Raw genomic sequence first — 57671 nt, 5'->3', positions numbered from 1 at the left:
CTTACAGTTAATACATTTATTTTATTTAATTAATCTTATTTCTTTTAATAACATCACACTTATTAAAATATAACTATTATTAATATTAATTAAATGGCTGCAGGTGTATTTCGCATTTTAACCGTGAACGTTACAACAGCAGAGGCAACTAATGCAATTATCATAAACATAAATGCGCTGTCGTAACTACCACCACTCGCTTTAATTAAGAAGCCCATAACAGGTGCGGAAACAACACCCGCCATTTGACCACCGAAGTTAACAATCCCTGAAGCACGCCCCATGATTTTATTTGGGATAGTATCCATTAAAATACCCCAGAACATTGCCATGGCAAAGAACATAAATAATGCTGAAATACACTGATATACAACCGCCATATCAGCACTTTCAACAGTATATGTCATATATAAGAAGCCAGCTGCAATCACTGCGGTAACCATATATAACCATTTACGCTGTGATTTACATTTATCAGAAACATAACCACCTAATAATGTACCACCAGCACCAAATAAGAATGGAATAGCCGCCATTACCCCTGTTTTAGCCAAAGAGAATTCACGAACAGTAATTAAATAACTTGGTAACCATGTTGAGAATCCCCAAAAGGTAATATCAAACAGAAACCAAATTGCTGCCATTTGCCACAACACTGGCATCTTTAAAACATCTTTAAAGGGTACAGCTTCAACAGGTTTATCCGTTAATGTGCCATCTGCTGCTAGCTCATCGAGATCTTGCTGGGTAATACTTGGGTGATCTTTTGGATTATCACGAGTGAAAAAATAAATACCAGCTGCAATTAATAGGCCAGGAATACCTAAAACAATAAACACCATATGCCAGCCAAAAGCACCGATAATACTCGCCGCAACAATTACAGCTAATGCTGGCCCCAAGGTATTTACTGTTGATTGAATTGCCGTTGCACGACCACGCTCTTTAGATGGGAAATAAGTTGAGATCATTTTCCAAGAAGCCGATGGAAAACAGCCTTCACCAATACCAAATAAGAATCGCACCGCTAACATTAACGGCAATGTAAACACCATCCCCGTTAAACTGGTGAAAACTGACCACCATGCAATGCCGATTGCCATAATTTTACGTGCGCCAAAGCGGTCAGCTAAGAAACCACCCGGTATTTGGAATGCCGCATAACCGACAAAGAACGCACTGATTATTAAGCCTTGTTGTGTGGTATCAAGATTCAGATCACGTCCAATAAAGGGTAATGAAACACTCATTACCATTCTATCTAAGAACGAAAGTAACCATGCTAACCAAATTAAGGATAAAACGGTGTAACGAGCTTTCCATGTTTTCTTCTGTTGAAGGTTTGGAATAATATTTGAACTCATTTTCCTGTTCCTCAGGTAAGGGGAAACCATCACGGTTGAAGAACAACCGTGGTAAACAGAGATAAGGTTTAACGTTTAAGAGCGCTATTGTGCGGTTATGCTCTTAAAACATGGCCACTACAGGCGTAACTTTCGACCCCATTAATTAATGCGATACGACCATTGACCATCACTAAATCGATCCCTTCTGGGTATTGGTTTGGTTCAACAAACGTGCCTTTATCAATAATGGTTTCAGGGTCGAACATCACAATATCTGCAGCATACCCTTCTTTAATTAAGCCTCTGTCGGTTAATCGAAGGACTTCAGCTGGTTTACCTGTCATTTTGCGGATAGCTTGTTCCCAAGTGAGGCATTTTTCTTCTCTGACGTATTTCCCTAAAACACGAGGGAATGCACCAAATACACGAGGATGAGGCTTACCTGCTCCCATTAACCCATCAGTACAGACGTTTTGTTCAGGACGACATAAGAATTTGATAACGTGTTCTTCTGTACCGTAAAAATCCACCATTCCTACTGCATTTTCTTCTTCATATAGCAGATCGAAGGTTGCGTTATATGGATCTTTACCTCTCAATTTGCCTAGTTCTACAAGGCTAAGTCCAACGGCATCTTGGTTTTTTTCTGTTTTAGAGCTAGTCACATAAATATTTTCTAACCCTGCGAAATCAATAAAGTTATCCCAACCTGGAATGCCTTTTTCGATATCTTCAATCATCTTTTTACGCAGTTCTGGAGAAGCTAAACGTTCTAATAATTTCTCTGTGCCTCCTGCGTGAACCCAAGGTGGTAAAATCACCCCAAGCATGGTACTGCCTGCCACATACGGATATTGGTCAAAAGAGATACGAATACCCTCTTTTTGTGCTTGCTCTAACATGCCAAGCATTTCGTCGATTAATCCCCAGTTTTTCTTACCGCAAACCTTCATATGGGAAATATGCAACCAAACACCCGATGCTTTGGCGATATCAATAAGCTCTTGAGTCGACTGAATAATATCGTCAGCTTCACTACGCTGGTGAACAACAAAAATACCATTATGCTTTGCTGTAACCTTACAAAGTTCGATCATTTCAGCAGTATCACCAAAGGCGCAAGGCATATAAATCAGCCCTGTTGATAAACCAAACGCCCCTGCTTTTAATTCACGCTCTAAGATTTCACACATCTTGGCGACATCTTCACGAGTAGAAGGATTACCTTCTAATCCCATGGCTTCCATTCGAATGTTGCCATGAGGAACAAGGTAAGCAAGATTCGTTGCAGAGCCTCTCGCTTCCAACATACCTAAGTAACCTTCAGTATTTTTAAAATGCCAATCAATACTGTCAGAATCACCATCTAAACCCGCAATATTCTTACGCCATGCTGAAATATATTGTTCTGGTAATGGTGCTAACGCGACACCATCTTGCCCTAACAATTCAGTAGTGATCCCTTGGCGGATTTTGGCAGATAAAGCGGGATTAAGCAGAGCAGAAAGATCAGAGTGAGTGTGAGTATCAATAAAACCGGGACAGACTATCTTCCCTGTTGCATCAATAATCTGATCATTTGTTTTTGCATCAAACTGACCGATTTTTATTATTTTCCCTTCATTAACCACAACATCAGCTTGAAATGCACTTGCCCCTGTTCCATCAATAACAGTGGCGTTTTTAAATATTGTTTTCATTCTGTTATTTCTCCAAAGAGCATCTGACTGTTTCGCCAGATACTCTTCTAGTAAGGATTTATTTCGTAAGAATTAAAGGTGATAAAGGCTGTTCATAATGCTGTAATAACCACTCGCAGCACCTTTTAACTGTTCAACTTCAATATATTCATCAATGGTGTGCGCTAAATTTTCGCGAGATGGGCCAAAACCAATGGTTTTAATACCTGCTTCACCCGCATAATGGCTACCATTAGTACAGAAAGAGTATTGTGTGACGGTAGGTTTAAAACCAGACTCATGCAGCCCTTTTAAAACGCTTTGTACATAAGGATCACTCTCTTCTAATACCCAACCAGGGAAGAAACGTTCACCTTCAATGATGGCGCCGGTATAACATTTTTCCGTACCGTAGGCATAAGAGACTTTAGCTTTAAAATCAGCATCTTGAGAAGCAAGTTCATCAATGGCTTGTTGTAATGGTGCAAGCACTTCTTCTTTAGTTTCACCCACTAATAAACGGCGATCGTAAGTGGCACGACAATATTCAGGTACAACTGAAGCGCCCGGATAAGGTGATGATTTAATATCCGTAAGTTCTAAGATCCCTTTTCCTAATACAGGATGAACGGAAGGCGTTAACGTTCTGATCTTCTCGATCAGTTTTGCCATTTTATAAACAGAGTTGATCCCTGCATCTGGATTGGCGGAGTGAGCAGGTTTGCCAAAGGTTTCAACAACAATTTCAGCACGACCACGTTGCCCAATTTTGAGGTTTAATTCGGAGGCTTCACCAATTACCACATAGTCTGGTTTATAACGTTCAGAAACGAGTCTTGCGGCAACGCCTTCAAAACACTCTTCATGCACAATGCAAGAAACATAAATACGACCAGCAAAATTGCGCTGATTATCTTGGCCATAAAAACCTATCGCTGAAATCATGGCAGCGACGGCACCTTTCATATCACTGGTGCCACGACCATAAATCTTGCCGTCTTTGATTTCTGCACCATAAGGCTTTTCTTTCCAATCACGCTCACTAACCGGTACAGTGTCGATATGACCATCAAAAACAAGGGTTTTCCCTGGGTGTTGACCTATAATTCCGCCAATGATATTGCCGTATTTATCAATATGAATGTCGTCAAAATCATAGTTTTTCATCATCTCTTCTATGACTTTAACAACGTTACCTTCTTCACCTGAATAGCTTTTTTGTTGGATTAATAATTGGCAATTCTTAATAACTTCATCAAATCGGTTTGCTGATAACATACTGTTCACTCCAAAAGACTTATTTGTTTTTTTAAAATTGTTTGAAGCTAGGCAACTCGCCATCCCACACGATATCGCGATAACGCTCAGGATCGGTGTCACCTTCAGTGCTTATCACAAGCACTCTTGCATTTTCATCTAATCCCAGCGCTTCTTTTGCACTCTGATAAACAGGTGATTGCATCAAAATAGAGAGCAAGCCTGTTGTCACGGCACCAGATTCACCAGAAATGATGTGCGGATCACCGGGTAAAGGGTTTCCTAAAATCCGCATTCCCCTCGTCGCAACAGCATCAGGGCAAGAGAAAAATGCCGCTGAATAATCGCGTAATAAATTCCAACCAATACTATTCGCTTCACCACAAGCAAGCCCTGCCATGACTGTTTGTAAATCCCCACCAACAGGAATAGCATCCGCTTTCCCTGATACCGCAGATTGATATAAACAGTCGGCAATACGTGCTTCAGCCACAATCACTTTCGGTGCTTGTTTGCCATAAGCAGCTGTTACCATACCTTGCACCATACCCGCAAAAGAGCCCACACCAGCTTGCACAAAAATATGCGTTGGGGGGACTTCATGTAATTGAGCAAGAGATTCCAGCATTAAAGTGCCATAGCCTTGCATGATCCAAAGTGGGATCTCTTCATAGCCATCCCATGCAGTGTCTTGAATCACTATCCAGCCATATTTTTCAGCCATTTCAGCCGTCATTCTCACTGCATCGTCATAGTTCATATCAACGATTTCAGCGACTGCACCTTCACGCAAAATGGCATCTAAACGTTCTTGTGATGATCCTTTTGGCATATAGACCACCGCTTTTTGCTTTAACTGTCTTGCCATCCAAGCAACACCACGTCCATGATTCCCGTCAGTGGTTGTCGCAAAAGTCACGCCATTTAACTTTTTCCTGATCTCATCACTGATCATTACCTCATAAGGTAATTCACTTATGTCCATTTCAAGGAAATCAGCAATATGGCGTGCCATCGCATAAGCACCACCCAACGCTTTAAATGCTTTTAAACCAAAACGAAAAGACTCATCTTTAAGATATAACTCACCAATCCCTAAGGTTTTGGCTAACTGGGGTAAATGAAATAACGGTGTAGGTGCGTATCCTGGAATAGTTCTATGAAAATCTAACGCTTTGACTAACTCTTCATAACGAAAAGGGGCAAGCTCAGCGGTTGGTTTTCGCGTAAATGAACTTTGGTTAATCAGGTACTGCAATTGCTCCTGCATGGAATTACCTCTTAATCACACTTTAAAATTCGCGATAACCCAATATCGCGATTAATCGGAATACATAGGGTTATCTCCTATATCGCAATATGTATGCCAACTCATTCAAAAAGCATTTAACAAAGACATAACCATTTGATTTAAAATACATTTATTGTTTTAACAATTAAGAAGTGAAATTAATGATGCAGAAAAGCTGTGATCTAGGCGGTTTTATTTAGGTGATAAATTATCAATAATAAGAAACTGTGTGAGCTTTATACAAAAAACACATAACTAACTAATAAATAATAATTAAATTTAATACTCTAAATGCGAAGTGATAATTTATTATCAATATTGATAATTTTAAGGTGAGAATGTGATGCACTCATTACTAAGTACTCTACAAGATGAAATCAGCAAGTACACCGATGCCATTGCAGGTATCACTGGTACCGATGTTGAAATTATTGATAACAACTTGATTCGCATTGCAGGTACAGGACGTTATCGCTATATGCTCAATCAAGATGTCTCTAGTAATGGGCATATTTATCGCCATGTACTGCAAGTACAAAAAACCATTTTGATTGAAGATCCCAAAGAAAATAGCCTATGCCAACTGTGTCAAAACCGATTAACTTGCACTGAAGAACTTGATCTCAATGCTCCTATTTTCCTGAATAATCAAGTTATTGGCGTAATAGGGATTATTTGTTCTAATCGAGAACAAAAAATGTTTTTGATGAAACAAAAACAAGCCTTTATCACCTTTATCGAACAGTTTTCGGAGATGATTTCAAGTCGTATTTTTGAATGTCTTGAAAGGCTTAGAGAGCAAGAGCGATTTGGGACTTTTAGAAACTTGATTGATGTGATGGATAGAGGTGTGATTGCAATCGATAGCCAAAATAAAATTTGGCATGCCAATCTTTCTGCTCTACGTTTTTTTGATTGTGAATTAATTGGGCAATCTCTTGATATCGATATGACTGGCGATATTCTTTATGGTGATGAAGAAGCATGGCTAATATTAAATCAACAACGCTATCATGTTCTGTGTAAAAAAATCACCTTTTCATCTGTTGATAATGACCAACTCACAATGGTTATCTTCCATGATGCCCGCGATTATATGACACAGGTGAATACCTTATCGGTTGATGAAAATCCTCACTCCCCTTTAATTGGCAACTCACAAAATATGCTCCAATTAAAAAGCATGTTAAGTAAAGTTGCTGTTAGCCACGCCAGTGTACTTATCACCGGAGAAAGCGGTTCAGGTAAAGAAGTGGTTGCTTACACTATTCACCAACAAAGCCTACGCACGAAGCAACCTTTTATTACTATTAACTGTGCAGCAATCCCAGAACAACTACTAGAAAGTGAGCTTTTTGGTTATGTACGCGGTGCATTTAGTGGTGCTGATCCTAAAGGACGTATTGGTAAATTTGAATTGGCACATGGTGGAAACCTCTTCCTAGATGAAATTGGAGATATGCCTTTACATCTACAAGCCAAGCTTTTACGTGTTCTTCAAGAAAAAAGCATCACTCGTGTTGGCTCTAATAATATGATCAATATTGATGTAAGGATCATTGCTGCCACCAACAAAGATCTACGTGAAATGGTAAATAAAGGACAATTTCGTGAAGATCTATTTTATCGCCTCAATGTTGTTCCGATCCATACACCTGCATTACGTGATCACCGAGAAGATATTGCAGAACTTGCACAATTCTTTGCTGATGATCTGGCTTCAACCTATCAACGGCCTGCTGCAAAGATCCCCAACGTTGTTATTAACTACTTATATTCCTATGATTGGCCGGGCAATATCAGAGAGCTACGTAATGTGATTGAATATATGTATGTTATGCAAGGCGATACAGTGGATTTAAACCTCAGCCACCTTCCACCTTATTTGTTAGAAACACCTCATTCTGATCCTTTAGAAAAAGAAAAAACCAGTGGTATCTATACAGCAGCTAAAACAGATAATAAAAATCAACCGTTAAACGCACAAGAATTTCTCAAAACTCAAAACCAGACATCAGAGTATCAAACCATTATGAACATATTAGAAAAAACAGGGACAACATTAGAAGGAAAGAAGAAAGCGGCAGAAATTTTAGGGATAAGCATTGCTACTCTATATAGGAAAATAAAAATACGATAAAAGATATTTAAGATGATTTTTTGAATATTAATAATTTAATCAATAGATTTAATTTAATATAAGGTACTTAATAAGAATTATTTTCATTAATTACTCTATATATATTATTAGAAACCATTCTTTTAATGACTAGCTTTTATAAAGTATTGTCATCATAATATTTTAAACTTAATAGAATTTGTAACTAAATATATTTTCCATAAAGTAAATTTAAACTATCACGTTTTATCCATAACTCCCCACAAAAGCATAACCAATTGAAAATAAATAATAAAAAAAATTAAATCTATTATCTTATTAATGATTTTTTCATATTACATAAGCAAATTTTGTAACACTGTGCATGAGACACCAAAAAATAAACTACATATAATCCGTTTACACAAAAACTGAAGTGAATTTTCATATTAAATTTTAATATTAATGATAAAAAGCAAAATAATGAAAATGCTTTGCAAATTTTATGATTAATACTAAAAACCTATTTTATTAAGATTATATTTACTATTAAGTTAATCTGTTCAACGTGCTTATATTGCAGTATACCTTTAATTGATTAAGAAATAGTAATAACAGACTAATTGTAAAAAAATAGCGATTAATATGATTTATTAAATACTTTTTATATCAATCACTAGGGGTTAAAAATGCCTATTTTAACAAAAAAACTGCTTCCAATGGCTTTTCTTATTTCAGCAATAACGGCAAGTGCAACAGTTTTCGCTGATGAGCAAACAGGACAAATTTCTTTTTCAGGTTTAATTTATTCATCTACTTGCACCATTGATATTAATGGCTCTGGTTCTGACGGTAACGTTAATATGGGACGTTATGCAACAAGTGAATTTGATCGCACCGGTAGTGAAGTTGGCGGAGCTAATGGTAATGGTAAATTAGATATCTCTTTAATTAATTGCCCACCACAAGGTACTGTAAAATTAAAGCTAGAAGGTAAAACAGATAGTAGCTCAGATCAAATCTTAGCCTTAGATGATCCTAATGGTTCGAATACAGCAAAAAATGTTGGTATCCATATTTATGATAGAGATGATTTGAGCACACCTTTCGATCTCAATATAACGAGAGAATATAAAATTAAAGATACGGGTGATCTTAAATCTAAAACACTTTATTTTGTTGCTAAATACGTTAGTACAAGTAATAACGTAGAAGCTGGCCGTGCTGATGCAACATTGAATTATACATTGACTTATCAATAATAAAAAATCGCAGGTTAATAATCCTGTTAACCTGCTTTTATTAAAAAGGTATTTATCGATGAAATTTAAAAAAACACTTTTAGGACTGGGGTTAATATTCAGCTCAATAACATCAAGCTTTGCTGGATTTGGTTTAGAAACAACTCGCGTTGTTTATAATGAAACAAATAAAAATGAAGGTTTCGTTGCATTTAACAGTGATAAAAACACTAATTATTTATTACAATCCTGGGTTGAAGATCTCAATGGCAAACTCACTCAAGATTTTGTGATCACTCCACCATTAATTAAATTAATGTCGCAACAAAAAAACACACTACAAGTCACTAAAAATACAACACTGCCTAATGATATTGAATCCATGTATTGGATCAATGTTAAGTTTGTCGCACCAAGCAATGAAAATTTAGAAAATGTTCTGCGTTATTCAATGACAAATAGAATTAAGTTAATTTACAGACCACAATCTCTAAAAAATGACAATATTGAAAAAGAAATCAAAGAGTTAAAATGGTCACCAAAGAATAACGATCTTGTAGTATCAAATAGCTCACCTTATTTTATTAATATTAGCAAACTCTTTATTGATGGAAGAGAGATTGAACAATTACCTAGTTTTCTTCCGCCAAAATCAGAAACCACTATTAGCGTTAACAAAACATTATCGGGTAAAGAAAAAATAAAATTATTTTATATCGACGATTTTGGAAAAAGCCTTCCAATGGAATTCGCATTATAATAAGAGATATTATTCAATATGAAAAAGATAAAGGATAATTATTTTAATAAATCGCCACTCTATTTATTTATTGCTGGCGCTTTATTCACTTCTTTTAATACATCAGCAAATGACTATTATCCTGCTAATCTATTAAATATTGAAGGAAGCGCTCAACAAGTGACAAATGAAGATCTAAATGTCTTTAGAGAGAATAATATCGCCCCAGGTCACTATAAAGTTACTCTTTTTATCAATGATAATCGCGTATTAACACGCGACTTTGATTTTATTTTGATGGAAGATAAAGAGGGTAACCCAATATTAGCGCCACGTCTTTCAGCAGAAGAGTGGTATAAAGCTGGTGTTGATCTTCCTTATGATGTGATTAATAAAAACAAAAATAATGATTTTATTAATCTCAACGAGATCAATAATGCGAACGGCTATTTAGATTTAAATAAAAAACAATATGTTCTAACATTACCACAATTATATGTTAATGAAGATAGATTAAAAGAAAATGAAATAAAAAACTGGGATTCAGGTATTCCTGCATTATTAGTTAATTACGCATTATCTTCATTTAATAGTCGTAGTCAGGGTAATACGACGGATAGCTATTATGGCAACATTCAAACCCAAGTTAATTTAGGTCCTTGGCGTTTTAATAACTATTCAACCTGGACAAAGAATGAAAATGGCGAGAAAAAATGGAATACATTGAGTAATGTTCTTTCCAGAGCGATCACCAGTATTAATAGTGAATTAATGATGGGTGATCTCTATACCTCTTCACAACTCTTTGATTCAGTAAAATTTAGAGGAATTAAATTAGTCACCGATAGACTAATGACACCGACACAAAATAGAACCTATGCACCTAGCGTTTCGGGTATTGCTAATACAGAATCTATCGTCACTATCACCCAAAATGGCCAAGTTATTTATAAACGCAGTGTACCCGCTGGGCCTTTTAATATTACTGATTATTATCCGATGAACAGCGGCGGAGATTTACATGTCAGCGTTACTGAAGCGGATGGCTCTGAAAAGAATTTTATTGTGCCTTTCTCCTCTATTGCCAATCTAGAAAGAAAAGGTGAATTAAAATATAGCTTCTCAACGGGTAAATACGACGGTAATAATAGCGGGGATGGCGCTTATGTTGTTCAGACCGAAGCTTTCTATGGTTTAACTGACTATGTCACCCTTTATGGCGGCGTACTTATTGGTGAAAAATATCAATCTGTTGGTGTGGGTACTGGGATAAATTTAGGTAGCTACGGCGCGATCACCACTGATTTATTGTATGCGAAATCTTCCACTAACAATGGCAATGATTCATTACATGGCAATGCTTTTAGAGTTAATTATTCTAAAAATATATCAGTCACAAATACGACTCTTTCGTTAGTCGGTTATCGTCACTTCGATGCCAATTTTCTCAATTTTACTCAAGCGATGGAATACAAAGACAGCAAATACCATCCAAGCAATGGGTTAAAAAATGAATATACGCTCTCGATTAATCAACCTTTATTTTCTAATAACGCTTCGATTAATTTAAATTCAGTTATTTATAAGTACGTTAGTGGTAAAACCATTCATTCTTATAATATGGGTTTTAATAGCGCTATTAATAAAGTTAACTATAGCGTTTATTACACTTATTACGATAGTAGTCGTTATAACGAGAGTAATAAAAAAAATAGCCATGATTTGAGTATGAATGTCAGTATTCCTTTTTCATGGAATGAAAACTACATTTGGGCTAATTACGGTATATCAACGAACAATGATAACCAAGTATTACAGACCGCACGTTTAAGTGGAACCTATGGTGATAAAAACCAAGCAAACTGGGATGTTTATCAAGGCTATGGTAATAAAGGTGTTAATTATAGCGGTGGTTTAAATGGCTCTTACAAAACACAAAGCGCTGTTTTTAATGCGGGTTATTCGTATACTCAAGATAAGCAAAATATTAACTACGGTATTAGTGGTGCATTAGTTGCAACACAATATGGCGCAGTATTTGCCCCTTCATTGCAACAGACGAATGCATTAATACTGACTAAAAATACCTCTGGTGTAGAAGTCATTAATGGTCAGTCTATTAAAACGAATAATAGTGGATTAGCAGTTATTTCTGGAATGTCACCTTACCAAAAAAATAGCATTAGTGTTAATACCAATTCTATTCCGAGTGATACTGAAATTTCGAATAATATTATTAGTAATATTGTTCCAACAAAAGGTGCTTTAGTACTGGCTGATTTCGATGCTAAAAAAGGCTTTAAATTCCTACTGACATTACAAACACCAGATAAAAGTACCATCCCTATGGGTGCTAAAGCTGAAATTGATAACGATGATACGCAATTAGTCGCAAGCTTCCATCAACTCTATTTTGTTGCCAATAAACCACAAGGCAATATTCAAGTTTCGTGGACAATTAATGGTGAGCAAAAAACCTGCCATGCAATTTATGACATTAATAATAAAGCGCCAGTTAATGGTTTATATATTTTAGATACTGAGTGTAAATAAGGAAATAAAATGACTAACTTAAAAAATAAAATGAATAAATTATTATTTCTAATTTTTATTCTTAGTTTATCTACCCTCTCTTTTTACAGTCATGCCGCGCCTGATTGTGTCAATAATGGCGGTATTAAACATGGCACGATGGATGCGAGAGGTGGCACCATTGAACTAAAAGGAATGATTAAAAAGAATCAAGAGATCGCACGTTTTACATTTAAGCGTGATGGCTCTGATGTCGCCGTTGCTGATTGCCCAGATGGCGCTGAGTTCTATGCTTATGCAACATATAGCGAAGCCAGTGGCGTAATGCCAACCTATTATATGGATATCGATGGCAGACCTGCTTATTATGTTGTACGTAACGGTCATATTACAGGCTTAGATGATTATGCTTATGTTTTAATTGAAAATGAGTCAGGTTTGTCATTTAGAAGTCAGCCAGGACAAGAAGTTCCTGTTAACAGCCCTAAACTTAATACAAGGGATGCTACCGTTATTGTTTACTCCACCAAAGATAACCCTAAATCCCAGCGTTTTACGACTCAATATATTGGCTCTATATTAATTAATCGCTTTAATTCAGGTGGCGGTACAACGGCTGTTGGTTTTAGTTATCGCCTATCCGTGAATATTATTAGCGCGCCAACATCTTGTAGTGCAGAAAATACGAACCTTGAAATGAATTTGCCTAAAATGCCTATTACTGCATTTTCTAGCATTGGGTTTCCTCGTGATAATCAATATGCTGAAGATAATCTGAGAATAAATTGCACAGGTAATGCTTCCGCTAAAATTAAACTAATGGCGCATAACACCACAAGTTACGACGGGCAAAAAACCATTATCAAACCTGATAATGAAGGCGACAGTAATAATGCCAAAGGTGTAGGGTTTGTTGTTTCATCCCCTTCAAGTGGTGATACTGTGTTAATTAATAACCAGTTTGTTCCACTGGCTGATTTAACCAGTGGCAGCAATAGCGTATCACTAAAAGCAGAATATTATCGTTATGGTGATGATATTAAACCCGGCAAACTTAATGCCACTGCAAATTTTGTATTGGAGTTTAATTAGTTATTACTGCGCATTGTATGCTATTAATCAAAAAAGGGAATTTTCCTGTTATTTCGAATCAAGTGGACAAACAAAACCAGTTAATGAAGATGATAACACCATAAAATTACAATTCACTGTACCTGAGAGGCAATTTATTGCAAAAGAGTATCTAGTGGGAAGCATTAAAGTTCCCTTTTAAAAAAGCCTATTTTAGATGGAATTAAAAATGCGTTTAGACCATTTCGATTATCCCAATCAAGGTGGAACGAGTTTATGTGGCTCTGCTGTATTTTTTTATTATCTACTCAAAAATAGACCTTATGTATATGAATAAACAGCAAAAGTACTGTGGCAATATGGAAAAAAATTGGCGAGCTAGAAATAGCACTTAACAAAGGCTGTCGTAATCCTAATGGCTATTTCTATAATACTTTTGACTCAGTTATTTCAGGACTTGATTGGGTAATCCAGACTCAATCAACGAGCTACACGCCATTGTTCTAAATCCATGTCCGCAAACTTCGTTTTAGTTTCATAGCCCATCACACGTAACGCATTGTTTACCGTGTTTTCACTCATAGGCTTTCTAGGATTATGGTCACCGATAAAGATCAATTTATGATTACCACTGAATTGATAGATCTGTTTTAAGATCTCAATGGCTTGTCTGCTTAAAGGCACTCAGTGAGGAGTATGCATTTTTGAATCGTGATGTAAGTATTTATCTCCTCACATTCAGCAGAAGGATGCTTTGAAAAACTGAAAGGTAGGTAACGCCCTATAAATCATAAACTTTAGGCATAAAAAAAGACGCTTTTAGAGTCTGATTTTTGGTGCCGAAGGCCGGACTCGAACCGGCACACCCGAAGGCGGTTGATTTTGAATCAACTGCGTCTACCAATTTCGCCACTCCGGCACTGAAGTGTGTCTGGAAAACCTGCCCATTATACTTGCGTGAAGAACCCTCGCAACAATTATTGTTAGTTTTCAGTTTGATTGGCGAAAAAAAGTGCATTTGGGGTTTGTTGCTATCATAAAACACGACTTATAAGTTGCATCTAGATATCTATCGTTAATGATTTAATCATGTTGTATCGATAAATCAATTATCTTGTTATTCTTGTATCTAAGTTTATTCGTCATCTTATTTCTACTTTTTTCTTATCTTATCTTTTTCTCTTTTAAGATTATATCGTCATTATATAAATTCATTAAAACTAACTTATTTAAACGATATATTTTAATTTATATACCGATAAATAAAAAAAGGATCAAAACTTGGGTTAGTGTTTTGATCCGACAGTACTGCTAAACGAGGGCTTAATTTTATTTTAATGACTATAAATTATTTTTGTAGCGTCACTGCCCTTTTCTTCCCTGGTGTGAGGAAGAAGGTAGTTATGTTTTATTAATATAATGTACTTCTTTATCTATACTGCATATTATTGATATAAAGGATTTACTACTTTAATAAGATACTTCTTACTACTACATAGGAAATTACTATTTAACACAAAGGTACTTATTTACTACTATAACAAAGGTACTACTATCTAATATAAAGGCATTTATTACATCTAAAACGAAAGCACTACTATTTAATATAATGGTGTTGAAATATTACGACTAATATATAACTTATTTATTATTGAAGAGGCTATTTTATAATATGCCTTCTTATTACTTCACTCTATTATTGCTGTGTTATCTTTGCTCTGTAACTCTTATATTCTCAGTCTCTCGACTTGATGAAGCTATAATAAGTTTAATTTCACAATCTCACAATCAATAAATTATTACAAAATATGTCACACTCTTATATTATCTTTACATAATACCGTAATTTCATCAAAATAAGATAAATTAAAGATGAATACGTTATCTAAAAGTGATTTATTGAATAAAAAAACCATTCATTAACATTTTCTTGATATACATATCCTAACTTAATAATAAAGAAAAGCTAATAATAGGGTTAAAAACTAGGGTAACTGAGGAAGATTGTAACTTAACGGTAATACTTACCTCACTTTTAGAGGAGAAACATGAGAAAAATGTCTTTTTATGATGCAGTTTTTCTCCACTATCCTTTTCTTAGAGACAATTTGACACATTTAATGCCAACTTTTTGATAACTGACTCTTGCACTGATAGACATTCTTATTTCTGATAATATAATCAAAATTTGGTTTAAATCTGATTAGAAGGCGGTGTTATGGGCATTGTTGGCTGGATTATAACGGGCATATTTGTTGGTATTATCTTAGGTGCCGTATTAAAAATGATAAAGAAAAAATAACGCGATAAGAAAGGCACCAAATTAAAACATAAACCATTTTATGTTGATCGCATTCCTTTCACCTCACTGACTTCTGTTGAAAGTAAAAATGAAAAAACATTTTCTAAAATATCTTATGATCCCAATCGCTTTACTGACATTGAATGCGTGTAGCCAACGTTCGTCATTACCACCAGCGACACAACCTTCTATGTTAAATCAACAGAACAGTGTGCCTGAGTTAACGCAATGGCCTACGGCATTAAGCCCTAATGTAAGCAATGCAAGCGCGCTGTTTGATAAATATGCCTCACAGATTTATCAAAAGACTAATCCTCAAGGCATGGTTATTGTCATGATCAATAACTCTCAAACCTTGAATCGTTCTTTTGGGACGACAACACCTGAAAGCCGCAATGCACCATCAATGAACTCGCTTATTCGTATCGCTTCAATTACTAAGTTGATGACAAGTGAAGTGCTATTAAAGTTACAAGATGATGGAAAATTATTAGTCACCGATCCACTACAAAAATACAGTTACTATGGTGTAGACATTCCATTAGTCAGCGCTCAATCCCCTATCCGTCTTTATCATTTAGCGAGTCACACCAGTGGTTTTCCACGAGAACAACCGGGTGGGAAATGGGGAAGACCTGTTTTTATATGGCCAACGCATGGCGACCGCTGGAACTGGTTGAAAAAGGCGACATTGACATCTACCGCTGGGGAACAAGCAGCTTATTCAAACCTCGCTTACGATCTATTAGCGGATGCCTTGGTGAAAGCATCAGGTAAAAGTTATCCTCAACTTTTACAACAATATGTCACTCAGCCCGCAGGCATGACGAATACCACATTGACGCCGACTCCAGCACAATGCCAACGACTATTAGTAGGATATAAACCAAGCCCATGCTCTGACACCATTGCAGCAGCTGGAAGTGGCGGTGTGTACTCGACGCCTGCCGATATGCAACGTTGGATGCAAGGCTTTTTGACTTCTCATAATGCCATGCGAAAGGCAACAGCAAGTAAAGAGCAGTCTGTTTACTTTCCTCGTAATCGACTCTCTTCAATAGAAGGAATGGATGTTGCGGGTCGTGCTGATGGCGTGGGTCTAGGCTGGGTTTATATGGCTCCTGCTAATGGTATTCCAGCGATTTACCAAAAAACAGGGGGTGGCGGTGGATTTAATACTTATATGGCAACCATTCCCGAATTAAATATTGGTGTATTTGTGGTGATCACTCGTAAACCTAACGGCACTAAATTTAGCGAAGTGACTCAGGGTACTAATGCTCTTGTTCGTGCGCTAGCAAAAGATTTTTATCAGTGATCGCATACTCAATAGCAATAAAAAAGCGCCTAATAAGGCGCTTTTTATTTTTCAGTCTGATGTTATCTAGCGATTACGCTTCATCAATAACCATAAACTCAACGTTAAGAAGAGTATTCCCGGTACTAATGCGGCAATCACTGCGGGTATGCCATAAACCAAACTTAATCGTCCTGAAACTTCATTGACGATATAGAATAAGAAACCAAAAGAGATACCCGTTAAAACTCTTAATCCCATTGGTACAGTACGTAATGGGCCAAAAATAAATGACAATGCCATTAACATCATTACAGCAACAGAGATTGGAGCAAAGATTTTTTTCCAGAAATTCAGCTCATAGTTTGCTGACTCTTGCCCACTCTGTTTTAGATATTTAACGTACTGATAAAGCCCGCTGATCGATAATGCATCTGGATCTAACGCCACAACGCTTAATTTTTCTGGCGTTAATCGTGTTGGCCATTCAAGTGATACCTGTTTTTTACCTGTGATTTTTTGTGGATCAGTTAAATCTGACTGTTCAACTTGTTTCAACATCCACGTTTTTTTATTCACATCGTAGGTTGCACTTGATGCATAACGTACCGTTTCTAGTTTTCTATCATTATTAAAATCATAGAGTGTGATGCCTTGCATCTCATTTTGGCTCTTTATTCGGTTGATATGAATAAATTGATTGCCATCTTTAGCCCACATACCGCGGTTAGTCGAAACTAAAGAGTTACCCATGATTTTTTCGGCACGGTAGTTACGTGCGTACTGTTCACCTTGTGGTGCGCCCCATTCGCCAATCAGTACAGTTAATAGTACCAAGGGAATAGCGGTTTTCATTACCGAGCCTGCAATTTGCAAACGGGTAAATCCCGATGCTTGCATCACCACCAACTCACTACGCGTTGCTAATGCGCCTAATCCTAATAACGCACCAAGTAATGCCGCCATAGGAAAGAAAATCTGCACATCTTTAAGGATATTTAAAATGGCGTAAATACCCGCATCCAGTGTGGTGAAATCCCCTTGCCCTACTTTACGGAGTTGATCGACAAATTTGATAATGCCAGATAGTGAAACTAGCAAAAACAGTGTCATCAAAATCGACTGTAAAATAGTACGCCCGATATATCTATCTAGTACACCAAACATCAGGCAACTCCTTTCTTAAAGCGAGCGCGGAATTTACGCATAGGCAAGGTATCCCAAATATTCAATAAGATAGCCAAGGCAAGATAAGCGCCATTAACACTCCACATTGCAATTAGAGGGTCCAGTTTTCCTTTTTCACCGTTAGAGTGCAATGAACTTTGTAGTAAGAAGAACACCAGATAAAGCAACATGGCAGGTAGCATACTTAATACGCGACCTTGACGTGGGTTTACCTCACTTAAAGGCACGACCATCACCGCCATAATGATAACAGAGAAAATCAAAGTTAAACGCCAATGGAATTCAGCGATAGACTCTGTTTCATTTGAATGCCAAAGTTCAGTCATCGTTTTTTGTTCTACACGATTACTACTAATGGTAGATTCACGGTGCCCGATAACAGCTTGGTAATCATTAAAATCGGTAATACGAAAATCACGTAGCACAGCCGTACCTTCATAGCGAGTACCCTCACTTAATACAACTATCTGATTCCCGTTAGGTAATTCTTTGGTATAGCCTTTATCTGCCACCACGACAGAAGGACGCTGATCTTGTGTTGGACGCAACTGTGCAAGGAATACATCTTGGAATTGATTCCCTTTTACACTGCCAAGATAGAGCACCATATTGCGGTCACTGGACATTTTAAATTGCCCTTCCATCAATGCAGCTAAACTTGGGTTTGCTTTAGCATCCTCAAGAACTTGCTCTTGATGCACCGAAGACCAAGGAATAAGCCAAATGACATTTCCTGCGGCTAATGCGCTGGTGAGTAATGAAAGCAACAGTGCAGCTTGCACTAATGCTTTTTTACCTATTCCGCACGCATTCATGACGGTTATCTCACTTTCAACATAAAGTTTGCTGTAAGTCATCAGAAGCCCAAGAAAAAGGCTTAATGGAAGAATAAGCTGTGCCATCTCAGGAATTCCCAGCCACAGCAGAGAAATCACGAGGTTTGTAGGAATGTTACCTTCAACAGCAGCCCCTAAAATTTCAACCAGTTTCTGGCTAAAAAAGATAAGCATCAAAATAAATAAGATGGCTATCTGACTTTTAAGGGTTTCCCGAGCTAAATATCGAATTATAATCACGCTAGTTATGCCTGTGAAAACTTGTCTTTTTGCAGGAAAATCGCTAACTTCGTTGTATATCTATCATTTGTGCATCTCAGTTAGACATTCTTGCAGCCCAAATGATATCAAAACATGCTATAAACAGGTTCCCAATAAGAACAAGCTTATAAGTTAGCTAAATTAGTTGTGTTCAATTAATGCATTTAGCTTAACATAAAAAGTAAACTTTCTATGGGGTAGATTAATGCGGATCACTATTCTAAACGATACTTTCCGTTTTTGTCTTTAATATTCAGGAGAACGCATGGAGTTTAATGTAAAAAGCGGCAGCCCAGAGAAACAACGCAGCGCTTGTATTATCGTGGGGGTGTTTGAGCCTCGTCGTTTATCTCCGATCGCGGAGCAACTTGATAAAATCAGTGATGGCTATATCAGCGCCTTGTTACGCAGAGGTGAACTGGAAGGCAAAGTCGGACAATCATTGCTGTTACATCATGTACCAAATGTTCTCTCTGAGCGCGTTTTACTAATTGGTTGCGGTAAAGAGCGTGAATTGGATGAACGCCAGTATAAACAGATCATTCAAAAAACCATTAACACACTCAATGAAACTGGATCTATGGAAGCCGTATGCTTTCTGACTGAGTTACATGTTAAAGGTCGTAATAATTACTGGAAAGTGCGTCAAGCGGTTGAGACTGCAAAAGACTGCCTCTATACCTTTGATCAACTGAAAAGCAATAAGACAGAATTACGTCGCCCATTACGTAAGATGGTCTTTAATGTACCTACTCGTCGTGAACTACCAAGTGGTGAACGTGCAATTGCACACGGTTTAGCCATCGCTTCAGGTATTAAAGCATGTAAAGATTTAGCTAACATGCCACCAAATATCTGTAATGCCGCTTATTTGGCGTCTCAAGCTCGTCAACTAGCAGACTCATCTTCAAATGTTTCTACGCGTGTTATTGGCGAAGAACAAATGAAAGAGCTAAATATGAATGCTTACCTCGCAGTAGGACAAGGCTCTCAAAATGAATCTTTAATGTCGATTATCGAATATAAAGGCAATAAAGATCCTGAAGCTCGCCCAATTGTGTTAGTAGGTAAAGGGCTGACATTTGACTCGGGTGGTATTTCCATCAAGCCTGCTGATGGCATGGATGAAATGAAATACGACATGTGTGGTGCGGCAACGGTTTACGGTGTGATGCGTGTTGTTGCTGAACTCCAGTTACCAATCAATGTCATTGGTGTACTTGCGGGTTGCGAAAATATGCCGGGTGGAAAAGCGTATCGCCCAGGTGATATTTTAACAACCATGTCAGGACAAACCGTAGAAGTATTAAACACCGATGCTGAAGGTCGTTTAGTGCTGTGTGATACGTTAACTTATGTTGAGCGCTTTGAGCCTGAATTAGTTGTCGATATCGCTACATTAACAGGTGCTTGTATGGTGGCTTTAGGACATCACTACAGCGGATTAATGTCTAATCATAATCCATTAGCACATGAATTAATGAATGCATCAGAACAAGCAGGTGACCGCGCTTGGCGTTTACCATTAGGCGATGAGTTCTATGAACAAATCGAATCTAATTTTGCTGATTTAGCTAATACTGGTGGCCGTTTAGGTGGCGCAATTACTGCGGGTTGTTTCTTAGCGCGCTTTGCGACTAAATATAACTGGGCTCACTTGGATATTGCAGGCACAGCATGGCGTTCTGGTAAAGCAAAAGGCGCGACAGGCCGCCCTGTTTCTTTATTGTCTCAGTTCTTACTTAATCGCGCGGGTTTGAATAGCGACGAGTAATACCGCATAATTATCAGGGTTAAGGTATTACCCTATTATTATGGTAAATAGAGCAGACTCCAAGAAGGGTATTGCAACGCAATACCCTTCTGTTATCGGGATATCATGAAAAACGCCACGTTTTATTTAATGGAACACCCATCAATACACGATGATTTACAGGCTCATGAGTGGCTTGCCTGTCAACTTACCGCTGAACATTGGCGATTAGGCAAACGTATTTTGTTGGTTTGTGAGTCTCAAGCTCAAGCTGAATTGCTTGATGAGGCATTATGGGCAAGAGAACCTCATCAGTTTGTTCCTCATAATCTTGCAGGTGAAGGTCCTCGTTATGGCTCTCCTGTTGAATTATGTTGGCCTGGAAAACGTGGTAATGCACCTCGTGATCTCTTGATTAATTTGCAATCGCAATTCGTAGACTTTGCCACAGCTTTCCATGAAGTGATAGACTTTGTACCTATTGATGAACAATTGAAACAGTTGGCGCGTGAACGATATAAAATTTATCGTAGCGTCGGCTTTACTTTGACAATGGCTACGCCGCCAACCTATTGAATACGTAAAGAATATGGAAAATAAATCCGCACCGAAAGAGCCATCGCTCGACACAACATATAATCCAGCAGAGATTGAACAACCTCTGTATCAGCATTGGGAAAAAAATGGCTATTTCAAAGCCAATGGCGATACAACGAAAGAAAGCTTCTGTATCGTGATCCCACCGCCAAACGTCACAGGTAGTCTACATATGGGTCACGCTTTCCAGCAGACTATTATGGATACCATGATCCGTTATCAGCGTATGCAAGGTAAAAATACCTTATGGCAGTCAGGTACTGACCATGCGGGTATCGCAACGCAAATGGTTGTTGAGCGAAAAATTGCCGCTGAAGAAGGTAAAAATCGTCATGACTATGGTCGTGATGCATTTATCGACAAAATTTGGGAATGGAAAGCAGAATCAGGTGGTAACATTTCTAACCAAATGCGTCGTTTAGGTAACTCTGTTGATTGGGAACGTGAACGTTTCACAATGGATGAAGGGTTATCTAAAGCGGTTAAAGAAGCTTTTGTTCGCTTACATAAAGAAGATCTAATCTACCGTGGTAAACGCCTTGTAAACTGGGATCCTAAATTACACACAGCGATTTCTGATCTTGAAGTCGAAAACCGTGAAGTTAAAGGATCTATGTGGCATCTGCGTTATCCTTTAGCGGATGGGGCGAAAACAGCCGAAGGTAAAGACTACCTCATTGTTGCAACAACACGTCCTGAAACCATGTTAGGTGATACAGGTGTTGCTGTTAACCCAGAAGATCCTCGCTATAAAGATTTAATTGGTAAAGAAATTATTCTACCAATCGTTAACCGTCGTATCCCTATTTTAGCGGATGAACACGCTGATATGGAAAAAGGTACAGGTTGCGTAAAAATCACCCCTGCTCACGACTTTAATGACTATGAAGTTGGACGTCGTCATCAATTACCAATGATTAATATCATGGATTTTGACGGCAATATCCGTGTAAGCGCAGAAGTCTTAGACACCAATGGTGTTGAATCTGATGTTTATAGCACTGAAATTCCAGCAGCCTACCAAGGTATGGAACGCTTTGCTGCACGTAAAGCAATGGTCGCTGAATTTGAACGTCTAGGTTTATTAGAAGAGATCAAGCCTCACGATTTAACCGTACCTTACGGCGACCGTGGTGGTGTCGTTATCGAGCCTTTATTAACAGACCAATGGTATGTTCGCGCAGCACCTTTAGCGAAACCAGCAGTTGAAGCTGTTAAAAATGGCGATATCCAATTTGTACCAAAGCAGTACGAAAATATGTACTTCTCATGGATGAATGATATCCAAGATTGGTGTATTTCTCGTCAACTGTGGTGGGGTCACCGTATCCCAGCTTGGTATGATAATGAAGGCAACGTTTATGTTGGTCGTGACGAAGAAGAAGTTCGTCGTGAAAACAATATCGCAGCTGATGTTGCATTACGCCAAGATGATGACGTACTGGATACGTGGTTCTCATCTGCACTATGGACATTCTCAACATTAGGCTGGCCTGAAAATACTGAAGCACTGAAGACATTCCATCCAACAAATGTTTTAGTCAGTGGATTCGATATTATATTCTTCTGGATCGCTCGCATGATCATGATGACCATGCACTTTATCAAAGACGAAGACGGTAAACCGCAAGTGCCATTTAATACGGTTTACATGACAGGTCTTATTCGTGATGAAGAAGGCCAGAAGATGTCAAAATCTAAAGGTAACGTACTTGATCCTCTGGATATGATCGACGGTATTTCATTAGAGAACCTGTTAGAAAAACGTACTGGTAATATGATGCAGCCACAAATGGCTGAAAAAATTGCTAAACGTACTAGCAAAGAGTTCCCAGAAGGTATTGAAGCACACGGTACAGATGCCCTGCGCTTTACCTTAGCCGCGTTAGCCTCAACGGGTCGCGATATTAACTGGGATATGAAACGTCTATCTGGTTACCGTAACTTCTGTAACAAGCTGTGGAATGCAAGCCGCTTTGTGCTAATGAATACAGAAGATCAAGATTGTGGCTACCAAGGTGGTGAGATGACATTCTCACTGGCTGACCGTTGGATCTTAGCTGAATTTAACAATACCGTTAAAGCCTATCGTGAAGCGTTAGACAACTATCGTTTCGATATCGCTGCTGGTATTTTATATGAGTTCACTTGGAACCAATTCTGTGACTGGTATCTTGAGCTATCAAAACCTGCGGTACACAAAGGTAATGATGCACAAAAACGCGCAGCGCGTCATACACTGATTGAAGTGTTAGAAGGCTTACTGCGCCTTGCTCATCCAATTATTCCATTTATCACAGAGACAATCTGGCAACGTGTGAAGGAAGTGAAAGGCATCGACGGTGAAACCATCATGCTACAAGCTTTCCCTGAATTCGATGCATCACTTGTTGATGAAGCTGCACTTAACGATCTTGAGTGGATCAAAGAAGTTATCGTTGCTGTACGTAATATCCGTGCTGAAATGAATATTGCCCCAGGTAAACCACTTGAAGTTATCTTACGTGGTGCCGACGACAATGCTAAACGTCGCGTTAGTGACAATATTGGTTTCTTAAAAGCAATGGGTCGTTTAGCGGATATTCGTCCATTAGCAGAAGGCGAAGAAGCGCCATTATCAGTTAATAAACTGGTTAACGGTGCAGAATTGCTGATCCCAATGGCGGGCTTTATCGATAAAGATGCGGAGCTTGCACGTTTAGATAAAGAGCTTGAAAAAGTAGAAAAAGATATCACAACTTTAGACAGCAAATTATCTAACGATGGCTTTGTTAGCCGTGCACCAGAAGCGGTTGTTGCTAAAGAGCGTGAACGCTTAGCAACATGCTTAAGTGCAAAAGAAAAACTAATCGCACAAAAAATCTCTATCGCCTCTTTATAAGCACAGTCGCTTTAAAGACACTGAGATTAATAATAAAAACCCGCGTTTATCGCGGGTTTTGACTTAATATCATTCAGCTAAAAAATAAAACCATTTTTCACTTCATTTCTTGTTATTCTCGGTTCTATTCTCGTCAATCCGCCTTTCTCCCCCTTATTTTCGCTTAAATTTAATCACTCGCTAAAATATAACGCTAGAAATAAAGGGGATAAGTAAGCAAAGAAAAAGGGTTAACGGTTTACAAACACGCTTAATCAATTAAGATAGTTTTTGTAGCCACCCGCGCTACTTTCAATGAAGAAGTTCCTTTCCGGTGCTCTCTCAATAAATAATCAAAAAGTATTCTACTAATAAGTGAAAACGATGAGTGCAACTATGACTGCAACCCAAGCTATAACCTCAAATATTGTTATCCGAGCAATTGAAGAAAAAGACAACGCAGGTATTGCACGCGTTATTCGTGAAGTCTCCGCAGAGCACGGTTTAACTGCCGATAAAGGCTTTGCGGTTGCCGACCCAATTTTAGATACCCTTTATGAAGTTTATCATCAGCCTCGCAGTGCTTACTGGATTGTTGAGATGGATGGAGAAGTTGTTGGCGGCGGCGGTGTCGCACCACTTGCTGGAGGTGATGGCAATACTTGTGAATTACAAAAAATATACCTTTCATCCAAACTACGAGGCAAAGGTATTGCGAAAAAAATCGTTCTACAATCTCTTGAATTTGGTAAAGAGCAAGGCTTTAGCCGTTGCTATTTAGAAACCACAGATATCTTAAAAGCGGCTGTTGGTTTATACGAAAAACTAGGATTCGAATTTATTGATGAAGCATTAGGCAACACTGGACATAGTGATTGTGAGATCCGGATGGTGAAGCCACTTTAAGCGTTCTTGCTGTTCCCTAAGTAATACAATAAATAAAATAAGTTTTACTTTACCCGTATTTCTGATACGGGTTTTTATTGTCAAAAATAGCACCCATTAACACAAATTCTGTTTATCAAAATGATATAAATACAGTATGTTTTATACTTATTCTCACAATTAATTTCTTAATTAATTATTATCAAAGTATTATTAATGAAATTCTTATCTTATATTTTATTAAAATATACAAGTTTAATTTATTATTCATTTCACTCTAGATAACTCTATTTAACTTCTTAAATTAAATATCTCTTAGCTTCTATTTTATTTTAATTCTCCTTCTTTTTTATATTGCTATTTATCGCTAATTTAATATCTTTATGCAGATAAAGTCATGTAATGGCTTTTATAACTCTAAAATTTAAAAGGAATTTTTCATGAAAAACTTTGTTAAAATTGCACTTATTGCTTCTGTAATTACCGTAATGACTGGTTGTACTGGTAGCGTATACAATAAAGAAAAAGACTGTAACTACGACTACTTACTGCACCCAGCAGTTTCTATTTCTAAAATTATTGGCGGCTGTGGCGACACAAGCAAATAAGAACTAAGAAATAAACATATTAATAAACTGCATTCTGACTTATTGTTGCTAAGAAAGAATGTAGTTTTTTATTTTTCATTTCTTGAAAAGAAATGAAAAAAAATTAAATCTATTACACTAAAAACTATTTATTCAATTATTTAAATATAGCCTATTTATTATTTCTATTTTCTTTATTACATCTCTTTTATTTCTATCTATTAAAATCATTCATTTTTTTTGAACACCATCAACAAATTCCCCCTATTTTGTTCATCTCGCGAACACTTTATGATCAGCTTCATTAAGAAATCGCGATAATCTGTATTACCTCCTTCTGTGTCTTGGTTATTGCGGTTTCTTTCCTTAACTCGGAGAACAATCATGACTATCAGACAGATTAATCATATTTATTCGGCGCCAAATTCACACTGGGTAGGTAATGGCTTTCCAGTCAGCACCTTATTTTCCTATCAGGAAAATGGTGAAAAACATAGCCCGTTTCTGCTGATGGATTATGCCGAGCCAACACTATTTAAGCCTGTTACTAATGCCCGTGGTGTAGGAGCGCATCCTCATCGTGGATTTGAAACCGTGACAATCGCTTATCAAGGCGAAGTTTCTCATCATGACTCTAAAGGTCATGCTGGAACCATCGGCGCAGGTGATGTGCAATGGATGACTGCTGCTTCTGGCATTTTGCATAAAGAGTATCACTCTGAAAAAATGACCAAAGAAGGCGGTGTATTGGAAATGGTGCAACTTTGGGTGAATCTGCCGACAGCGTACAAAATGACACAGCCTCGTTATCAGGCGCTAAAAGCAGAGGATATCCCTCATGTTGAATTACCTGATGGTCAGGGTTATGTCAGAGTCATTGCGGGTAATTATGCCAATACCCAAGGTGCCGCAATGACCTATTCACCACTGAATGTGTGGGATCTGCATTTAAATCACGCAGGTGTTTCACATTACAGTATTCCCGAAGGCCATAATGCAATGCTGTTTGTAGTAAAAGGTGCTGTACATATCAATGACAGTGAAATAGCACGCCAACATGACATGGTCGTGTTAGATAATCATGGCGATACGCTGACATTAGAATCAATGGGTGACACCCTTGTTTTAATTCTAACAGGTGAGCCGATTAATGAGCCGATTGCTGGACAAGGACCTTTTGTGATGAATACGCAAGAAGAGTTACAACAAGCTTTTGATGATTATGACAATGGTAGATTTGGGGTGATGAACTAATCGCTCGATCTTAAAACCAATAACACCAGTCACAAAGTAACTATTTTGTGGCTGGTGCTATTATTTTGCACTGATAAATCAGGTACAAAAGGACAACATTTAGCAAAAATTAATGTAAGCGAGATGACTTATCAGACTCTTCTTCTTCGTCGTCTTCGTCTTCACCTTCTTCATCATCATACTCTGCGTCAGGATCTTCAAAATAAGTCCCCCAACCATCGTAATAGACACCCATTTTTTCAGCTAAATTCATTAATTGCTCAACTTGGGCATCAATAAGTTCAGCATTCAAACCACTTTCACTCACAGCATCAAAACAAACTAGGATCTCACCTGATTCGACTTCAATTTCCTCAGGCTCAGTCACTTCATAACCTAACTTAAAGACTTCAACTGCTGCTTTTTCTAGTGTTTCAAAGTTTTCACAAGAAATATGGTGCTCAATGGCATACAGTGCGTCAGGATCACTGCCATCTTCCAGTAACTCTTCAATAATAAGACGTGTTTCTTCACGTTGTTCTGCTAACTCTTTGCTGTCCGCCATAATCATGCTCCGCAATAGTCTGAAAAGGTATCTCGTTCATTCTCCCACAGGCAGGATCAACACTCCATACTTAATATGATGCCCTTATCGCAGACTGTTTAAATTAAAAGTTTTGCCTTAGGGGTTGATGATGAATATTTATTAATATAAATTGAATATAAATTCAATAACAGGATATCACTCTATGAACCCTTTTTATCAAAAATCATTCTTACGTTTGCTTGATTTTTCACCTGTGGAAATTCAGCAACTGCTTACACTGTCAACGCAATTGAAAAAAGCCAAAAAATCAGGTCAAGAAACTCAATATCTTACTGGAAAAAATATCGCACTGATTTTTGAAAAAGACTCAACACGTACCCGTTGTGCATTTGAAGTTGCTGCATTTGATCAAGGCGCAAGAGTGACTTATTTAGGAGGAGGAAGCCAAATTGGGCATAAAGAATCGATAAAAGATACCGCTCGAGTATTAGGTCGTATGTATGATGGTATTCAGTATCGGGGTTACGGGCAAAAAACGGTAGATGCACTTGCACAATATTCAGGTGTACCTGTTTGGAATGGTTTAACCAATGAATTTCACCCAACACAGCTACTAGCAGATTTACTCACTATCACTGAACATCAAACTAAACCGTTATCAGAAACTGTGTTTGCTTACCTTGGTGACGCTCGTAATAACATGGGAAATACCATGCTGGAAGCGGCAGCATTAACAGGTATGGATTTACGTTTAGTTGCCCCTAAAGCATGTTGGCCTGAAGCAGGTTTAGTTGCTCAATGTCAAGAAATTGCAACAAAAAATGGTGGAAAAATCACACTCACTGAAAATGTCGCTGAAGGCGTTAAAAATGCAGATTTTCTTTACACTGACGTGTGGGTTTCTATGGGTGAACCGAAAGAGGTTTGGAAAGAGCGTATTGCTTTACTCAAGCCTTATCAGGTCAATATGGATGTTATAAAATTAACTGGAAATACAGATGTTAAATTCCTTCACTGTTTACCCGCTTTCCATGATGAAGAAACAACGATGGGTAAAGCATTAGCTGAAGAATTTAACCTATATGGTGGTTTTGAAGTCACTGATGAGGTTTTTGAATCAAAACACAGCATTGTGTTTGATGAAGCAGAAAATCGTCTTCACACCATAAAAGCAGTGATGGTCGCTACCCTTGCAAATCCTTTCTAAAATACATAATCATGCAAAACACCTATTTTTTATTTATCAAAAAATAGGTGTTTTCTTTGTCTTATCCCAAGCTTATTGATTTTTAAATCAAAAAAAAATTTTTAGAAAAAAACAAAAGCAAACGCTTGCGTGCAAATCTAAGATGCGTATAATGCGCCACAATTTGTCAGGAGGAAAGATGAAACAGCGCCTATTCCAATTTGTTACTAAAACAAGCACCTTAACCGGTCGCAAGCGCATTCTCTTTTTTCCAATAGCCCAATTTTTTAAAACCCCTCTTATTGAGGGGTTTTTTTTGGCCTGTAAAAAACCACTTATCGCACAATTCATCGCTAAAGGAGAACTCAAATGACTAATCCGCTCTACCAAAAGCATATTATCTCCATCAATGATCTGGACAGGGAAGATTTGGAAGCTGTTCTTCACATTGCTAATAAATTAAAACAGCAACCTAATAACGAATTGTTAAAAGATAAAGTGATTGCGAGTTGCTTTTTTGAAGCATCAACACGTACTCGCCTATCATTTGAAACTGCGATTCATCGCCTAGGCGCATCTGTTGTCGGTTTTTCTGATGGAAGCAACACTTCACTGGGTAAAAAAGGTGAAACTTTAGCGGATACCATTTCGGTTCTTCGCACTTATGCTGATGCCATTGTTATTCGCCATCCTCAAGAAGGTGCAGCGCGTTTAGCTTCTGAGTTTGCTGGCGATATTCCAGTACTTAATGCGGGTGATGGCGCAAACCAACATCCAACACAAACTTTACTGGATTTGTTTACCATTCAAGAGACACAGGGTCGTTTAGATAATCTTAATATCGCGATGGTCGGTGACTTAAAATATGGCAGAACAGTTCACTCACTAGCACAAGCATTAGCGAAATTTAAAGGTAATCATCTCTATTTTATCGCCCCTAAAGTACTCGCTATGCCAGAACATATTCTTCACTTACTGGAAGAGAATGGTGTTGAATATAGCCAGCATGAAACAGTAGATGAAGTCATGCCTGAGCTGGATATTCTCTATATGACTCGTGTACAGAAAGAGCGTTTAGATCCATCTGAGTATGCGAATGTGAAAGCACAATTTATCTTAACCAGTGCAGATCTTGTGAATGTGAAAGATAACCTCAAGATCCTACACCCACTGCCACGTATTGATGAAATCACTACTGATGTAGATAAAACACCTTACGCTTACTACTTCCAACAAGCGGGCAATGGTATCTACGCACGCCAGGCATTACTTGCCTTAGTTCTGAATAAAAACTTAGTTCTTTAATAAGGAGCACACCATGACACATGATCACAAACTAAAAGTTGAAGCTATCAAACGTGGGACTGTTATTGATCATATTCCAGCGCAGGTGGGCTTTAAAATTCTTTCACTGTTTCGTTTAACTGAAACTGATGAAAGAATAACAGTGGGTTTTAATTTACCTTCAGAAAATTTAGGTAAAAAAGACTTAATTAAAATTGAGAATGTCTTTTTAACCCCAGAACAAGCAAACCGTTTAGCAATGTATGCACCGCAAGCAACGGTAAATATTATCGATGATTATCAAGTGATTAATAAGATGGCATTAAGCTTACCTGAATTACTTGAAGATGTGGTGCCTTGCCCGAACAGCAACTGTATTAGCCATAACGAGCCAGTACAAAGTAGTTTCCGTGTGAAAAAACTGGCCTCAGATGTTGTATTAACCTGCAAATACTGTGAAAAAGAGTTCGAACGCCATGCGGTAATTCGTTAATTCTTTTAACTATCTGCTCGAAAGGGCAGATAGTTTTTTTATAAAAAAGAATAATTATCTCTTAAAAGCCCCAAGACTATTTTTACTAAAAATAGAAATAGTTTATTTCCTCTTTTTTATAAAAAATATTACTACAATTTCACTATTTTTATGGACTAAAAGTAGCGTCAAGATGCAGTATAACTCTACATTCATTTTCTTTTTACACTGACAAACTTTATGATAAAGCCTGACATCTGTCATATTGCTAACCTAAAGCACTGGCTATAATAGCGCCACACTAATCGAATGTTAGCGTTAATCTTATAAAAACAGGAGTTCTACATGTCTTACGAAATTAATACCGATAAAGCCCCTGCAGCAATCGGCCCTTATGTACAAGGTGTTGATTTAGGTAACTTAGTGATCACTTCAGGTCAATTACCTGTTGATCCTGCAACCGGTGAATTTGTTTCTGATAATGCCGCAGAGCAAGCTCGTCAATCTTTAGAAAACGTAAAAGCAATCATTGAAAAAGCGGGTTTAACCGTTGCTAACATCATCAAGACTACTGTTTTCGTAAAAGATTTAAATGATTTTGGTACAATCAATGCGGCTTATGAAGCGTTCTTTAAAGAGCATAATGCTGCATTCCCAGCTCGCTCATGTGTTGAAGTTGCACGTTTACCAAAAGATGCAAAAGTAGAAATCGAAGTTATCGCTATCCGTTAATTTCGTCTCAATAATGAGTCATAAAAAAGCAAAGGTCTCTTAATGAGCACTTTGCTTTTTTTATGTTCTCACTTTTTGATGAATAATTTATCACTTCTGTTTTTGGCACATATTTACAATTCGGCTAATCCCTCTTGATACCTGACGTAGCAAAAATACCTTGATATAGATCAGTTTTAATGAAGATTATTTCCCTTCCAATAACTATATATTGTGCTTTAATACATACCGACCTACAACATATAGTAATTATACACATCTTATCCACAATAAGCCTGAATGCTGTGCCATCACCTGTTTTTATGGGATTTGAGCCTGTGGATAAATAGTTAAGGAGCAAGATTGTGAAAACCATAGTGATAAAACGAGACGGATGTAAAGTCTCTTTTGACCAAACCCGCATCAGCGATGCTATCAAAAGAGCCGCCGTAGCTTGTGAGATCACTGATGATGATTATTGCGATTCTGTCGCGCAATCCGTTTCACAATCTCTCGCAGGACGTTCGAATGTCGATATCCGTGAGATCCAAGACGCCGTAGAAAATCAGCTGATGGCTGGCGAACATAAAGATGTCGCCAGAGCCTACATTGAATACCGTCATGACCGAGATGTTGCTCGTGAGCAACGTGGAAGACTAACTCAGGAAATCCGAGGTCTTATCGAACAAAGTGATGTCTCTATTCTTCATGAAAATGCGAATAAAGACAGTAAGGTTATCCCTACCCAGCGTGATTTACTTGCGGGTATTGTGGCTAAACATTACGCAAAATTGCATATCCTGCCAAGAGATGTGGTACTCGCTCATGAGCGTGGTGAAATTCATTATCATGATCTCGATTATTCACCGTTTTTCCCTATGTTTAACTGTATGCTAATTGACCTTAAAGGCATGTTAAACAATGGCTTTAAAATGGGAAATGCAGAAATAGAACCCCCTAAATCTATTTCAACAGCAACAGCAGTAACTGCACAAATTATCGCACAAGTGGCAAGCCATATTTATGGCGGTACAACGATAAATCGTATCGATGAAGTATTAGCACCATTTGTAAAAGCAAGTTATGACAAACACTATAAAGTGGCAGAAGAATGGCAAATTGCTGACAAAGAAGCCTATGCCACTGCACGCACTGAAAAAGAGTGTTACGACGCATTCCAATCTTTAGAGTATGAAGTCAATACGCTGCATACGGCTAATGGACAAACCCCATTTGTCACTTTTGGCTTTGGTCTTGGTACATCAAAAGAAGCGCGTTTAATTCAACGCTCTATTCTTGAAAACCGTATGGCAGGTTTAGGTAAAAACCGTAAAACGGCTGTTTTCCCTAAACTCGTTTTTGCCATTAAAGATGGCTTAAACCATAAGTTTGGTGATCCTAATTACGATATCAAACAACTTGCTCTTGAATGCGCAAGTAAACGCATGTATCCCGATATCTTAAATTACGATCAAGTTGTGAAAGTGACGGGATCATTTAAAACTCCAATGGGTTGCCGTAGTTTCTTAGGTGTTTACGAAGAAAATGGCGAAATGATCCACGAGGGGCGTAATAACTTAGGCGTTATCAGCCTGAATCTACCGCGTATTGCTATTGAAGCTCAAGGTGATGAAGCGACATTCTGGTCACTACTTGATGACCGCCTTGAATTAGCGAAAAAAGCACTGATGACACGTATTGCTCGTTTAGAAAACGTCAAAGCGCGTGTTGCCCCTATCCTTTATATGGAAGGTGCTTGCGGTGTTCGCTTGAAAGCAGATGATAATGTGGCTGAAATCTTTAAAAATGGTAGAGCCTCAATTTCTCTTGGTTATATTGGTGTTCATGAAACCATTAATGCACTGTTTGGTACTCAAAAACACGTTTTTGACGACGAAACCTTAAGAGAAAAAGCGGTAGCGATTATTAATCGTCTACGTGAAGCCACAGATCAATGGAAAGCTGAAACAGGTTATGGCTTTAGCCTTTATAGCACACCAAGCGAAAACTTATGTGACCGTTTCTGTCGTTTAGATGCCGCAGAGTTCGGTATTCTTCCTGGTGTTACCGACAAAGGTTATTACACCAACAGCTTCCACTTAGATGTTGAGAAAAAAGTAAACCCATACGACAAACTGGATTTTGAAGCGCCTTATCCTCCATTAGCAAGTGGCGGTTTTATCTGCTATGGCGAATATCCAAACTTACAGCATAACCTTAAAGCGTTAGAGGATGTGTGGGACTATAGCTATACCCGAGTTCCTTACTATGGAACAAACACTCCAATAGACGAATGTTACGACTGTGGTTATACCGGTGAATTCTCTTGCACCAGTAAAGGGTTTACTTGCCCGCGTTGTGGTAATCACAACCCTGCTAGAGTCTCTGTTATTCGCCGTGTGTGTGGATATTTAGGCAGCCCCGATTCACGTCCATTTAATGCGGGTAAACAGGAAGAAGTTAAACGTCGAGTTAAACATCTGGCAAATGGTCAGTTAGGCTAACAGAGTGAATTATCATCAATACTATCCTGTTGATGTGGTAAATGGTCCTGGTACTCGTTGCACCCTGTTTGTTGCAGGGTGCATACACCAATGCCGCGGCTGTTATAACCAATCAACGTGGTCATTAACGTCGGGCAAGCCGTTTACACAAGAAGTGGAAGATCAGATCATTGCTGATCTCCAAGACAGTCGGATTAAACGACAAGGATTATCACTTTCAGGTGGAGATCCACTACACCCTCAAAATCTTTCTGCTATATTAAAATTGGTAAAACGCGTTAAAACGGAATGCCCTGAGAAAGATATTTGGGTTTGGACTGGCTACTTACTGGCTGACTTAACCCCAGAGCAGCAAGAAGTCGTTAACTTTATTAACGTACTGATTGATGGGAAGTTCGTACAAGAACTTTATGATCCCGCATTACTGTGGCGTGGTAGTAGTAATCAGGTGATCCATAAATTGAAGTAATACACATTGAATTAAATTAACTGGAGGATGTATGCCTTTAAGTGATAATAAATATGTAAGCTTTTCTGAAGATCATGAACTGAACTACCATTTAAAAAAATGGGGTAAAAAGCAGTCTAAAGCGAATCGAGAACAACTCGTGAAGCTAGGCACCGAATTGAAAAAGAAACTTGGTGCTAAACATCTCCAGCATACTGAAATAGATGCTGAGATAGAAAAAAATCTTTCATCATTCGAGTAATCCCTAAAAGCCCATTTATATAATGGGCTTTTTTCTTACCATTCTTACTTAATCACTCCTGTTATCAAATGCGAATCATTTTCAAAAAAGATGGTAAAAGTGATTAGTTTTGTTTTATTATTAACTCTCTTGACTATTCTTTTTATGATGATATTTGATATGAAATTAGCGCTCTTCCCTTTATTTTCAATGATTTTACTTTCGGGTTGCAGTAGTACTTGGGAACCCAAAGGTGCATCAGATTACACATTACAAGAAGCAAAATTAATTTGCGATCTCGATGCCAATACTCGTTACCCTATCCGCAAAGAAGTGCTACAACGTACTGTTTATCGTGATGTACAAAGAACGTGTCGTAAAGATGATAAAGACCATTGTGGTGATAAAAAAACCTACACTGAACGCGTACCAATGACAGAAAGTTATGTTGAGGACATTAATCAAGAAGACAGAAGAACTTTCTATACTTCATGTATGTCTTTAAAAGGGTGGGAACAGAAAAATCATTATTTTTGGGAATAAAAGAAATTTGAGAAAAAATAATCAGCTTAATCACGCTGCCAATACAGCTTAGTCCCAAAACCTAACTGATTATTGACCATCTTAATTTCTTGTAATTGTAATTCCCATAAAGGCACATGGATGGCGGCTAATGCGACAGGAAAGCGTAAACAGTAATGTTTTCTTGCGTGGATGTCGTCCTTACCTGCCAGTAAAGCAACAGAACCCGTGAATTGAATACCTTGTAGATCGGATACTGCAATTTCTTGCGTACTAATACTTCCTGCAACTAATAAATTTTCCTGCATCATTTGAGCATGACGCGTTTTCTTTTCAGAAAGAAAAACAAGCCTCATCTGGCTTTCATCGAACCAATAAAAACAATTTGCACACCAAACATCACCTAATGAACGAGTTGTACATAAGGTAAACACATGGTTATCTCGAATGTATTGTTTAATTATTTTGATCGAGTCTAAAGAAGACATAATACACCTGTATAGATACAAAAAGAGACGCTGTTTAGCTGATAATTATATCATCAAAACGAGCGTCTTACCGCGTGTCTCTTATTACAGGTTATTTATCGAAAATAATTAAAATTAACGATAAATTTCAGCATTTACAGTGAGGTAATCGTCACCTGTTGCGCCAACAACTTTAAAGCCTTTTGCACCTTCATCTTTTGCAATTTGAGCAATTTTAGTGGTTAAACCATCTAAAGTATCGCTACCTGTGATTGTGATATACTCACCATTAACAGAAGGGCTTTTTGATACGCTATCAGATGCGATTGAACCGAATGAAATAGCACTTAAAGCTAATGTTGTAGCGATTAATGTAGATTTTTTCATAATAAACTCCAATTAAATTCTAATTTTGTTAGGTATCGCGGAGTGTCTCTCTGTGATATGGATCATACTATGCGCTTTAATTTAACTTTAAAATTAGCAATAATTGCTGTTCATTTTCAAAAAAATTGAATGTCATTTTATAAATAACAAATTATTCTGTCACAAATATTTCACAACATATTGATATATCTAATAGATTTCATTTTGATAAAACGATAAATTACTCAATTCAAAAATTAAGAAATATTATTTATCAAAAAAAAGTAGCACGAAAAGGAAAAAATGATGGCTGATACAGTGTGGTCACTCTATATTGTCAGAAATCGTCTTGGCTATCTTTATACAGGGATAACGACAAACGTTGAGCGACGCTTTACTCAACACCAGAATGGAACCGGTGCTAAAGCACTGAAAGGAAAAGGACCTTTATTATTAGAGTTTCATTGCCAAATAGGCTCTCGGCAACGTGCTTCTCAACTTGAATACCAATTAAAACAATTGAAGAAAACGCAAAAAGAAAAGCTGATCAAAGACCAGCCTTCAGACATTGCGTTGTATTTAACACGATAGACAATCTGTTCGATTAAACCTCATCAAATAATGGCGAGAAATTCACTAAACCATGAATATTTTCAACATTACCATTATCGAGAGCATAGAACTGAAATGCCTCTTCGGTGTCAGGCCATTTGCAATGTAACCCTTGTGATTTTGCAGGAATAAAGCCTGATTTTTGATAGTACTCTGGCTCACCTAATACCACCACGGCGCCATAACCAAATTCATTTAGGCTATCTAACCCTTCATTAATCAGTTGGCGTCCAATACCTTGGTTCTGGAAATCAGGTGCAACAGCAAGAGGCGCAAGCCCTACCCATTGGCAATCGACACCATCAACATCAACGGGTGTAAAGCCAATGTAACCCATAACGTGGCCTTCATCATCGACTGCGACCATACCTAATGTCAGCAGTCCCTCTTCTCGTAAATGTCCCACTAAATCAGCTTCTGCACCTGTAGGAAACGCTTGACGTAAAAGGTTATCAATAGCTGGAATATCAACGGGAATTTCAACACGTATTAGCATGAAGTTGAGCTCAGTTCATGGCTGTGTAGAGTGTCTTCGGTTTCTTCTTGAAGCCCACTTTTTACAAACTCAGCCAGTTGTAATAAACCAAAACGCAACACAGATGGCATTGAGTCTAATTCAATTGCGTCCATCAGGTTCTTAACATATAACCCGAGTTCTGTATCACCCTCAATTTGTAGACGGCGTTGGAAAAATAAGGTGTCAGGATCTTCTTTGCGCGCAGCAATTAAAATAAGATCATTTGCATTTCCACTAAAGCTGACATCTTCTTTTTCTAAGCGACTGACCACTAATTTATCATCACAAACACTGATAAACCACTGTAAATGTAAGTCTCTTATCTCAACTTTTAGCCATTTATTTTCTAGAAAGTGCAAATCGCCTTCCGCTAAAGATTCACGAAATTGCCAGCTTAAAAACTGTTCTAAAATATCGCGTTGCAGAGCAAATGGGGTAACTTGTAAAGGGTAACGTAAAAAACGAGGTCCCTCTTTAACCAAATGGGTACGAATTTTGTTAAACACGTTCGGACTCCTATAAATAAAATTACGGGCTATTGTGCCAGATATAGACAGATATTCTGCGATCCTATATCAATATTCGGTTAATCCGTTGCTCACATTTTGTGTTCTTTGATTTTACTTAAGCAAAAAACGAAGTTCTCTGCCCTAAATCAAAACCTTTTTTTATCCTGCTCATTACAATTTCTGATCATTCTTAATTTCTAAAGGGAAGTGAAGATGGAATTGCTGTGCCCAGCGGGTAATTTACCTGCCTTAAAAGCGGCCATAGATAATGGTGCGGATGCCGTTTATATCGGCTTAAAAGATGATACTAATGCAAGACATTTTGCTGGTTTAAATTTCACAGAAAAGAAGTTACAAGAAGCGGTTAATTATGTTCATCGCCACCAGCGAAAATTGCATATTGCAATAAACACCTTTGCTCACCCTGATGGATTTGAACGCTGGCAAAAAGCCGTTGATATGGCGGCATCTTTAGGGGCTGATGCTCTTATCTTGGCGGATATCGCCATGTTAGAGTACGCTGCAGAGCGTTATCCTCATATTGAACGTCATGTTTCAGTACAAGCCTCAGCAACCAATACACAAGCTATTGAGTTTTATCAACGTAACTTCGATGTGGCTCGTATTGTTCTTCCTCGTGTTCTATCTATTCATCAAGTCAAACAATTAGCACAAACTAGCCCTGTACCTTTAGAAGTTTTTGCCTTTGGCAGTTTATGTATTATGGCTGAAGGTAGATGCTATCTCTCTTCTTATTTAACAGGTGAATCGCCAAATACGGTAGGTGCTTGCTCTCCTGCACGTTTTGTACGTTGGCAACAAACACCACAAGGGATGGAATCTCGCCTTAATGATGTCTTGATAGACCGCTATTCACCTGATGAAAATGCAGGCTACCCAACACTGTGTAAAGGTCGCTATTTTGTTGATGATCACTGTTATCACGCATTAGAAGAGCCTACGAGCCTCAATACTCTTTCACTCTTACCTGAATTAATGGCGATGAATATTGCGTCAGTTAAAATTGAAGGTCGTCAACGTAGCCCTGCCTATGTGACAGAAGTGGCGAGAGTTTGGCGTGCAGCCATTGATCAATGTAAGAAAGATCCTCAAGGTTTTAGTACTAATCCACGTTGGATGAACGCGCTAGGAAAGATTTCAGAAGGAACACAAACAACACTGGGTGCTTATCACCGTAAATGGCAATAATAAGGATACGAAAATGAAATATGCATTAGGATCTGTACTTTATTATTGGCAAAAAGAGACACTTGAAGCGTTCTACGAAAAAGCAAAACAATGCGACGCTGATATTATTTATTTAGGCGAAACAGTTTGCAGTAAACGCCGAGAAACCAAACCTCAAGATTGGATAAACCTCGCCAAAGAAGTCGCTAAAAGTGGCAAACAAGTGGTTCTTTCTACCTTAGCGTTATTACAAGCACCTTCTGAATTGAAAGAAATTGCTAAGCTGGTTGATAACGGTGAGTTTTTAGTTGAAGCACATGATTTTGGCGTGATTAATATGCTTTACGAGCGCAATCTTCCTTTTGTTGCAGGCCACGGGCTTAACTGCTACAACGCTTATGCACTACGTTTGTTGCATAAACAAGGCATGATGCGTTGGTGTATGCCTGTTGAGCTTTCTCGCGAGTGGTTAAATAATCTTTTAAATCAATGTGAAAAATTAGGCATTCGCAATAAGTTTGAAGTTGAAGTATTGGCTTATGGGCATCTTCCTCTCGCTTATTCAGCACGTTGTTTTACTGCGCGTTCTGAAAATCGCTCTAAAGATGATTGTGAAACCTGTTGTCAAAAATACCCTCAAGGCCGTGAAGTATTATCACAAGAAAATCAGCGAGTGTTTGTGCTTAATGGCATTCAAACACAAAGTGGTTATTGCTATAACTTGGGTAACGATCAAGCTTCAATGGCAGGTTTAGTGGATATTATTCGCCTTTCACCTGAATCTGACGCTATTTTTGATACCTTGCAACAATTTCGCCAAAATGAGCAAGGTCAACAGCCTCTTACAACGATTCATCATCATGACTGTAATGGTTATTGGCGTAAGTTGGCAGGATTAGAATTGGTGAATTAAAGATATATGATACACTTAACAAAACATTTATAGATCAATTAAATCATTATGGATGTGGTGTAAGCGGTATTATTCCTTGGAGTTACCACGGTCTTTCATTAATAGATATTTCAAAATGGGAACCAAGAAAATTATCAATGGATTGTTGCCACCACATAGTAAATATTATTAGTAAAGATAAGATCTACAATATTGATAAATAAAAGCCCTTAAGGGCTTTTTATTTTGACTCACCACGATGATGTAACCAATGCTTAAACTGATGCGTAATATGTCTTAACTCACCATTACGTAGCATACCCACCAGCACACCTAATACCGTATAAATCACACCTAAAACGAGCATCATCACGATATCACCCAATATACTTTGGAATGACAGCCCCATTTGGTTGATTCCCGCCATGGCGTTTACAGCCCATGTAGAAGGTAATGCAGATGAAATGGCAAATACCCAATCTGGCATTGCTTGTAATGGCCAGATTGTGCCAGAAATATAGAACACTGGTGTTGTCACAAAGGCTAGTGTCAGATAAATCATCTCAACACTGCGTAAGCATTCTGTAATTAACTTACCTAACCCTAAGACCGCCAATAAGAATGGGAAAGTCAGCATCCAAATCTGGTAAAGCGGCGCTTCCTGGCGGTAACCCAATACCCACGGCCACAAAGCAAAGAATACCGCAGATAAAAATAACCAAATCGGAATAAGTGCAGATAATGCCCCTAGATAAACCGCTAAAGGTGGCTTTCCTTTCGGGGTACTTCTCACCGCGATACTGACGCGGACACAAGCTATTAGAAGTGAGTGCTGTAATAGCATCACTAATAAGCCAGGGAAAATAATCGCAGCAAAACTTACCCCAGGGTTATACATCGCAATGGTTTCACCCTGAATAGGCTTTAATAGGATTTTTGATTGTTCAACACTAAAGCCTGCATTTCTCAAAATACGTCCATTGTAAGCATCTAATAACTGCTGATAAGCCAACATCAACTCTTGTTGAATTTGCCCGCTAGCCAGACGGTTTGTCGCATCACCAAATACAGGCACAGTAACATCTTTACCATTGAGTAGTTTTTTCTCAAAATCGGTTGGAACAATAATAATGGCAAATAACTCTCGCATAATCATATCGTGGCGGGCTTCATCTAAATTATCGTAATTCTTGATGCTTAATTTTGGTGTGGAGTTTAATGCGCGGATCAGTGAATAACTTGCGGGACTGTGATCTTGATTGATAACAGCCACAGGAAGATCCCACAGTACAGGCTTGGCATAAACCAAACTCATAATGCACAGAGAAACAATAAGTAACATCCACATGGGTTTTTCTAACATACCCAATAGAACACGCTTGAAGGTTTGGAAATACATTTGCATCATGCAACACCTACCTGTAATTCCAATCGTTTAAAAATACGTTTACGAACTAAAAAGGCGATAGCAAAAGGATAAATCAGCAAAAGTGAACACACATATAAAATGCCTTGTAGTGATACTTCTCTTAAGAAGATATCAAACATCGCATTTAAGGCGTGCGTTAATGGTTCTAAGTTAGAGATGATCCTTGCAGGCAATATCATCGAAAGCTCGGGCACAGCCATGCCTGAAAATGCCAATGCGATACTCACCAACATACCTATCATACTGTATGCCGTTATCGCACTATTGGTAAACGCAAAGAGCAGCAACCCCACACTTTGAGCTGCAATAATATAGAAGAATCCCACTAACACCATGTATAGTGGATTACCGTTCACCTTTGCCCCTGAAAAATGCACTAATGCCGCGAGTTCGACAATTAATAAGGTTAAGAAAAACAGCGTATAAGGTGTAAGCTTCCCAATAAGCGCAAAAGTAAAAGGCTTAATATTCAGGAGCATATTTCCTCGTGACAAAGAATAAATAGTACAAGTCACGACGAACAGTTGGAGCATATGGATCGTAGCTGCAAATTGCTGGTAATAAATATAACTCCCGCTGGCATTAAACAAACTGTCATAAGAGAGCGTAACTTTTGCCAATGGTGGAACGGGCTTATTCATCTCTTGCGCTAAAACAGTGCGATATTGCGCATTAAGCTCTACAATGAGTCCGCTAAAGTCCTGAATCGCATAACTCCCCGCCGCATAATACAATCCGTTGTAATACATCCGTGTGGTAGGTTGCTTTCCTGCTAATACCTTACTTTCAAAGTGTCGAGGGATGGTCAGTATCGCGTAATCTTTTGCGCTACCTAATCGCTCCATTGCTGTGCGAGGATTACCGTCTAGCGTATTTAATTGTGCATGAGAGCCTGCATTTAGGTCTCTAATCAGGGTCCTTGATAATGGACTATTGTCATTATTAATCACGGAAACAGGCAAGTTCAGCAATGTGCCTTCAGAAAAGTTAGCACTAATTAACGTAAACAACATCAATGGAAACAGCCAGCTTAGCCAGTGAAAAACGGGGCTACGAACTGCCATATGAGTTTCTCGTGAAAATGCGCTACTAAAGCCACGCCAAGCTGCCTTTACTCTCATTATTCGTCCTTATTTATCCCAGCGCCATAATGCGCTCATACCAGGACGTAGCCCTTCAATTGGCGTAACAGGATACAGTCGGATTTCAAATGTTTTTAAATCGAAATCACCTGTTGCTCTTGTTGCTCTTTTTGTTGCGTAGTCGCCCATTGGGGCGATATAGCGAATTTCAGCTTCTACTTCTTTATTGCCTAATGCGGGAACCGTGATAGTAATGCGATCACCTTTACGTATATCCGCTAAGATATCTTCGCGGAGGTTATAAACAAAATAAGCATCAGGAATTCGGATCAGTGTAGCAAGTGGGCTATTCGCATTAAAAAGCTCACCAATTTCCGCAGGAATAGGACCAACTTCTCCATCCACTGGCGCTTTAACTTGTAGATCGTTTTGTTGGATCTTCAACTCAATAAGTTGTTGTTCTGCTTGTTGCACCGCCGCCGTATATTTGTGGCGTAATTCAATACGATCACCATTTTGGGCTTCATCAAGCTCAGCTTGCGCGGCTCTTACACGTTGTGAAGCAACATCACGGCTACGGCGTGCATTATCAAGTTCTGTCGCTGATACATAGCCTTTATTCGCCACAGCACTGATACGTTGATAATCTCTTGCTGAATTTGCAGCTTCCACTTTTGCTTGAGATAACACGGCTTCTAGGTTACGAATACTCTCTTCTCTTGTGCCATGTAATGACAAATCTAATTGAGCTTGTGCTTGTGCTTTAGCGGCTTCAAGTGCAGCAACTTGCGCATTGAGTTCGGGGCTTTCTAATGTGATCATCAATTGCCCCGCTTTTACATCATCACCTCGCTCTATATGACGCTCAATCACACGGCCTTTGGCTTTAGAGGCGACAATCACTTCCGGTGCATCCACTTCGCCTTGCAGTAATAAATATTGATTATGCGCGCGGAAAAGTATGGCTAATGCAATTAGTATTAGCATTAATAAAATAAGATAGATGGCTCTTTTTTTCATATAACGATTAGACCTTAATAGTGAAGTAGAACACTCACTGACGGAGTTATATTACACAATAACTCAGAATTTCTTTAAGAATTTTGTGCGCCAGATCACTGACGCAAAGGAATATTTTCTTTGAAAGTGCGATTAAGTTATTCTTATATCAAACTTTATCGCCTCATTAATAGCCCTGTTTTATCTGGTATTTTTATATTTATCAGATAAAGAAGAGAACGGTACTCGATACTTATGTACGAATTTGATCTTATTTTGCTGTTATTACAGCAAATGTGCGTTTATTTAATCATTGCTTGGTTTTTAAGCAAAACACCTTTATTTACGCCACTTCTACAGGTCACGATAAAGCTTCCGCATAAGTTGATGTGCTACGTCATTTTCTCTATTTTTTGTATTATGGGCACCTATTTTGGGCTACATATTAATGATTCTATTGCCAATACGCGTGCCATTGGTTCGGTATTAGGCGGATTACTAGGTGGCCCTTATGTCGGCTTCCTTGTCGGTTTTACGGGAGGCTTACACCGTTATTCTCTGGGCGGTATGACCGCATTTAGCTGTATGGTGTCTACTATTGTAGAGGGATTAATTGGCGGATTAGTTCACCGTTATTACGTCAAACGCGGGCAAATGCACCGCATATTTAATCCATGGACCGCAGCAGCCGTGACTTTCTTTGCCGAAATAATACAGATGAGCATTATCTTATTATTAGCTCGCCCATTTAATGAAGCGCTTGCCTTAGTGAAAGATATTGCTGCCCCAATGATTGTCGCAAATACCGTTGGTGCGGCGATGTTTATTCGAATATTACAAGATAGACGGGCAATATTTGAAAAATATACCAGTGCATTTTCAGCTCAAGCATTAAAAATTGCCGTTTGCACCGAAGGTATTTTGCGTAAAGGGTTTAATCAAGATAATAGCACTCGAGTGGCAAAAGTCATTTATCAAGAACTAAGAGTCAGTGCCGTTGCGATTACAGATAGAGAAAAACTCCTCGCCTTTATTGGTATTGGCGCTGATCATCATTTACCGGGTACACCTATTTCATCAGAACAATCCAAACAAGCCATCAATAATAATGAAGTTGTTTATGCAGATGGTAATGAAACACCTTACCGTTGTACGCTTTCACCCCATTGCAAACTTGGCTCAACCTTAGTTATTCCATTAAGAGGCGAAAATAACCAAGTCATTGGCACAATAAAACTTTATGAAGCTAAAAATCGCCTATTTAGTTCTATTAACCGAACCCTAGGTGAAGGGATTGCAAGTCTATTATCTGCACAAATTCTGGCTGGACAATATGAGCGAAATAAGCAATCTCTTTTAGAGTCAGAGATTAAACTTCTCCATGCGCAAGTGAATCCCCACTTTCTTTTTAACGCATTAAATACACTACAAGCAGTTATTCGACGTGATAGCGAACAAGCAAAGCAATTAGTGCAATTTCTCTCTGCTTTCTTTCGTAAAAATTTAAAAAGACCTGAAGCAGTTGTGACATTAAGTGATGAAATTGAACATGTGAATGCATATTTGCAAATCGAAAAAGCCCGTTTTCAGGAACGATTACAGATTGATATTCAAATTCCTGAAAGCCTAGCTAATGCCCGTTTGCCTGCTTTTTCGCTTCAACCAATGGTCGAAAATGCAATTAAACATGGAACATCACAGTTATTAGATACAGGAAAGATTACAATTAGAGCACACCAAGAGCACCATTTAATCATTATTGAAATCTGTGATAATGCGGGGCTTTACCAACCCCAATGCCCTTCTCATGAATTAGGGTTAGGAATGAGGCTGGTGGATAAGCGATTAAAATTACGCTATGGCGAACTTTATGGTGTTTTAGTGGAATGCCAAGCTGATGAATATACAAAGGTGAAAATTTGCTTACCTCTAGAAAAAAGCATGGATAACGTTGCATAACAATGAATATATTAATCGTTGACGATGAGCCGTTAGCTCGTGAAAATTTACGTTGTTTACTTGAAGTCGAAAAGGATATTCATATTGTTGGTGAATGCAGTAATGCAATTGAAGCCATAGGAGAGATACACCGTAAGAAACCCGATGTCGTCTTTCTTGATATTCAAATGCCACGCATTACAGGGCTTGAAATGGTCACAATGCTTGATCCTGAACATCGCCCGTATATCGTCTTTTTAACCGCATTTGAAGAGTATGCAATCCAAGCCTTTGAAGAGCACGCCTTTGATTATCTACTCAAACCTTTAGAGCAAGAGCGCCTAACAAAAACATTAAACCGTTTACGCCAAGGTAATAAGCAGAATATTGATCTCTTAACGCCTCCTGAAGAACGTTTAAAGTGTATTCCTTGTACAGGTCATAGCCGTATTTGGTTAATGCCCATTGATGAAGCGGTATTTGCAACATCAAGGCTCAGTGGGGTTTATGTAACCAATAATCAAGGTCAAGAAGGCTTTACAGAATTAACATTACGCACGTTAGAAACACGGACACAGCTGGTCCGTTGCCATCGCCAATATTTAGTGAATATGGATTATGTTAATGAGATTGTTTTTGGCGATAATGGGCAAGCGGAGTTGATATTACACAATAACAGCCAAATTCCTGTCAGCCGTCGATATTTAAAGCCATTAAAAGAAGCGATTGGCTTAAGCTAATTTGTTATAAATTAAAATCTGCACGTAAATCTAACCGATTTACTTGAATAAGCTTTCCTATTGTTTATATTGACAGAAATGTGTCGTAATAAATTTTATATTACTAATCAAATGATAAAAAAACCAGTCAACTTTCATTGACTGGTTTTATTTTTTGTCATCAACTCAATTAAAAATTAAGTTAATTACCAACTATTATTGGTTATGAGAGCTGCTACGGCGGCGTGGTGTACCTTCGTTGTTACGACTGCGGAAGTTACCGCGCTCGCCACCACGATCGTTGCTACGCTCACCACCACGGTCGTTATTACCACGACGTTGTGGTTGATCACCATTGTTAAAACGACGACCACCTTGTGGCTGACCATCACGACGGCTGTTATTACGACGCTCACGGAAAGGCTGAGATTGAGCATCACCCACTAATTGCATATTCAGTGGTTTGTTCATAATACGCGTACGTGTGAAATGGCTTAATAAATCTGTTGGCATACCTTTTGGTAATTCGATGGTTGAGTGAGAACCATACAGTTTGATATTACCAATGTAACGGCTGCTGATATCGCCTTCGTTAGCAATCGCACCAACGATATGACGCACTTCAACACCATCATCACGACCCACTTCGATACGGTATAAATCCATCTCGCCAGCATCACGACGTTCACGACGAGGAGAACGCTCGCGATCGTTATCACCGCGACGGCGATCATCACCACGACGATCGTCACGATCGTTAAATTCACGACGAGGACGACGAACTGGATCTGGTGGCAGAATAAGTGCACGCTCACCTTGAGCCATTTTCAGTAATACCGCAGCCAGTGTTTCCATATCCAGCGCTTCTTCACCTTGTGGAGCTAATTTAGGTAACAGAGCACGGTATTGGTCAAGGTTGCTAGTTTCTAATTGTTGTGCGATTTGCTGTGCAAATTTTTCCTGACGACGTTGGCTGATAAGCTCTGCATTTGGCAGTTCTACTTCAGGAATAGTCATCTTCATTGTACGTTCGATATTGCGCAGTAAACGACGCTCACGATTATCAACGAATAAAATTGCACGGCCAGCACGACCCGCACGACCAGTACGACCAATACGGTGAACATAAGATTCTGAATCCATTGGGATATCATAGTTCACAACAAGGCTGATACGGTCAACGTCAAGACCACGAGCAGCAACGTCAGTTGCAATTAAAATATCTAAACGACCATTTTTCAGACGCTCTAATGTTTGCTCACGCAGTGATTGGTTCATATCACCATTTAACGCTGCGCTGTTATAGCCGTTACGCTCTAAAGCTTCAGCAACTTCTAATGTTGCGTTTTTAGTACGAACGAAAATAATTGCCGCATCAAAATCTTCAGCTTCTAAGAAACGAATTAACGCTTCATTTTTACGTGCGCCGAATGTCATCCAATAGCTTTGACTAATGTCTGGACGTGTCGTTACGCTACTTTGAATGCGCACTTCTTTAGGATCATTCATAAAGCGACGTGTAATACGACGAATTGCTTCTGGCATTGTTGCAGAGAACAGTGCAGTTTGGTGTTCTGCTGGGATCTTACTTAAAATGTTTTCAACATCTTCAATAAAGCCCATACGTAACATTTCATCAGCTTCATCTAATACTAAGCCCTTCAGTTTAGATAAATCTAATGTGCCACGGTTTAAATGGTCTAATAAACGACCTGGTGTACCCACAACAACTTGTGGACCTTGACGTAACGCGCGTAATTGCACGTCGTAACGCTGACCACCATACAGTGCAACAACATTTACTTTTGGTAAGTGTTTAGAAAAATCTTCAATTGCTTCAGCAACCTGAACCGCAAGTTCACGAGTAGGTGCTAAAACTAAAATTTGTGGTGCTTTTAATGATTCATCAAGATTGTGTAATAAAGGCAGGCTAAATGCGGCAGTTTTACCACTACCTGTCTGTGCCATACCTAAAACATCATTGCCGTTTAAAAGGAAAGGAATACATTGTTGCTGAATTGGAGAAGGCTTCTCGTAGCCTAAGTCATTCAGTGCAGTCAAAATAGGTGCTGATAAACCTAGATCAGCAAAAGTCATATCGGTTTCAGTAGTCATGTCACTGTGCCTCATTCATTATGGCAGCCAGTTGACATAACATACCGCATGGTTTGTCGGTCTTTATCATCTAAAATGTGAACTGGCTCAAATTATATTATTAAACGAACAAACAAGCCCTCATCCTATGTAGATGATGGCTTTCAAACTGATCAGAGAAATGTTCGTCAGCTATTGCTGGTCCGATTCCGCTAGGTCTTCTTGTTGGCCTAACAGTGCTAATTCCAACAATGCGTAGCGGTGCTCAACAAAGTTATGTGCGTTGTTGGCAACCGTCAGCTTGAATAACGCTTCTGCGCTATCCATGTCCCCCAGACTTAGGTAATACTTACCTAAATAGAAGTTAGTTTCACTAAGATGCTCAGCGAGCGAAGTGTTATCGGTTGAAGCCTCATTTAGTTTCAACATTAATGTTTTCTCATTAATATCGCCTAAATAAAACTCAACTATATTCCATCCCCATTGCCCCGTTTTATCCGCCTGCTGGTATCGCTGTTTTAGCTGTTGTTTAGCCAAATCAGTGTTTATCTCTTTTTCTACAAGATATAACCAAAGCGAACGAATGGGATCATTTGGATCGACCTGATAAAACGCCTGCAGATCATCCTGCGCCAATTTCAATCGGCCACCGTAGTACGAAGCGATACCACGATTAAAACGCGCATTATTGTAAGTTGGATCAAGCTCTAAAACAGAATCAAACGCTTCATAAGCAGCATCGTAATTCGCTGCCTGCGTAAAATAGATACCTAGAAAATTAAAAATTTCTAGCATATCTGGTCGTATTGATAGCGCCATTGAAAAATCATTGCGCGCTAAAGCTCGTAAACCGAGACTATCATACAGCACACCACGCTCATATAAAAGCTGTGCGTATTCATCTTCAGTTAATGAGCGGCTCGCTAAGATTTGTTCTATACGAGCCAATATCACTTCTTGTTGTAAAGAAGGCTGCAATGGTGTGGCAAAAATCGCATTCTGACGCCACTCTGGACTAGTGCTGCATCCGGAAATAAAGATGAAAACAGCAATAGAACAACTGCGCAGAAATGTTTTCATTTCTCACTCCCAAAGTCAGACCTTTCAACAAAAAGCGTTCTAGACGTCCTACTTGTCAATCATAATAAGTCTCTACCGATACCTATGTCTAGATATCGGTAGTAGAATATCATTAATTCGCAGAATCTTCAGAAGAAGTTTCTGTTGCTTCCTGCTGATTAGCTTGAGCTTCTTTCATGCTTAAGCGAATACGGCCTTGACGGTCAATTTCCAGTACTTTAACTGGAACTTCTTGACCCATTTCCAAGTAGTCACTCACTTTCTCAACGCGTTTGTCTGCGATTTGAGAAATATGAACCAGACCTTCTTTGCCGCCACCGATAGCAACGAATGCACCGAAATCTACAATACGAGTTACTTTACCGTTGTAGATACGACCCACTTCAACTTCAGCAGTAATTTCTTCGATACGAGCGATAGCTTGTTTTGCTTGATCGCCACTTGTTGCAGCAATCTTCACTGTACCATCATCTTCGATTTCGATAGTTGTGCCAGTTTCTTCCGTTAATGCACGGATAACAGAGCCGCCTTTACCGATAACGTCTTTGATCTTGTCTGGATTAATTTTGATAGTGTGAATGCGCGGTGCGAATTCAGAAATATCAGCACGAGGTTGGCTAATTGCATCTTCCATTACGCCTAAAATATGTAGACGTGCGCTTTTCGCTTGGTTTAATGCAACTTGCATGATTTCACGAGTGATACCTTCGATTTTGATATCCATCTGTAATGCGCTGACACCGTTACGGCTACCCGCAACTTTAAAGTCCATATCGCCTAAATGGTCTTCATCACCCAGAATATCGGAAAGAACAACAAAGTTGTCGCCTTCTTTTACTAGACCCATTGCAATACCTGCAACAGATTCTTTAATTGGTACACCTGCATCCATCAGTGCTAAAGAAGCACCGCAAACAGATGCCATTGAAGATGAACCATTTGATTCAGTGATTTCAGAAACCACACGAACGGTATATGGGAATTCTTCAATTGTTGGCATTACTGCTAACACACCACGTTTTGCTAAACGGCCATGACCGATTTCGCGACGTTTTGGTGAACCCATCATGCCTGTTTCACCAACAGAGTATGGAGGGAAGTTATAGTGCAGCAAGAATGTATCAGTGTGCTCACCCATGATGTCATCAATAGTTTGAGCATCACGCGCAGTACCTAATGTTGCAGTTACCAGAGCCTGAGTTTCACCACGAGTAAACAGTGCTGAACCGTGAGTACGTGGTAATAAGCCAGTGCGAATGTCTAATGCACGTACCATGTCTTTTTCACGGCCATCAATACGTGGTTCGCCAGCTAATACGCGAGCACGAACGATGTTTTTCTCAAGACCTGAGAAGATTTCGCTGATTTCAGCTTCATCTAAAGTTTCATCTTCAGCTACTAACGTCGCAATAACTTCATCACGGATAGCTTCGATTTGTTCATAACGCTCTTGTTTCTCAGTGATACGGTAAGCATCACCAATGCGAGCTTGTGCTAATTGTGCAATACGGTCATGTAAAGTTTGGTTGATGGCTTCTGGCGCCCAATCCCATTTCTCTTTACCAACTTCTGCAACTAATGCATTGATGTTTTCGATCACGACTTGTTGTTGATCATGACCAAATACTACTGCACCTAACATTTCTTCTTCTGATAATAAATCAGCTTCTGATTCTACCATCAGTACCGCACCCGCAGTACCTGCAACCACTAAGTCTAATTTGCTAACTTTCAGCTCATCAACAGTTGGGTTTAGAACATATTGTCCATCGATAAAACCAACACGCGCACCACCGATAGGACCATTAAATGGAACACCTGACAGCGCTAATGCCGCAGAAGCACCAATCATTGCAACGATATCTGGGTTAACTTGTGGGTTAACTGAAACAACGGTAGCAACGATTTGAATTTCGTTTAAGAAACCTTCTGGGAATAATGGGCGTAAAGGGCGGTCAATTAAACGTGCAATCAACGTTTCGCCTTCACCAGGACGACCTTCACGACGGAAGAAGCTACCTGGGATACGGCCAGCAGCGTATGAACGCTCTTGGTAGTTAACAGTTAATGGGAAGAAATCTTGTCCAGCTTTAACTTTTTTCTTTGCAACAACGGTAACAAAAACAGCAGTGCCGTCCATGTCAACCATAACAGCGGCTGTTGCTTGACGAGCCATCATGCCTGTTTCTAACGAAACAGTATGTTGACCGTATTGAAATTTACGAACTGTAGGATTCAGCAAAATAATATCCTTTATCTTATTGTCGCCAGATGTTTAGCGACGATGAATGATCTTTTCTCCGCTACGTCCCCTCGCGACTAATGAAAATATTAACCATTTAATGATAAATACTTTCATTAGCCGCGCGAATTGTCGTAACTAGAGAGATTAAATAACAATCACCACATTAAAACATAACGACTAATATTAAAAATAGCACTTTTTAGTAGAAAAGGGGCCAACAGGCCCCTTTCCACTGAAACTCGCTTGATTAGCGACGCAGACCTAAACGTTCAATCAGTGCAGAGTAACGAGCAACATCTTTACGTTTCAGGTAGTCCAGCAGATTACGACGGCTGGAAACTTTACGCAGCAGACCACGACGGCTGTGGTGATCTTTTTTGTGCTCTGAAAAGTGACCTTGCAGGTGGTTGATTTCTGCAGTCAGCAGTGCAATCTGAACTTCGCTTGAGCCAGTATCGTTAGCATCACGACCAAATTCAGCAACGATTTGTGCTTTCGCTTCAGTACTTAGAGACATAATAAACTCCAAATTAAGTAAAATTTTCAGATAGCCAATCTCTAATTCAGCTATCCAACTCAGCCACCTAAACAGATAGCCGCATTATTCTACGCTTCAAACACTTTTAGCGCAAGATTGCTATTAAGTGTTATCTTGTGCGCTATAGTCTACAACCACTCTTTTCGGAGCAACTAGGCCATCTTTAATGATAGCAAGACCAATGAATTTTTTTTCATCGCCTTCAGTTACTCTTACCCATTCGCCTTCATTGATGTCATGATTAACACGAACAGGTTGCCCCAGCTTGAGATAACCCGCAATAATCGTGGTCAAATTCACAACAGGAAAATGTGCAACAGCGGTATCCATAGGTAATAACAGTGCATCAAGTGCTAAGAAAGGATCTTCTTGAGCAGCTTGTGCATTCTCTATCATCGCTCTTAATTGCTCTAATGTGACCATTCGCTCTTTAGGATAATCTGCGACTTCTAATCGACGTAAGAAAATAACGTGAGCACCACATTGTAATTTCTCACCAAGATCATCAATAATTGTTCGAATGTAAGTACCTTTAGAACAATGAATTTCTAGCTCTAGCTCATCACCTTCCCAGCGAATAAACTGAAGTTCATAAACCGTGATGGGTCTTGCTTCACGCTCAACCTCAATACCTTGTCGAGCGTATTCGTAAAGCGGTTTACCTTGATGTTTTAAAGCGGAGTACATTGAAGGGATTTGCAATGTTTCACCGCGAAAACTCTCTAAGGCATCATCTAAAGCCTGCTGTGTAAATTGTACTGGGCGTTCTTGAATAACCTCACCATGTGCATCGGAGGTATCTGTTCGTTGCCCTAAACGTGCAATAACACGATAACGCTTATCAGAATCCAATAGAAACTGTGAAAATTTTGTTGCTTCACCTAAACAAATAGGGAGCATACCTGTTGCTAAAGGATCCAATGCCCCTGTATGCCCAGCCTTACTGGCATTAAACATACGGCGGACTTTTTGGAGTGCATCGTTAGAGGAAATATCTTGGGGTTTATCGAGTAGCAATACGCCGTTAATCTCACGCCCCTTACGACGACGCCCCATTATTTATCCTCTTTATGACGACGCTCTTCATCGCTTTTAACGACGTTAGAAACTAAGTTAGACATACGCATACCTTCAACTAATGAGTTGTCATAAGCAAATGTCAGTTCAGGCACAATACGTAAACGCATCGCTTTACCTAATAAAGAACGAATAAAACCAGCGGCTTCATTAAGTGCAGTTAACCCCTCTGCAACCATCTCTTCTTCGCTTTGTTCACCACCTGATAAGTTTAAAAAGGTGACAAATACTTTGGCATAAGCCAAATCACGAGAAATTTCAACGCCAGAAACCGTTGCCATTCCAATACGTGGATCTTTGACTTCACGTTGTAAAATGATGGCGATTTCTTTTTGCATTTCCTGAGAAACACGCTGACTACGGCTAAAATCTCTTGCCATTTTATCTCTCCCTGACAATAGGGTATCGCCCTGATTGTCATTGTTAATTCAAATCTAAAATCAATGATATCTAAAGAGTATACATGAAGTGATATTTAACAACCGCTTTCTCTGATTTCTTTCTTTAGAAATAAAATGTTTCTTTGGTGCTATTTTACCCTGTTATTTCACTTTCATAAATTACTGAAAGGCAATCTATTTCGGTTATGTTGAAAAATGGAGAGGAAATAAAAGGAGAATACAGCAAAGAAAGGAATAAGAAGGGAGCCCTTGAGCTCCCTTTTAAAACAAAACGGACTAAATTAATCAATAGAACGTTTGATTTCGATAACTTGGAAGACTTCAATCATGTCGCCAACACGAACATCGTTGTAGTTTTTCACACCGATACCACATTCCATGCCGTTACGTACTTCGTTGACATCATCTTTAAAGCGACGCAGTGACTCAAGTTCGCCTTCATAGATAACCACGTTATCACGTAGAACACGAATTGGGTTATTACGTTTGATGTTACCTTCAACCACCATACAGCCCGCAATCGCGCCGAATTTAGGTGATTTAAACACATCACGGACTTCTGCAAGACCCATGATTTCTTGTTTATATTCAGGTGCCAACATACCGCTCATTGCCAGTTTGATTTCGTCAATCAGGCTATAGATAACAGAGTAGTAACGTAAATCAACGCTTTCTTGTTCAATGATACGGCGAGCAGATGCATCAGCACGAACGTTAAAGCCAAGAATGATTGCGTTAGAAGCCGCTGCTAATGTTGCGTCAGTTTCGGTGATACCACCTACGCCTGAACCGATGATTTTCAGTTTAACTTCATTAGTAGACAGTTTAACTAAGGCATCAGTAATCGCTTCACAAGTACCTTGAACGTCTGTTTTCAGAACGATGTTCAGTTCAGAAGTTTTACCTTCTTCCATGTTAGCGAACATGTTTTCCAGTTTAGATTTCTGCTGACGAGCCAGTTTAACATCGCGGAATTTACCTTGACGGTATAATGCAACTTCACGCGCTTTCTTCTCGTCACGAACAACCGTTGCTTCATCACCCGCAGAAGGAACGTTAGACAGACCTAAGATCTCAACTGGCATTGATGGACCAGCAGATTGAACGTCTTGACCTAATTCGTTACGCATCGCACGAATACGACCGTATTCGAAACCACACAGAACGATGTCACCTTTATTCAGTGTACCTTCACGGACAAGAATAGTAGCAACTGGGCCACGGCCTTTATCAAGGTAAGATTCGATAACAACACCGCTTGCCATACCTTCTTTAACTGCTTTCAGTTCAAGAACTTCAGCTTGTAAAAGAATAGCATCCAGCAGTTCGTCAATACCTAAACCTTGTTTTGCAGATACGTGCATAAACTGAGTTTCGCCGCCCCACTCTTCTGGCAAGATGCCATATTGAGACAATTCAGTTTTAACGCGATCTGGATCAGCTTCGTGTTTATCAATTTTGTTCACTGCAACAACAACGGGTACGTTTGCCGCTTTTGCGTGTTGGATTGCTTCGATAGTTTGTGGCATTACACCATCATCTGCCGCAACAACCAGAACAACGATATCCGTTACCTGAGCACCACGAGCACGCATTGAAGTAAACGCGGCGTGACCTGGAGTATCTAGGAAGGTGATTTCACCTTTGTCAGTCTTAACGTGGTAAGCACCGATATGCTGGGTGATACCACCCGCTTCGCCTGATGCTACTTTCGTTGAACGAATGTAGTCCAGTAATGATGTTTTACCGTGGTCAACGTGACCCATGATAGTTACAACTGGTGCACGAGATACTGCGCTTTCTTCGCCAGTATCACGATCGCTCATGACTTGTTCTTCTAACTCGTTTTCACGACGTAAGATAACTTTATGGCCCATTTCTTCAGCAACAAGCTGTGCAGTTTCTTGGTCTAAAACCTGATTAATGGTCGCCATAGCACCCATTTTCATCATAGTTTTGATAACTTCAGACCCTTTTACTGCCATTTTGTTAGCAAGCTCGGCAACAGAAATAGTCTCACCGATGATAACATCACGGTTTACAACAGCAGCTGGCTTATTGAAGCCTTGCTGTAATGAGCTACCTTTACGTTTACCTTTCTTGTTAGTACGGCCAGCAGCACGTGCTTCTTCACGATCTGCTTTTTCAGAATGGCGGTTGTTTTTCTTAGGACGAGGAGCCTTAGCGTTGCGACCACGACCGCGGCCACCTTCAACCTCAGCATCACTTTCATCTTCTGCATCACGAGCATAACGTGATGTTGTTACATGATAGTCTGAGCCTTCAGTTTCTGGCGCTTTAGGTTCAGCAGTCCATTTTTCAGCATTTTCTTCAGCTAAACGACGTGCTTTTTCTGCTGCAACTCGTGCTTCTTCTTCCGCTTTACGGCGCTGTGTTTCTTCCGTTTTACGCTTCAGTTCAGCCTGTTCAGCATTGCGACGTGCTTTTTCCTGATCTGCTGCTTTATCAGCTTTTGGTTTATCGTTTTGTTTCACTTTATCTTTTTCCGCTGCTTCGCGCTTAGCTAATTCCGCTGCTTCACGTTTTGCTTCTTCAGCTTCACGTTTCGCTTTTTCTTCGGCGTCTTTCTTCGCCTTTTCAGCTTCACGTTTTGCTTTTTCTTCAGCTTCGCGCTGTGCTTTCTCTTGTGCTTCGCGCTGGGCTTTTTCTTCGGCTTCGCGATGCGCCTTTTCTTCCGCTTCACGCTGAGCTTGCTCATCCGCTTGCGCTTTTTCAACGGCGTCACGGTTCACATAAGTGCGTTTTTTGCGGACTTCGATGGCTACTGATTTACTTTTGCCACCTGTACCAGGAACACTTAACGTACTACGCACTTTGCGTTGTAACGTTAATTTTTCTGGTTGGTTGGTTGATACGTCTTTATCACGATTCAACCAAGCCAGTAAGGTTTCTTTCTCTTTTTGGGAGACAGAATCAGAGACGGTCTTCTTAATACCGGCATCAGCAAACTGCTGTACCAAACGTTCAACCGGTGTCTGAATCTCTTCTGCCAGTGATTTTACTGTTTCATCTGTCATTCTGTTCCTTCCTGCTCAGTTGTTACGCATCATTCCCAAACCAGCAGATATTACGTGCGGCCATAATGAGTTCGCCTGCGCGCTCACTATTTAAACCTTCAATATCAGTTAGGTCGTCGATACCCTGTTCGGCAAGATCTTCCAGTGTGCAGATACCACGGGCAGCTAGATCAAATGCTAAAGAGCGCTCCAATCCTTCGAGAGCTAATAAGTCCTCGGCTGGCTGGTTATCGCCTAGGCTTTCTTTTTGAGCCAACTCAATCGTTGTTAGTGCAGCTTTTGCTCTTTCACGTAGAGCTTCAACGGTATCTTCATCTAATCCGTCAATAGCCAGCAGTTCACTGATTGGCACATAAACTAACTCTTCAAGGGTAGAGAAACCTTCTTCAACTAAAACAGTTGCGAAGTCTTCATCAATGTCGAGATGCTTAGTAAATATTTCAATGGCTGCGTTTGCTTCTGCCTGATGTTTTGCATTCAGTTCATCAGCAGTCATGACGTTTAATTCCCACTTGTCATCACCACGATGTTTTTTCAGTAACTGTGCTGCCAGACGAACGTTTTGACCATTACGGCCGATTGCCTGTGCAAGGTTACTGCTTTCAACTGCAACATCCATTGTACATTTGTCTTCATCGACAACAATAGAAGCAACATCTGCCGGAGCCATTGCATTAATGACGAATTGTGCAGGATTATCATCCCACAGAACAATATCAATTCGCTCGCCGCCCAATTCACTGGAAACGGCTTGTACACGCGCACCACGCATACCAACACAAGCACCCACAGGGTCAATACGCTTGTCGTTAGTTTTTACTGCGATTTTGGCACGAGAACCTGGATCACGCGCTGCAGCTTTAATTTCAATGATTTCTTCGCCAATTTCTGGTACTTCAATACGGAAAAGTTCAACCAGCATTTCAGGGCGAGAGCGTGTCACGAAAAGTTGTGCACCACGGGTTTCTGTACGTACGTCGTATAAAACACCACGTAAACGGTCACCTGGACGGAAGTTTTCACGCGGTAACATATCTTCACGTAAAATAACCGCTTCAGCGTTGTTGCCTAAGTCTAAAGTGATATTTTCACGGTTCACTTTCTTCACAACACCCGTGATAATTTCGCCGAGTTGTTCGCGGAATTGATCAACAACCATTGCTCTTTCAGCTTCACGTACTTTTTGTACGATAACTTGTTTAGCGGTTTGTGTTGTAATACGGTCGAAAGTGACAGATTCAATCTGATCTTCAATATAACCACCTAGTTCAATACTAGGATCTTCATATTGAGCAGCTTCAAGTGTGATTTCACGAGTAGGTTGAGTGACTTCATCAACGGCAACCCAACGACGGAATGTATCAAAGTCACCCGTTTTACGGTCGATACATACACGAACGTCAATTTCTTGCTCGTACTTTTTCTTAGTTGCTGTCGCTAGTGCGGTTTCCAGTGCTTCAAAAATCTTTTCACGAGGAAGAGATTTTTCGTTAGAGACCGCTTCCACAACAG

Annotated in this window: 48 protein-coding genes, 1 tRNA gene and 1 pseudogene (1 of these 50 only partly in view); 26 read left to right on the top strand and 24 right to left on the bottom strand. The window is 39.1% G+C overall.

The window, feature by feature from the left end; genetic code table 11:
• Window positions 1-89 precede the first annotated feature (89 nt).
• The 4 genes from ABN212_RS12765 to dpaL all read right to left on the bottom strand — a co-directional run bounded on the left by ABN212_RS12765 (window position 90) and on the right by dpaL (window position 5552).
• Complete coding sequence (locus ABN212_RS12765; RefSeq protein ID WP_109372631.1) at window positions 90-1364, bottom strand: MFS transporter; 1275 nt, start codon at window positions 1362-1364, stop codon at window positions 90-92.
• A 95-nt stretch (window positions 1365-1459) separates the two neighbouring features.
• Window positions 1460-3046 carry an N-acyl-D-amino-acid deacylase family protein gene (locus ABN212_RS12760; protein WP_100157995.1) on the bottom strand — a complete coding sequence of 529 codons (1587 nt, stop codon included), beginning with the start codon at window positions 3044-3046 and terminating at the stop codon, window positions 1460-1462.
• Between the two features lie 72 nt (window positions 3047-3118).
• Window positions 3119-4303 (bottom strand): YgeY family selenium metabolism-linked hydrolase, encoded by a 1185-nt coding sequence (locus ABN212_RS12755; protein WP_349443287.1) that lies wholly within the window; start codon window positions 4301-4303, stop codon window positions 3119-3121.
• 31 nt (window positions 4304-4334) lie between these two features.
• Window positions 4335-5552 (bottom strand): diaminopropionate ammonia-lyase, encoded by a 1218-nt coding sequence (gene dpaL, locus ABN212_RS12750; RefSeq protein WP_349443286.1) that lies wholly within the window; start codon window positions 5550-5552, stop codon window positions 4335-4337.
• 364 nt (window positions 5553-5916) lie between these two features.
• Between dpaL and ABN212_RS12745 the strand changes: the two genes are divergently transcribed.
• From ABN212_RS12745 to ABN212_RS12725, 5 genes are all read left to right on the top strand, one after another.
• On the top strand, window positions 5917-7713 hold the full coding sequence (locus tag ABN212_RS12745; protein ID WP_349443285.1) for a sigma-54 interaction domain-containing protein: 1797 nt from the start codon (window positions 5917-5919) through the stop codon (window positions 7711-7713).
• A 647-nt stretch (window positions 7714-8360) separates the two neighbouring features.
• Complete coding sequence (locus tag ABN212_RS12740; RefSeq protein WP_198620195.1) at window positions 8361-8933, top strand: fimbrial protein; 573 nt, start codon at window positions 8361-8363, stop codon at window positions 8931-8933.
• Window positions 8934-8991: 58 nt separating this feature from the next.
• A complete protein-coding gene (locus tag ABN212_RS12735; protein ID WP_198620196.1) occupies window positions 8992-9672 on the top strand; it encodes a fimbrial biogenesis chaperone in 681 nt (226 codons plus the stop codon).
• A gap of 18 nt (window positions 9673-9690) precedes the next feature.
• Window positions 9691-12204, top strand: a complete 2514-nt coding sequence (locus tag ABN212_RS12730; RefSeq protein WP_349443284.1) for a fimbria/pilus outer membrane usher protein — start codon at window positions 9691-9693, stop codon at window positions 12202-12204.
• A 9-nt stretch (window positions 12205-12213) separates the two neighbouring features.
• Window positions 12214-13275 carry a fimbrial protein gene (locus tag ABN212_RS12725; RefSeq protein WP_198620198.1) on the top strand — a complete coding sequence of 354 codons (1062 nt, stop codon included), beginning with the start codon at window positions 12214-12216 and terminating at the stop codon, window positions 13273-13275.
• Window positions 13276-13720: 445 nt separating this feature from the next.
• Here the strand turns inward: ABN212_RS12725 and ABN212_RS12720 are convergent.
• Together ABN212_RS12720 and ABN212_RS12715 are read right to left on the bottom strand one after the other, a co-directional pair.
• Window positions 13721-13965 (bottom strand): annotated as a pseudogene (locus tag ABN212_RS12720) (tyrosine-type recombinase/integrase); the annotation flags it as partial.
• A 123-nt stretch (window positions 13966-14088) separates the two neighbouring features.
• Window positions 14089-14173 (bottom strand) — tRNA-Leu (locus tag ABN212_RS12715).
• Between the two features lie 1471 nt (window positions 14174-15644).
• Here ABN212_RS12715 and ampH point away from each other — a divergent pair.
• Complete coding sequence (gene ampH / locus ABN212_RS12710) at window positions 15645-16874, top strand: D-alanyl-D-alanine-carboxypeptidase/endopeptidase AmpH (RefSeq protein WP_349443283.1); 1230 nt, start codon at window positions 15645-15647, stop codon at window positions 16872-16874.
• A 66-nt stretch (window positions 16875-16940) separates the two neighbouring features.
• Here ampH and lptG read toward each other — a convergent pair whose 3' ends face one another.
• A complete protein-coding gene (lptG, locus tag ABN212_RS12705) occupies window positions 16941-18020 on the bottom strand; it encodes an LPS export ABC transporter permease LptG (protein WP_196533526.1) in 1080 nt (359 codons plus the stop codon).
• Window positions 18020-19117, bottom strand: a complete 1098-nt coding sequence (gene lptF, locus ABN212_RS12700; RefSeq protein ID WP_198620205.1) for an LPS export ABC transporter permease LptF — start codon at window positions 19115-19117, stop codon at window positions 18020-18022. Before lptF ends, lptG begins: the two co-directional genes overlap by 1 nt.
• 286 nt (window positions 19118-19403) lie before the next feature.
• On the opposite strand from lptF, the gene pepA reads away from it, so the two are divergent.
• The 6 genes from pepA (at window position 19404) to ABN212_RS12670 (ending at window position 27074) form a co-directional block, all read left to right on the top strand.
• On the top strand, window positions 19404-20912 hold the full coding sequence (gene pepA / locus ABN212_RS12695) for a leucyl aminopeptidase (protein ID WP_006535637.1): 1509 nt from the start codon (window positions 19404-19406) through the stop codon (window positions 20910-20912).
• 105 nt (window positions 20913-21017) lie between these two features.
• Window positions 21018-21467, top strand: a complete 450-nt coding sequence (locus ABN212_RS12690; RefSeq protein WP_023583544.1) for a DNA polymerase III subunit chi — start codon at window positions 21018-21020, stop codon at window positions 21465-21467.
• Between the two features lie 13 nt (window positions 21468-21480).
• Window positions 21481-24369: a valine--tRNA ligase gene (locus ABN212_RS12685; RefSeq protein WP_198632462.1), complete on the top strand. Its 2889-nt coding sequence runs from the start codon at window positions 21481-21483 to the stop codon at window positions 24367-24369.
• A gap of 375 nt (window positions 24370-24744) precedes the next feature.
• Window positions 24745-25254: a GNAT family N-acetyltransferase gene (locus ABN212_RS12680; protein WP_349443294.1), complete on the top strand. Its 510-nt coding sequence runs from the start codon at window positions 24745-24747 to the stop codon at window positions 25252-25254.
• Between the two features lie 419 nt (window positions 25255-25673).
• Window positions 25674-25841: a YhfL family protein gene (locus ABN212_RS12675; protein WP_036914671.1), complete on the top strand. Its 168-nt coding sequence runs from the start codon at window positions 25674-25676 to the stop codon at window positions 25839-25841.
• 363 nt (window positions 25842-26204) lie between these two features.
• Window positions 26205-27074, top strand: coding sequence for a pirin family protein (locus ABN212_RS12670; RefSeq protein WP_198626347.1), 870 nt, complete (start codon window positions 26205-26207; stop codon window positions 27072-27074).
• Between the two features lie 109 nt (window positions 27075-27183).
• Here the strand turns inward: ABN212_RS12670 and rraB are convergent, their stop codons facing one another.
• Entirely contained in the window at window positions 27184-27618 is a 435-nt protein-coding gene (gene rraB / locus ABN212_RS12665) for a ribonuclease E inhibitor RraB (protein ID WP_088493956.1), read from the bottom strand.
• A gap of 184 nt (window positions 27619-27802) precedes the next feature.
• Here rraB and argF point away from each other — a divergent pair, with 184 nt between their 5' ends.
• The 9 genes from argF to ABN212_RS12620 all read left to right on the top strand — a co-directional run bounded on the left by argF (window position 27803) and on the right by ABN212_RS12620 (window position 34989).
• Complete coding sequence (gene argF, locus ABN212_RS12660; protein WP_198620208.1) at window positions 27803-28807, top strand: ornithine carbamoyltransferase; 1005 nt, start codon at window positions 27803-27805, stop codon at window positions 28805-28807.
• Between the two features lie 178 nt (window positions 28808-28985).
• Window positions 28986-29159 carry a hypothetical protein gene (locus tag ABN212_RS12655; RefSeq protein WP_162558370.1) on the top strand — a complete coding sequence of 58 codons (174 nt, stop codon included), beginning with the start codon at window positions 28986-28988 and terminating at the stop codon, window positions 29157-29159.
• Window positions 29156-30091, top strand: coding sequence for an aspartate carbamoyltransferase (gene pyrB / locus ABN212_RS12650; RefSeq protein WP_349443282.1), 936 nt, complete (start codon window positions 29156-29158; stop codon window positions 30089-30091). The genes ABN212_RS12655 and pyrB overlap by 4 nt, the downstream gene beginning before the upstream one ends.
• 13 nt (window positions 30092-30104) lie before the next feature.
• Entirely contained in the window at window positions 30105-30563 is a 459-nt protein-coding gene (gene pyrI, locus ABN212_RS12645; protein WP_109372664.1) for an aspartate carbamoyltransferase regulatory subunit, read from the top strand.
• Between the two features lie 324 nt (window positions 30564-30887).
• A complete protein-coding gene (locus tag ABN212_RS12640) occupies window positions 30888-31274 on the top strand; it encodes a RidA family protein (protein ID WP_006535650.1) in 387 nt (128 codons plus the stop codon).
• Between the two features lie 344 nt (window positions 31275-31618).
• Window positions 31619-33757, top strand: coding sequence for an anaerobic ribonucleoside-triphosphate reductase (gene nrdD / locus ABN212_RS12635; protein WP_198620209.1), 2139 nt, complete (start codon window positions 31619-31621; stop codon window positions 33755-33757).
• Window positions 33758-33761: 4 nt separating this feature from the next.
• Window positions 33762-34226, top strand: a complete 465-nt coding sequence (gene nrdG, locus ABN212_RS12630) for an anaerobic ribonucleoside-triphosphate reductase-activating protein (protein ID WP_349443281.1) — start codon at window positions 33762-33764, stop codon at window positions 34224-34226.
• Between the two features lie 31 nt (window positions 34227-34257).
• The gene (locus ABN212_RS12625; RefSeq protein ID WP_023583554.1) at window positions 34258-34467 is read left to right on the top strand and encodes a hypothetical protein; all 210 of its coding nucleotides are present in this window, start codon (window positions 34258-34260) and stop codon (window positions 34465-34467) included.
• A gap of 159 nt (window positions 34468-34626) precedes the next feature.
• Complete coding sequence (locus tag ABN212_RS12620; RefSeq protein WP_232799445.1) at window positions 34627-34989, top strand: hypothetical protein; 363 nt, start codon at window positions 34627-34629, stop codon at window positions 34987-34989.
• A gap of 26 nt (window positions 34990-35015) precedes the next feature.
• Here ABN212_RS12620 and ABN212_RS12615 read toward each other — a convergent pair whose 3' ends face one another.
• Together ABN212_RS12615 and ABN212_RS12610 are read right to left on the bottom strand one after the other, a co-directional pair.
• A complete protein-coding gene (locus ABN212_RS12615) occupies window positions 35016-35456 on the bottom strand; it encodes a YhbP family protein (RefSeq protein WP_198626349.1) in 441 nt (146 codons plus the stop codon).
• A gap of 114 nt (window positions 35457-35570) precedes the next feature.
• On the bottom strand, window positions 35571-35822 hold the full coding sequence (locus ABN212_RS12610; protein WP_349443280.1) for a YdgH/BhsA/McbA-like domain containing protein: 252 nt from the start codon (window positions 35820-35822) through the stop codon (window positions 35571-35573).
• 285 nt (window positions 35823-36107) lie between these two features.
• Here ABN212_RS12610 and ABN212_RS12605 point away from each other — a divergent pair, with 285 nt between their 5' ends.
• Complete coding sequence (locus ABN212_RS12605; protein WP_109372668.1) at window positions 36108-36392, top strand: GIY-YIG nuclease family protein; 285 nt, start codon at window positions 36108-36110, stop codon at window positions 36390-36392.
• A 13-nt stretch (window positions 36393-36405) separates the two neighbouring features.
• On the opposite strand, the gene ABN212_RS12600 is transcribed toward ABN212_RS12605, so the two are convergent.
• Together ABN212_RS12600 and ubiT are read right to left on the bottom strand one after the other, a co-directional pair.
• Complete coding sequence (locus ABN212_RS12600) at window positions 36406-36909, bottom strand: GNAT family N-acetyltransferase (RefSeq protein WP_196533542.1); 504 nt, start codon at window positions 36907-36909, stop codon at window positions 36406-36408.
• Window positions 36903-37436: a ubiquinone anaerobic biosynthesis accessory factor UbiT gene (ubiT, locus tag ABN212_RS12595; protein ID WP_109372670.1), complete on the bottom strand. Its 534-nt coding sequence runs from the start codon at window positions 37434-37436 to the stop codon at window positions 36903-36905. Before ubiT ends, ABN212_RS12600 begins: the two co-directional genes overlap by 7 nt.
• 216 nt (window positions 37437-37652) lie before the next feature.
• Here ubiT and ubiU point away from each other — a divergent pair, with 216 nt between their 5' ends.
• The gene (gene ubiU / locus ABN212_RS12590) at window positions 37653-38648 is read left to right on the top strand and encodes a ubiquinone anaerobic biosynthesis protein UbiU (RefSeq protein ID WP_088493968.1); all 996 of its coding nucleotides are present in this window, start codon (window positions 37653-37655) and stop codon (window positions 38646-38648) included.
• 13 nt (window positions 38649-38661) lie between these two features.
• Entirely contained in the window at window positions 38662-39540 is an 879-nt protein-coding gene (locus ABN212_RS12585; protein WP_349443279.1) for a U32 family peptidase, read from the top strand.
• 220 nt (window positions 39541-39760) lie between these two features.
• Here the strand turns inward: ABN212_RS12585 and ABN212_RS12580 are convergent, their stop codons facing one another.
• From ABN212_RS12580 to ABN212_RS12570, 3 genes are read right to left on the bottom strand one after another with little or no spacing between them, the layout of a single operon-like run.
• Complete coding sequence (locus ABN212_RS12580) at window positions 39761-40924, bottom strand: ABC transporter permease (protein ID WP_196533589.1); 1164 nt, start codon at window positions 40922-40924, stop codon at window positions 39761-39763.
• On the bottom strand, window positions 40924-42069 hold the full coding sequence (locus ABN212_RS12575; protein ID WP_198626351.1) for an ABC transporter permease: 1146 nt from the start codon (window positions 42067-42069) through the stop codon (window positions 40924-40926). Before ABN212_RS12575 ends, ABN212_RS12580 begins: the two co-directional genes overlap by 1 nt.
• 9 nt (window positions 42070-42078) lie before the next feature.
• Window positions 42079-43050, bottom strand: coding sequence for an HlyD family secretion protein (locus ABN212_RS12570; RefSeq protein WP_198620212.1), 972 nt, complete (start codon window positions 43048-43050; stop codon window positions 42079-42081).
• 234 nt (window positions 43051-43284) lie between these two features.
• Between ABN212_RS12570 and ABN212_RS12565 the strand changes: the two genes are divergently transcribed.
• Window positions 43285-44988 (top strand): sensor histidine kinase, encoded by a 1704-nt coding sequence (locus tag ABN212_RS12565; RefSeq protein WP_109372675.1) that lies wholly within the window; start codon window positions 43285-43287, stop codon window positions 44986-44988.
• Between the two features lie 2 nt (window positions 44989-44990).
• The gene (gene btsR / locus ABN212_RS12560; RefSeq protein WP_109372676.1) at window positions 44991-45707 is read left to right on the top strand and encodes a two-component system response regulator BtsR; all 717 of its coding nucleotides are present in this window, start codon (window positions 44991-44993) and stop codon (window positions 45705-45707) included.
• A 195-nt stretch (window positions 45708-45902) separates the two neighbouring features.
• Here the strand turns inward: btsR and ABN212_RS12555 are convergent, their stop codons facing one another.
• The 8 genes from ABN212_RS12555 to nusA form a co-directional block, all read right to left on the bottom strand.
• The gene (locus tag ABN212_RS12555) at window positions 45903-47801 is read right to left on the bottom strand and encodes a DEAD/DEAH family ATP-dependent RNA helicase (RefSeq protein WP_160229903.1); all 1899 of its coding nucleotides are present in this window, start codon (window positions 47799-47801) and stop codon (window positions 45903-45905) included.
• 171 nt (window positions 47802-47972) lie between these two features.
• Window positions 47973-48860, bottom strand: a complete 888-nt coding sequence (nlpI, locus tag ABN212_RS12550) for a lipoprotein NlpI (protein ID WP_098941350.1) — start codon at window positions 48858-48860, stop codon at window positions 47973-47975.
• A 112-nt stretch (window positions 48861-48972) separates the two neighbouring features.
• Window positions 48973-51102 carry a polyribonucleotide nucleotidyltransferase gene (gene pnp, locus ABN212_RS12545; protein ID WP_109419174.1) on the bottom strand — a complete coding sequence of 710 codons (2130 nt, stop codon included), beginning with the start codon at window positions 51100-51102 and terminating at the stop codon, window positions 48973-48975.
• Between the two features lie 250 nt (window positions 51103-51352).
• Window positions 51353-51622 carry a 30S ribosomal protein S15 gene (gene rpsO / locus ABN212_RS12540; protein WP_023583571.1) on the bottom strand — a complete coding sequence of 90 codons (270 nt, stop codon included), beginning with the start codon at window positions 51620-51622 and terminating at the stop codon, window positions 51353-51355.
• 123 nt (window positions 51623-51745) lie between these two features.
• A complete protein-coding gene (truB, locus tag ABN212_RS12535) occupies window positions 51746-52699 on the bottom strand; it encodes a tRNA pseudouridine(55) synthase TruB (RefSeq protein WP_198620213.1) in 954 nt (317 codons plus the stop codon).
• Window positions 52699-53100 (bottom strand): 30S ribosome-binding factor RbfA, encoded by a 402-nt coding sequence (rbfA, locus tag ABN212_RS12530; protein WP_198620214.1) that lies wholly within the window; start codon window positions 53098-53100, stop codon window positions 52699-52701. The genes truB and rbfA overlap by 1 nt, the downstream gene beginning before the upstream one ends.
• Before the next feature lie 302 nt (window positions 53101-53402).
• Window positions 53403-56159, bottom strand: a complete 2757-nt coding sequence (gene infB, locus ABN212_RS12525; protein WP_196533553.1) for a translation initiation factor IF-2 — start codon at window positions 56157-56159, stop codon at window positions 53403-53405.
• 22 nt (window positions 56160-56181) lie between these two features.
• Window positions 56182-57671, bottom strand: partial view of a transcription termination factor NusA gene (gene nusA, locus ABN212_RS12520; protein ID WP_006535691.1) — the 3' portion only. The gene runs 19 nt beyond the window's last position; the window shows 1490 of its 1509 coding nt (coding positions 20-1509); the start codon falls outside the window, past its right edge — the gene reads right to left on this strand; it ends in the stop codon at window positions 56182-56184.

Source organism: Proteus genomosp. 6 (assembly GCF_040139785.1).
In the GTDB taxonomy this organism is placed as follows: domain Bacteria; phylum Pseudomonadota; class Gammaproteobacteria; order Enterobacterales; family Enterobacteriaceae; genus Proteus.
The sequence above is the reverse complement of the archived record's forward strand: the minus strand, read 5'-3'. Positions and strand labels throughout refer to the sequence as shown.

Coding starts and splice junctions, on each gene's coding strand:
- ABN212_RS12765 (WP_109372631.1), bottom strand. CDS start 1,364: ATGAGTTCAAATATTATTCCAAACCTTCAACAGAAGAAAACATGGAAA.
- ABN212_RS12760 (WP_100157995.1), bottom strand. CDS start 3,046: ATGAAAACAATATTTAAAAACGCCACTGTTATTGATGGAACAGGGGCA.
- ABN212_RS12755 (WP_349443287.1), bottom strand. CDS start 4,303: ATGTTATCAGCAAACCGATTTGATGAAGTTATTAAGAATTGCCAATTA.
- dpaL (WP_349443286.1), bottom strand. CDS start 5,552: ATGCAGGAGCAATTGCAGTACCTGATTAACCAAAGTTCATTTACGCGA.
- ABN212_RS12745 (WP_349443285.1), top strand. CDS start 5,917: ATGCACTCATTACTAAGTACTCTACAAGATGAAATCAGCAAGTACACC.
- ABN212_RS12740 (WP_198620195.1), top strand. CDS start 8,361: ATGCCTATTTTAACAAAAAAACTGCTTCCAATGGCTTTTCTTATTTCA.
- ABN212_RS12735 (WP_198620196.1), top strand. CDS start 8,992: ATGAAATTTAAAAAAACACTTTTAGGACTGGGGTTAATATTCAGCTCA.
- ABN212_RS12730 (WP_349443284.1), top strand. CDS start 9,691: ATGAAAAAGATAAAGGATAATTATTTTAATAAATCGCCACTCTATTTA.
- ABN212_RS12725 (WP_198620198.1), top strand. CDS start 12,214: ATGACTAACTTAAAAAATAAAATGAATAAATTATTATTTCTAATTTTT.
- ampH (WP_349443283.1), top strand. CDS start 15,645: ATGAAAAAACATTTTCTAAAATATCTTATGATCCCAATCGCTTTACTG.
- lptG (WP_196533526.1), bottom strand. CDS start 18,020: ATGTTTGGTGTACTAGATAGATATATCGGGCGTACTATTTTACAGTCG.
- pepA (WP_006535637.1), top strand. CDS start 19,404: ATGGAGTTTAATGTAAAAAGCGGCAGCCCAGAGAAACAACGCAGCGCT.
- ABN212_RS12690 (WP_023583544.1), top strand. CDS start 21,018: ATGAAAAACGCCACGTTTTATTTAATGGAACACCCATCAATACACGAT.
- ABN212_RS12685 (WP_198632462.1), top strand. CDS start 21,481: ATGGAAAATAAATCCGCACCGAAAGAGCCATCGCTCGACACAACATAT.
- ABN212_RS12680 (WP_349443294.1), top strand. CDS start 24,745: ATGACTGCAACCCAAGCTATAACCTCAAATATTGTTATCCGAGCAATT.
- ABN212_RS12675 (WP_036914671.1), top strand. CDS start 25,674: ATGAAAAACTTTGTTAAAATTGCACTTATTGCTTCTGTAATTACCGTA.
- ABN212_RS12670 (WP_198626347.1), top strand. CDS start 26,205: ATGACTATCAGACAGATTAATCATATTTATTCGGCGCCAAATTCACAC.
- rraB (WP_088493956.1), bottom strand. CDS start 27,618: ATGGCGGACAGCAAAGAGTTAGCAGAACAACGTGAAGAAACACGTCTT.
- argF (WP_198620208.1), top strand. CDS start 27,803: ATGAACCCTTTTTATCAAAAATCATTCTTACGTTTGCTTGATTTTTCA.
- ABN212_RS12655 (WP_162558370.1), top strand. CDS start 28,986: ATGAAACAGCGCCTATTCCAATTTGTTACTAAAACAAGCACCTTAACC.
- pyrB (WP_349443282.1), top strand. CDS start 29,156: ATGACTAATCCGCTCTACCAAAAGCATATTATCTCCATCAATGATCTG.
- pyrI (WP_109372664.1), top strand. CDS start 30,105: ATGACACATGATCACAAACTAAAAGTTGAAGCTATCAAACGTGGGACT.
- ABN212_RS12640 (WP_006535650.1), top strand. CDS start 30,888: ATGTCTTACGAAATTAATACCGATAAAGCCCCTGCAGCAATCGGCCCT.
- ABN212_RS12625 (WP_023583554.1), top strand. CDS start 34,258: ATGCCTTTAAGTGATAATAAATATGTAAGCTTTTCTGAAGATCATGAA.
- ABN212_RS12620 (WP_232799445.1), top strand. CDS start 34,627: ATGAAATTAGCGCTCTTCCCTTTATTTTCAATGATTTTACTTTCGGGT.
- ABN212_RS12615 (WP_198626349.1), bottom strand. CDS start 35,456: ATGTCTTCTTTAGACTCGATCAAAATAATTAAACAATACATTCGAGAT.
- ABN212_RS12610 (WP_349443280.1), bottom strand. CDS start 35,822: ATGAAAAAATCTACATTAATCGCTACAACATTAGCTTTAAGTGCTATT.
- ABN212_RS12605 (WP_109372668.1), top strand. CDS start 36,108: ATGGCTGATACAGTGTGGTCACTCTATATTGTCAGAAATCGTCTTGGC.
- ABN212_RS12600 (WP_196533542.1), bottom strand. CDS start 36,909: ATGCTAATACGTGTTGAAATTCCCGTTGATATTCCAGCTATTGATAAC.
- ubiU (WP_088493968.1), top strand. CDS start 37,653: ATGGAATTGCTGTGCCCAGCGGGTAATTTACCTGCCTTAAAAGCGGCC.
- ABN212_RS12585 (WP_349443279.1), top strand. CDS start 38,662: ATGAAATATGCATTAGGATCTGTACTTTATTATTGGCAAAAAGAGACA.
- ABN212_RS12580 (WP_196533589.1), bottom strand. CDS start 40,924: ATGCAAATGTATTTCCAAACCTTCAAGCGTGTTCTATTGGGTATGTTA.
- ABN212_RS12575 (WP_198626351.1), bottom strand. CDS start 42,069: ATGAGAGTAAAGGCAGCTTGGCGTGGCTTTAGTAGCGCATTTTCACGA.
- ABN212_RS12570 (WP_198620212.1), bottom strand. CDS start 43,050: ATGAAAAAAAGAGCCATCTATCTTATTTTATTAATGCTAATACTAATT.
- ABN212_RS12565 (WP_109372675.1), top strand. CDS start 43,285: ATGTACGAATTTGATCTTATTTTGCTGTTATTACAGCAAATGTGCGTT.
- btsR (WP_109372676.1), top strand. CDS start 44,991: ATGAATATATTAATCGTTGACGATGAGCCGTTAGCTCGTGAAAATTTA.
- ABN212_RS12555 (WP_160229903.1), bottom strand. CDS start 47,801: ATGACTACTGAAACCGATATGACTTTTGCTGATCTAGGTTTATCAGCA.
- nlpI (WP_098941350.1), bottom strand. CDS start 48,860: ATGAAAACATTTCTGCGCAGTTGTTCTATTGCTGTTTTCATCTTTATT.
- rpsO (WP_023583571.1), bottom strand. CDS start 51,622: ATGTCTCTAAGTACTGAAGCGAAAGCACAAATCGTTGCTGAATTTGGT.
- truB (WP_198620213.1), bottom strand. CDS start 52,699: ATGGGGCGTCGTCGTAAGGGGCGTGAGATTAACGGCGTATTGCTACTC.
- rbfA (WP_198620214.1), bottom strand. CDS start 53,100: ATGGCAAGAGATTTTAGCCGTAGTCAGCGTGTTTCTCAGGAAATGCAA.
- infB (WP_196533553.1), bottom strand. CDS start 56,159: ATGACAGATGAAACAGTAAAATCACTGGCAGAAGAGATTCAGACACCG.